The 48029-nt window shown below is 64.6% G+C and carries 43 protein-coding genes and 1 pseudogene; 25 read left to right on the top strand and 19 right to left on the bottom strand.

The genetic code is table 11. The features are described from left to right. The first annotated feature begins 327 nt into the window (after window positions 1-327). On the top strand, window positions 328-654 hold the full coding sequence (locus EBS11_RS20660) for a hypothetical protein (RefSeq protein WP_290605900.1): 327 nt from the start codon (window positions 328-330) through the stop codon (window positions 652-654). A 17-nt stretch (window positions 655-671) separates the two neighbouring features. Here the strand turns inward: EBS11_RS20660 and EBS11_RS20655 are convergent, their stop codons facing one another. Both EBS11_RS20655 and EBS11_RS20650 read right to left on the bottom strand, forming a co-directional pair. Further along, entirely contained in the window at window positions 672-1517 is an 846-nt protein-coding gene (locus tag EBS11_RS20655) for a LytTR family DNA-binding domain-containing protein (protein WP_290605898.1), read from the bottom strand. Further along, the gene (locus tag EBS11_RS20650; RefSeq protein WP_290605896.1) at window positions 1514-2644 is read right to left on the bottom strand and encodes a histidine kinase; all 1131 of its coding nucleotides are present in this window, start codon (window positions 2642-2644) and stop codon (window positions 1514-1516) included. Before EBS11_RS20650 ends, EBS11_RS20655 begins: the two co-directional genes overlap by 4 nt. Before the next feature lie 187 nt (window positions 2645-2831). On the opposite strand from EBS11_RS20650, the gene ugpQ reads away from it, so the two are divergent. Next, entirely contained in the window at window positions 2832-3575 is a 744-nt protein-coding gene (gene ugpQ / locus EBS11_RS20645; RefSeq protein WP_290605894.1) for a glycerophosphodiester phosphodiesterase, read from the top strand. Between the two features lie 115 nt (window positions 3576-3690). Here the strand turns inward: ugpQ and EBS11_RS20640 are convergent, their stop codons facing one another. Continuing rightward, the gene (locus EBS11_RS20640) at window positions 3691-5748 is read right to left on the bottom strand and encodes a TonB-dependent receptor (RefSeq protein ID WP_290605892.1); all 2058 of its coding nucleotides are present in this window, start codon (window positions 5746-5748) and stop codon (window positions 3691-3693) included. A 158-nt stretch (window positions 5749-5906) separates the two neighbouring features. On the opposite strand from EBS11_RS20640, the gene EBS11_RS20635 reads away from it, so the two are divergent. The 6 genes from EBS11_RS20635 (at window position 5907) to EBS11_RS20610 (ending at window position 13600) form a co-directional block, all read left to right on the top strand. Continuing rightward, window positions 5907-6365 (top strand): transcriptional repressor, encoded by a 459-nt coding sequence (locus tag EBS11_RS20635; RefSeq protein ID WP_290605890.1) that lies wholly within the window; start codon window positions 5907-5909, stop codon window positions 6363-6365. 108 nt (window positions 6366-6473) lie between these two features. Beyond that, a complete protein-coding gene (gene alaS / locus EBS11_RS20630; protein WP_290605888.1) occupies window positions 6474-9086 on the top strand; it encodes an alanine--tRNA ligase in 2613 nt (870 codons plus the stop codon). Window positions 9087-9321: 235 nt separating this feature from the next. Further along, window positions 9322-9549 (top strand): sulfurtransferase TusA family protein, encoded by a 228-nt coding sequence (locus EBS11_RS20625; protein ID WP_010395510.1) that lies wholly within the window; start codon window positions 9322-9324, stop codon window positions 9547-9549. A gap of 244 nt (window positions 9550-9793) precedes the next feature. Then, on the top strand, window positions 9794-10543 hold the full coding sequence (locus tag EBS11_RS20620) for an electron transfer flavoprotein subunit beta/FixA family protein (protein WP_076567298.1): 750 nt from the start codon (window positions 9794-9796) through the stop codon (window positions 10541-10543). Window positions 10544-10624: 81 nt separating this feature from the next. Further along, window positions 10625-11557: an FAD-binding protein gene (locus EBS11_RS20615; protein WP_131373968.1), complete on the top strand. Its 933-nt coding sequence runs from the start codon at window positions 10625-10627 to the stop codon at window positions 11555-11557. Window positions 11558-11809: 252 nt separating this feature from the next. Beyond that, on the top strand, window positions 11810-13600 hold the full coding sequence (locus EBS11_RS20610; protein ID WP_290605882.1) for an acyl-CoA dehydrogenase: 1791 nt from the start codon (window positions 11810-11812) through the stop codon (window positions 13598-13600). Window positions 13601-13813: 213 nt separating this feature from the next. On the opposite strand, the gene EBS11_RS20605 is transcribed toward EBS11_RS20610, so the two are convergent. Both EBS11_RS20605 and EBS11_RS20600 read right to left on the bottom strand, forming a co-directional pair. Beyond that, window positions 13814-14440: a glycine zipper 2TM domain-containing protein gene (locus EBS11_RS20605; protein ID WP_290605880.1), complete on the bottom strand. Its 627-nt coding sequence runs from the start codon at window positions 14438-14440 to the stop codon at window positions 13814-13816. Between the two features lie 136 nt (window positions 14441-14576). Then, the gene (locus tag EBS11_RS20600; protein WP_290605878.1) at window positions 14577-15011 is read right to left on the bottom strand and encodes an NINE protein; all 435 of its coding nucleotides are present in this window, start codon (window positions 15009-15011) and stop codon (window positions 14577-14579) included. Between the two features lie 287 nt (window positions 15012-15298). Between EBS11_RS20600 and rpsP the strand changes: the two genes are divergently transcribed. The 10 genes from rpsP to EBS11_RS20550 all read left to right on the top strand — a co-directional run bounded on the left by rpsP (window position 15299) and on the right by EBS11_RS20550 (window position 22809). Continuing rightward, window positions 15299-15550 (top strand): 30S ribosomal protein S16, encoded by a 252-nt coding sequence (rpsP, locus tag EBS11_RS20595; RefSeq protein WP_076567307.1) that lies wholly within the window; start codon window positions 15299-15301, stop codon window positions 15548-15550. A gap of 13 nt (window positions 15551-15563) precedes the next feature. Then, the gene (rimM, locus tag EBS11_RS20590) at window positions 15564-16121 is read left to right on the top strand and encodes a ribosome maturation factor RimM (RefSeq protein ID WP_290605875.1); all 558 of its coding nucleotides are present in this window, start codon (window positions 15564-15566) and stop codon (window positions 16119-16121) included. A gap of 50 nt (window positions 16122-16171) precedes the next feature. After that, window positions 16172-16918 carry a tRNA (guanosine(37)-N1)-methyltransferase TrmD gene (trmD, locus tag EBS11_RS20585; protein WP_290605873.1) on the top strand — a complete coding sequence of 249 codons (747 nt, stop codon included), beginning with the start codon at window positions 16172-16174 and terminating at the stop codon, window positions 16916-16918. A 134-nt stretch (window positions 16919-17052) separates the two neighbouring features. Next, window positions 17053-17436: a 50S ribosomal protein L19 gene (gene rplS, locus EBS11_RS20580; RefSeq protein WP_035825414.1), complete on the top strand. Its 384-nt coding sequence runs from the start codon at window positions 17053-17055 to the stop codon at window positions 17434-17436. A 196-nt stretch (window positions 17437-17632) separates the two neighbouring features. Then, window positions 17633-18292, top strand: a complete 660-nt coding sequence (locus tag EBS11_RS20575) for a CoA pyrophosphatase (protein WP_290605870.1) — start codon at window positions 17633-17635, stop codon at window positions 18290-18292. A 97-nt stretch (window positions 18293-18389) separates the two neighbouring features. Next, window positions 18390-19349 (top strand): CobD/CbiB family protein, encoded by a 960-nt coding sequence (locus EBS11_RS20570; RefSeq protein ID WP_290605869.1) that lies wholly within the window; start codon window positions 18390-18392, stop codon window positions 19347-19349. A 225-nt stretch (window positions 19350-19574) separates the two neighbouring features. Beyond that, complete coding sequence (locus EBS11_RS20565) at window positions 19575-19910, top strand: DUF3579 domain-containing protein (RefSeq protein WP_029496213.1); 336 nt, start codon at window positions 19575-19577, stop codon at window positions 19908-19910. Between the two features lie 83 nt (window positions 19911-19993). Beyond that, entirely contained in the window at window positions 19994-20443 is a 450-nt protein-coding gene (locus tag EBS11_RS20560) for a CBS domain-containing protein (RefSeq protein ID WP_290605861.1), read from the top strand. Between the two features lie 87 nt (window positions 20444-20530). Then, window positions 20531-21349, top strand: coding sequence for an AraC family transcriptional regulator (locus tag EBS11_RS20555; protein ID WP_290605859.1), 819 nt, complete (start codon window positions 20531-20533; stop codon window positions 21347-21349). Continuing rightward, window positions 21346-22809, top strand: a complete 1464-nt coding sequence (locus EBS11_RS20550; RefSeq protein WP_290605858.1) for a carbon-nitrogen hydrolase family protein — start codon at window positions 21346-21348, stop codon at window positions 22807-22809. Before EBS11_RS20555 ends, EBS11_RS20550 begins: the two co-directional genes overlap by 4 nt. Before the next feature lie 191 nt (window positions 22810-23000). On the opposite strand, the gene EBS11_RS20545 is transcribed toward EBS11_RS20550, so the two are convergent. Continuing rightward, window positions 23001-23741: a GntR family transcriptional regulator gene (locus EBS11_RS20545; RefSeq protein ID WP_290605855.1), complete on the bottom strand. Its 741-nt coding sequence runs from the start codon at window positions 23739-23741 to the stop codon at window positions 23001-23003. A gap of 388 nt (window positions 23742-24129) precedes the next feature. On the opposite strand from EBS11_RS20545, the gene EBS11_RS20540 reads away from it, so the two are divergent. From EBS11_RS20540 to EBS11_RS20530, 3 genes are all read left to right on the top strand, one after another. After that, window positions 24130-26790 (top strand): TonB-dependent receptor, encoded by a 2661-nt coding sequence (locus tag EBS11_RS20540; protein ID WP_290605853.1) that lies wholly within the window; start codon window positions 24130-24132, stop codon window positions 26788-26790. A gap of 203 nt (window positions 26791-26993) precedes the next feature. Next, window positions 26994-29693 (top strand): TonB-dependent receptor, encoded by a 2700-nt coding sequence (locus tag EBS11_RS20535; RefSeq protein ID WP_290605851.1) that lies wholly within the window; start codon window positions 26994-26996, stop codon window positions 29691-29693. A gap of 108 nt (window positions 29694-29801) precedes the next feature. Further along, window positions 29802-30923: a heparan-alpha-glucosaminide N-acetyltransferase domain-containing protein gene (locus EBS11_RS20530; RefSeq protein ID WP_290605849.1), complete on the top strand. Its 1122-nt coding sequence runs from the start codon at window positions 29802-29804 to the stop codon at window positions 30921-30923. On the opposite strand, the gene EBS11_RS20525 is transcribed toward EBS11_RS20530, so the two are convergent. From EBS11_RS20525 to EBS11_RS20470, 12 genes are all read right to left on the bottom strand, one after another. Further along, window positions 30920-32110 carry a DUF5009 domain-containing protein gene (locus EBS11_RS20525; RefSeq protein WP_290605847.1) on the bottom strand — a complete coding sequence of 397 codons (1191 nt, stop codon included), beginning with the start codon at window positions 32108-32110 and terminating at the stop codon, window positions 30920-30922. The two genes, EBS11_RS20530 and EBS11_RS20525, sit on opposite strands and share 4 nt — an antisense overlap. Before the next feature lie 79 nt (window positions 32111-32189). Then, entirely contained in the window at window positions 32190-33509 is a 1320-nt protein-coding gene (locus EBS11_RS20520) for a hypothetical protein (protein ID WP_290605845.1), read from the bottom strand. A 151-nt stretch (window positions 33510-33660) separates the two neighbouring features. After that, window positions 33661-34794, bottom strand: coding sequence for a sn-glycerol-3-phosphate ABC transporter ATP-binding protein UgpC (gene ugpC / locus EBS11_RS20515; RefSeq protein ID WP_290605843.1), 1134 nt, complete (start codon window positions 34792-34794; stop codon window positions 33661-33663). 14 nt (window positions 34795-34808) lie between these two features. Next, complete coding sequence (locus EBS11_RS20510) at window positions 34809-36146, bottom strand: MFS transporter (RefSeq protein WP_290605902.1); 1338 nt, start codon at window positions 36144-36146, stop codon at window positions 34809-34811. 73 nt (window positions 36147-36219) lie between these two features. After that, window positions 36220-37314 carry a glycoside hydrolase family 3 N-terminal domain-containing protein gene (locus EBS11_RS20505; protein ID WP_290605841.1) on the bottom strand — a complete coding sequence of 365 codons (1095 nt, stop codon included), beginning with the start codon at window positions 37312-37314 and terminating at the stop codon, window positions 36220-36222. Continuing rightward, window positions 37311-38159: a carbohydrate ABC transporter permease gene (locus tag EBS11_RS20500; RefSeq protein WP_290605839.1), complete on the bottom strand. Its 849-nt coding sequence runs from the start codon at window positions 38157-38159 to the stop codon at window positions 37311-37313. Before EBS11_RS20500 ends, EBS11_RS20505 begins: the two co-directional genes overlap by 4 nt. Window positions 38160-38172: 13 nt before the next feature. After that, window positions 38173-39042: a sugar ABC transporter permease gene (locus tag EBS11_RS20495; protein WP_290605837.1), complete on the bottom strand. Its 870-nt coding sequence runs from the start codon at window positions 39040-39042 to the stop codon at window positions 38173-38175. A gap of 7 nt (window positions 39043-39049) precedes the next feature. Continuing rightward, window positions 39050-40309 (bottom strand): extracellular solute-binding protein, encoded by a 1260-nt coding sequence (locus EBS11_RS20490; protein WP_290605835.1) that lies wholly within the window; start codon window positions 40307-40309, stop codon window positions 39050-39052. A gap of 130 nt (window positions 40310-40439) precedes the next feature. Continuing rightward, window positions 40440-41453 carry an SIS domain-containing protein gene (locus EBS11_RS20485; RefSeq protein WP_290605833.1) on the bottom strand — a complete coding sequence of 338 codons (1014 nt, stop codon included), beginning with the start codon at window positions 41451-41453 and terminating at the stop codon, window positions 40440-40442. Then, entirely contained in the window at window positions 41443-42555 is a 1113-nt protein-coding gene (gene nagA / locus EBS11_RS20480; RefSeq protein ID WP_290605831.1) for an N-acetylglucosamine-6-phosphate deacetylase, read from the bottom strand. Before nagA ends, EBS11_RS20485 begins: the two co-directional genes overlap by 11 nt. Next, complete coding sequence (locus tag EBS11_RS20475) at window positions 42552-43286, bottom strand: GntR family transcriptional regulator (protein WP_290605829.1); 735 nt, start codon at window positions 43284-43286, stop codon at window positions 42552-42554. Before EBS11_RS20475 ends, nagA begins: the two co-directional genes overlap by 4 nt. A gap of 1 nt (window position 43287) precedes the next feature. Then, the gene (locus EBS11_RS20470) at window positions 43288-44160 is read right to left on the bottom strand and encodes a BadF/BadG/BcrA/BcrD ATPase family protein (RefSeq protein WP_290605827.1); all 873 of its coding nucleotides are present in this window, start codon (window positions 44158-44160) and stop codon (window positions 43288-43290) included. Between the two features lie 345 nt (window positions 44161-44505). Here EBS11_RS20470 and EBS11_RS20465 point away from each other — a divergent pair, with 345 nt between their 5' ends. Then, a complete protein-coding gene (locus EBS11_RS20465) occupies window positions 44506-44793 on the top strand; it encodes a hypothetical protein (RefSeq protein WP_102296300.1) in 288 nt (95 codons plus the stop codon). A 51-nt stretch (window positions 44794-44844) separates the two neighbouring features. Here the strand turns inward: EBS11_RS20465 and EBS11_RS20460 are convergent, their stop codons facing one another. Further along, window positions 44845-45117 carry a hypothetical protein gene (locus tag EBS11_RS20460; RefSeq protein ID WP_290605823.1) on the bottom strand — a complete coding sequence of 91 codons (273 nt, stop codon included), beginning with the start codon at window positions 45115-45117 and terminating at the stop codon, window positions 44845-44847. 416 nt (window positions 45118-45533) lie between these two features. On the opposite strand from EBS11_RS20460, the gene EBS11_RS20455 reads away from it, so the two are divergent. From EBS11_RS20455 to EBS11_RS20445, 3 genes and pseudogenes are all read left to right on the top strand, one after another. Beyond that, on the top strand, window positions 45534-46049 hold the full coding sequence (locus tag EBS11_RS20455) for a hypothetical protein (protein WP_290605822.1): 516 nt from the start codon (window positions 45534-45536) through the stop codon (window positions 46047-46049). Window positions 46050-46112: 63 nt separating this feature from the next. Beyond that, entirely contained in the window at window positions 46113-47762 is a 1650-nt protein-coding gene (locus EBS11_RS20450; RefSeq protein WP_290605820.1) for an ExeA family protein, read from the top strand. 1 nt (window position 47763) lies between these two features. Then, window positions 47764-48029, top strand: a pseudogene (locus EBS11_RS20445) (hypothetical protein); the annotation flags it as partial.

Genomic DNA, 48029 nt, shown 5'->3' with positions numbered 1-48029 from the left:
GCGCAGCCACTGGATCGCCGGGCCGCGCGGCGCATGGTCTTGCTCCGGATGGGGGCGCGTCTGCAGGAAGGCATAAAGCAATCCCAGGTGCAGGACGGCGATCAGCAGCAAGCCGGGCGCGCGGCGGGATGGCATGGAAAACGTGGTCATGGGCAGGCATGGCTGTGCAGGTACGCCAATGTATCTGAGGTATTTGATAATTATCTAGAATGTCACACGTGCTTACAAAAAAGTGCCACACGGAAATTGCGCGGCGCCGGCGCCGGCCGGGGAACCCCGTGCCGGCGGGGCGATCCAACCGGGATACCACGCGAAGAGGAGCTCACCATGTTGCAGGCAAATGAAGTGGCACGGCGCTTCGGCGCCATCGAGCAGGCGATCGGCCAGGCGGCCCGGCTGTGCGGCAGGCAGCAGGGCATGCCGATGGACTTGAAGGATTGCATCGACCAGCTGGACCAGCAGAAGAGTGCTGTGCGGCAAGCCATCGATACGCACGACGATGCGCGCATCCGGCAAGCCGTCGACCAGATGGAATCGCTGGGCGACCGCGCCAAGAAGGCGTGCGGCACGGCAGCCGGCCTGACGCCGGAAATGCAGCGTGCCGTGCTGCAAGTCCACGATGCCTTATCGGACCTGAAGCACCAGCTGCACTAGGCCCGGGGGCGCGCCGCCTACATCTGGCGGAACAAATGGGCATACAGGGGGCTGACGCGCAGCTGCGCCGGATGCTGGCGCAGGGTCAGTGACAGCTTGCCGGCCTCGTCGCGCACGGCCGTGGCGATGGCGCTGGCGTTGACGATGGTGCCCCGGTGGATTTGCCAGAATTGCTGCGGGTCCAGCTGGGGCAGCAGTTCCTTCAGGCTGGTGCGTATCAGCGCTTCGCTGTCGCGGCAGACGACGTTGATGTATTTGTCCAGGGCCTCGAAATACACGACGTCGGCCATGGCGATCATGCGCACGCTGTTGCCGACGGCGGCCCGTATCATCTGCAGGCGGGGGGCGGGCGGCACCATCGCTTGCAGCTGGGCCAGCAGGCGGACCAGGTTGTCCTCGCCGGCGGGCGCCGCCGGCGTGGCCGGGGTTGCCGCCGCGCTGCCGCTGCGGCCATCGCTGCCGCCGCTGCCGTCGCGCAGGCGCTGCTGCAAGCGCTCCACCGTCTTGCCCAGGCGCGCATCGTTGACAGGCTTTAAGACGTAGTCGGCGGCCGCGTGCTCGAAGGCGGCCAGCGCGTATTCGTCATAGGCGGTGACGAACACGATGTGGGGGAAGGGCAGGCCTTCGGTCCACTGTTCGGCCAGTTCCTCGGCCGCTTCCAGGCCCGTCTTGCCCGGCATCTTGATGTCAAGAAACAGGATGTCGGGCCGCAGGGCCAGGCCTTGCTGCAAGGCTTCCACGCCATTGGCGCAGGTGGCCACGATGTCGAGTTCCGGCCACAGCCGGCGCAAGGCATGGGCGAGAGCGGCGGCAAGGATAGGTTCGTCTTCGGCGATCAGGGCGCGCGGGGTGGGGCTGGTCATGGTGTGGTGCTCGTTGTAGTGGAAGGGAGGGGCAGGGTCAGGCGGGCGGTGGCGCCGCCGGTGGCGTTGCTGCTCAGGGACAGGCTGGCCGTGGCGCCATGCATGGCTTGCAGGCGCTCGCGGATATTCGCCACGCCCAGATGCGTGCCCTTGCTCTGGCCCGGGTGGTCCAGTCCCAGGCCGTCGTCCTGCACGCTCAGCGTCAGTTGCGCGCCGTCGCTGCTGGCCTCGACCTTGATGTAGCCGCCGTCGATCTTCGGTTCCAGGCCGTGCTGGATGGCATTTTCCACCAGCGGCTGCAGCAGCATGGGAGGCACCTTGAGCTGGCGCAAGCTGTCTGGCAAGTCCAGCGCATAGCGCAGGCGCGCGCCCATGCGGATGGACATCAGTCCCAGGTAGGCTTCCATCAGGGAAAATTCCTGCCCCAGGGTGGTCGTGTCCGCGCGCGAGGAACTCAGGGTGGCGCGCAGGTACTGGATCAGCTGGTCGAGCAGCAGCTGGGCGCGGTCCGGGTCAAAGCTGATCAGGCCCTGCAGGTTGGCCAGTGTATTGAACAGCATGTGCGGCTCGATCTGCGCTTGCAGCAGTTGCAGCTGGGCCTGCATGGCCTGGCGGGCCACGGACTCGGCCCGGGCGCGTTCCTCCGCCGCCTGCGCTTCCAGGCGGGCGATCTTTTCGCGGCTGGAGAAGAACAGGACGGCACCGGCCGTGCCGACGAGGCTGAAGGTGAGGGTGCTGATCATCCTGGTGGGCAGCAGGCTGGCGATGCTGTTGACGGGCGTGCCCGTCAGCCAGCCGAACAGCGTCAGGCCCGCCACTTGTGCCACGGGCACGATCAGCAGCATGAGCATGACCATGTGCAGGAGCTTGGGCCGGCGCTCCCGGCCCCATAAGGTCAGGCGTATGCCATTGAACAGCAGATAAATGATGCTGCCGATGCACATCGAGGCGATAAAGTTCAGCCACAAGTCGCTGCCAGGATCGAATACATAGGTGATCAGGGCCGTGAAGACGAGGTTGATGAGCAGCGCGTAGCGGGCATCGAGCAACATCTGGCGCCACAGCGGCACGGTGTGGCAGGCGCCGGGCGGCGTGGCTTGCGGGGAAGGGTTTTGTCGGTTGAGCATATGGCTATCCTCGGCCGTCGCGGGCGGCAGGTCAAGTCCGTTGCGACGAAACGGGGCTGGCACGGCGCCAGTCGTGCCGTGCCAGCCGCCAGCCGGCGCCGCCGCGCCCTTTGTGCGCTGCCCTTTACTTTCCCGCGTGCGCGGGCGATAGTGCGACGCTCCACCCTCTTTTTATGGCGGCTTACCCATGTGGCCTTATCCACGCATCCTGGCGCACCGCGGCGGCGGCACCCTGGCGCCTGAAAACACCCTGGCCGCCCTGCGCTGCGGCCTGGCCTACGGCTATCGCGCCGTGGAATTCGACGTCATGCTGGCATCCGACGGCGTGCCCGTCGTCGTGCACGACCCGGAACTGGGGCGCACGGTGGCCGGCAGCGGCCACGTCAGCGACTACACTGCCGACGAGCTGGGCGGCATGGACGCGGGCGCCTGGTTCGGCCCCGAATTCGCGGGCGAGGGCGTGCCCACTTTCGCGGCCGTGGCGGCGTACTGCAAGGCGCAGCGCATCTGGATGAATATCGAGATCAAGCCGGCGCCCGGTTCCGACGTGGCCACGGGCGCGGCCGTGGCGCGGGCCACGCGCGATTATTTCGCAAAGGAAATTGCAGACGGGGAATTGCTGCCGCTCTTGTCTTCCTTCAGCATCGACGCGCTGCAGGCGGCGCGCCAGGCGGCACCGGAACTGGCGCGCGGCTGGCTGGTCGAGGCGATACCAGCCGATTGGGCACGCCAGGCGAAGGAACTGGGCGTGTTGGCGCTCCATTGCGACCACACGCAGCTGACGCCGGACGTGGCGCGGGCAATCAAGGACGGGGGATACGGACTGTTCTGCTACACCGTCAACACCCCCGAACGGGCCAGCGAGCTGCTGGCCTGGGGCGTGGACGGCTTTTGCACGGACAGGATCGATCTGATCAAGGCGACGGAATAATGCGCTGCATACTCAGCGGAAATTTGGGGTCAGTCCCTTCGGGAGTGGAATTTTCCCCATTGGAAAGAATTCCCCCGGTCGGGTCTGACCCCGGCAGTTGCCGTCTAGTCAAACATTAAAAGGTCACGCGCATGCCGACTGTCAAATTGCGCCCCGTCAACGGCGCCGCATTCTTGATGAAGGAGGTATGGCTGTACGCCAGTTCATTCGTCAGGTTGTTCGCCTTGATGTAGAACTGGGCCGGCGTCGTGCCGATGCGCGTGTCGTAGTTGGCCGACAGGTTGAGCATGTTGTAGCCCGGGGTGGCCGTTTCGAACGCCGCCACTTTATCCTGCTTGCCCACGCGGTAGAACTCGGTCACGCCGCTCCACGCCTGCCAGTTGGCGTCGAACTTCACGCCAAAACGCTGGGCCGGGATGCGCGGCAAGTTGCCGCCGCCGTCGGCCAGCTTGGCCCGCACGTAGTCGCCGAAGACGCTGGCGCCGAACATGGGGTTCAGCTGCTGGCGGATCTGGCCTTCCACGCCCGTAAACGTGGCGTCGCGCTGGGCGTACTGGATCAGCTGGAAGCCCTCATGGCTGTCCAGGGTGGAGCCGAAGATGTAGTTGTCCACCTTGTTGCGGTAGGCGCTGGCCGAGAAGGTCGTGGCGCCCGCATATTTGCGCAAGGTCAAGTCGATATTGTTCGACGTTTCCTTGCCCAGGTTTTCATTGCCCAGTTCATAGGTGGCCGTGGCCATGTGCACGCCGTGCGCATACAGTTCCTCGGCGCTGGGCAGGCGGTGGGTGCGCGAAATGGTCGAGCCGAGCGAGTACTGGGGCGCGAATTTCCACACGGCGCCCAAGGAGATCGACGTGCCCTTGGCACTGCGGTCCTGCAAGGTGGCGCTGTCGACCGTGATGTCCTGCCATTCGTGGCGCAAGCCCGCTTCGAAACGCCATTGGTCCAGCTTGTACTCTTCCACCAGGAAGGCGGCGTGTTTCTTCGTGACCGTCGGCGCTACGTACGCTTCTTCGCCCAGGGCGGAGAAATCGCGCTTCGACGTCTGCAGGCCGACGACGCCGCGCCAGCCGAAGACGGGATGGTGTTCCATTTCCAGGCGCGCGTCATGGCCCTTGTTCTTGAACGTGGTGGCGATAGTCGTGCCTTCGATTTCATCGTGCTTGTAGTCGGTGAACGAGGCGCGCAGGCGCAGCTTGGCGAAGCCGGGCACGGGATCGCGCAATTCGCCGCGCACGTCCCAGCGCTCGCTTTTCAGTTTCACGTAGGGCACGGCGCCGTCTTCGTGGTCGTGATCGTGTTTGTCTTCACCGCCATGGTCGTGGCCTTCGTGGCCGCCGCAATGCAGGTGCGTGCCGTGCGGGTGGCAGCTTTCGAATTCATGGTTGTGGCCAGGCAAGCCGTATTCCGCATGCTGGCTCGTGAAGGCCAGGCCCAGGAAGCCGCGCTGTCCCACCCACGACACGCCCACGCTGCCCGTGTCCGTCTTGTTGTAGCTGCCGGCGACGGTCGAGCCGCCTTCCCAGCCGCTGCCGACCTTGTATTCCTTCGCATCGCGCTTGACGCCTTCCGCGTGGAAGGCGATGTTGCCCGAGCCGCCAGTCACTTCAAAGGCGCCCGCCTTTTCGCGCGCGGCCGAGTTGGCGCGCACTTCCGCGCTGCCTTCAAAACCCTTGGCCGGCACGCGGGTGGGGATTTTCTTGTCGATGACGTTGACGACACCGCCTACGGCGCCGCCGCCATACGCCAGCGCGGACGGGCCGCGCAGCACTTCGATCTGTTCCGACAGCATCGGTTCGGCCGCGACGGCATGGTCGGGGCTGATGGTCGAGGCATCCTGCACCTCGGCGCCATCGGACAACACCTTGACGCGGGGACCATCCATGCCGCGGATGATGGGGCGGCTGGCGCCGGCGCCAAAGTGGCTGGACGTGATGCCGGGCTGGCCGGCCAGGGTTTCACCCAGGGTCGCCTCGCGGGCGCGCACCAGTTCCTCGCCTTCCAGGACGGTGACGGGCGTGCTCATCTCGTCGCTGCCCAGGGCCAGGGCACTGGCGGACACGGTGACGGCGGGCATGGTTGCCGCCTGCTGCGCCAGCGCGCTGGCGGGGGCGGCGAAGGCCAGCATGATGGCCAGCGCGAGGGGAGTCGGTTGTTGAGGACGGACGGACATGGGCAGAAATTCCTTATTCGCTATCGGTGTTTGCGGGGCTGGGGCAGGCCATTGCCGGGTGGGGTGGCTGCCAGAAGATGATAATGATAACCCATTATCATTACTGTGTGACAGTTTTTCCGGGCGGTGGAAGAAGGCGATGGTGTATTCTGTCGGCTATGGAACGCACAACACGTCAAAAAACCGCCATTCAAGCCGCCATCGAGTCGGCCCAGCGCCCCCTGTCGGCGCAGGAAATCCTCGAACAGGCCAGCTTGCAGGTGACGCAACTGGGCATCGCCACCGTCTACCGCAACCTGAAATCGCTGGTGCAGGAAGAAAAGGTGCACGTGGTCACTTTGCCGGGCGAAAACCCGCGTTACGAGTCGAACACGGCCGCCAATCACCACCACCACCATTTCCAGTGCACGACGTGCCAGCGCGTGTTCGACGTGCATGATTGCCCGGGCGACTTGAAGCGCATGGCGCCGCAGGGTTTCGTCGTCGAGCGCCACGAACTGACCCTGTACGGCCGCTGCGCCGACTGCAATGCGGCTGCCGGCGCCAGTGCGGCTTCCGCTGCGGCCAAGGCCGGGCCGGCACCGCACGCCTGCGCCAGCCACCACGACCCGGCCTGAACGGGGTGGGCAGGCTTGCAACAATGCTCCCTGCCCGGCGCCAATTCCCGTAGCCATATCACGTATAATCTTTCCTTTAAAGCTGCCGCCACTCTTTGCCAAAAAAACATGAAATCATCTGAAATCCGCGACAAGTTCCTCAAATTTTTCGAGTCCAAGGGCCATTCCATCGTCCGTTCCAGCTCCCTGGTGCCAGGCAACGATCCGACCTTGCTGTTGACGAACAGCGGCATGGTGCAGTTCAAGGACGTGTTCACGGGCACGGACAGCCGTCCGTACACGCGTGCCACCTCCGTGCAGCGCTGCGTGCGCGCCGGCGGCAAGCACAACGACCTGGAAAACGTCGGCTACACGGCGCGCCACCACACCTTCTTTGAAATGCTGGGCAACTTCAGCTTTGGCGACTATTTCAAGCGCGATGCGATCCAGTACGCGTGGGAACTGTTGACCAAGGTGTATGGCTTGCCGGCGGAAAAACTGACGGTCACCGTGTACATCGAGGATGACGAAGCGTACGACATCTGGGCCAAGGAAATCGGCGTGCCTGTCGAGCGCATCATCCGCATCGGCGACAACAAGGGCTCGCGCTACGCGTCGGACAATTTCTGGCAGATGGCGGACACGGGCCCATGCGGTCCGTGCACGGAAATCTTCTACGACCACGGCGCCGAGATCCCTGGCGGCCCGCCGGGCTCGCCTGACGAAGACGGCGACCGCTTCATTGAAATCTGGAACCTCGTGTTCATGCAGTTCAACCGCGACGAAGCGGGCGTCATGCACAAGCTGCCGAAGCCGTGCGTGGACACGGGCATGGGCATGGAGCGCCTGGCCGCCGTGCTGCAGCACGTGCATTCGAACTATGAAATCGACCTGTTCCAGCACCTGATCAAGGCTGCCGCGCGCGAAACGGGCGCCACCGACCTGGAAAACAAGTCGCTGCGCGTGATCGCCGACCACATCCGCGCCGCCGCCTTCATGATCGTCGACGGCATCATTCCGGGCAGCGAAGGCCGCGCGTATGTGTTGCGCCGCATCATCCGCCGCGCCCTGCGCCATGGCCACAAGCTGGGCCAGACGAAACCGTTCTTCTACAAGCTGGTGGCCGACCTGGCCATCGAGATGGGCGGCGCCTATCCCGAGCTGGAAGAAGCCAAGGACAACGTCGCCAGCATGCTGAAGGCCGAGGAAGAGCGTTTCGGCGAAACCCTGGAAACGGGCATGAAAGTGCTGGAAGCGCAGCTGGCCAAGGATGCCACGGGCATCGACGGCGCCACCGCCTTCACCCTGTACGAAACCTACGGTTTCCCGCCGGACCTGACGGCCGACATCTGCCGCGAACGCAACATCAGTTTCGACCAGGCCGGCTACGACGCGGCCCTGAAGGAAAGCCAGGAACTGTCGCGCAAGGGCGGCAAGACGCACAAGGACAGCAAGGTCGAGTACACGGGCGAGAAAAACACCTTCGTCGGCTACGACCAACTGACGTTCAGCAGCAAGGTCGTCGCGCTATACGCGGCCGGCACGCCGGTGCAGGAACTGAAGGCCGGTGAAGCGGGCATCGTCGTGCTCGACACGACGCCGTTCTACGCGGAATCGGGCGGCCAGGTGGGCGACCAGGGCGTGATCGCCTCGGGCACGGGCAGCTTCGCCGTCAGCGACACCCTGAAGATCCAGGCCGATGTGTTCGGCCACCACGGCGTGCTGGAATCGGGCGTGCTGAAGGTGGGCGACGCCGTCTCGGCGGAAGTGGACACGGCCAAGCGCGCGCGCACCATCCGCAACCACTCGGCGACCCACCTGATGCACAAGGCCTTGCGCGAAGTGCTGGGCAGCCACGTGGCGCAAAAGGGCTCGCTCGTCGATCCGGACAAGACCCGTTTCGACTTCAGCCACAATGCGCCGATGACGGCCGAGCAGATCGCCGCCGTGGAAACCATCGTCAACAAAGAGATCCTGGAAAACCGCGCCACGCAAGCGCACCTGATGTCGTTTGACGATGCCGTCAAGCATGGCGCGATGGCCCTGTTCGGCGAGAAATACGGCGATGAAGTGCGCGTGCTCGACATCGGCAGCTCGAAAGAGCTGTGCGGCGGCGTCCACGTGCAGCGCACGGGCGACATCGGCCTGTTCAAGATCACGGGCGAAAGCGGCGTGGCCGCCGGCATCCGCCGCGTGGAAGCGGTGACGGGCGAGGGCGCGCTGGCGCTGGTGCAGACCATCAACCGCCGCCTGGTCGAAGCGGCCAATGCCCTGAAGGCGCAGCCGGAAGAGCTGACGGCGCGCATCGTCCAGGTGCAGGACCACGTGAAGGCGCTGGAGAAGGAACTGGCCGCGCTGAAATCCAAACTGGCGTCGGGCCAGGGCGATGAGCTGGTCACGCAAGCCGTCGACGTCAACGGCATCAAGGTGCTGGCCGCCGTGCTGGATGGCGCCGACGTGGCCCGTTTGCGCGAAACCATGGACAAGCTGAAGGACAAGCTGAAAACGGCCGCCATCGTGCTGGCCAGCGTCACTGACGGCAAGGTCAGCCTGATCGCCGGCGTCACGGCCGACGCCACCGGCAAGGTCAAGGCGGGCGAGCTGGTGAACTTCGTTGCACAGCAAGTGGGCGGAAAAGGCGGCGGACGCCCCGATATGGCGCAAGCCGGCGGCACCGATCCTAGCGGCCTGGCGAACGCCCTGGCCGGCGTGCCGGCCTGGGTGGGCGAACGCGCGAAATAAGGCGTAAGCTAGCAGGCATGCGGGGTTTTCGCCCCACAGCCTCTTGAAAACGGCCCGCAGACCCTGTTTGCGGGCCGTTATTTCTTTTTGAATCCCGTTGTGACACCACAACAGCCGATGAACTATTTTGGTGCAGCGCGTCAATGCCCCTGATTTAGAGTAGTATGTCGAAAATCAGTACAACAAAAATGGTGGGATATTGATGATGAGCGACACACTACTTGATACCGAGATTATGGAATTTCACAAAGAACTCGACGCGCGGGGCTTGAATTGCCCCTTGCCGATTCTGAAGGCGAAAAAGGCTTTGTCAGAGCTGCAAAGCGGCGAAGTGCTGCGCATCATGGCAACCGATCCCGGTTCCGTGCGCGACTTCCAGGCTTTCGCCAAGCAAACGGGCAATGCCCTGCTGTCGCACGTGCAGACGGGCACCGAGTTCGTCTTCCTGATGCAGCGCAAGTAATTCTGCCAGCCTGGGCCGCCGTGGCGCGGCCTGGTTTTTCCGCCCGCGCCCGCAGCTTTTGCTGCCCTGCAGCGTAGCGGCACACTCCCCTGAAATCCTCGCAGCCTGGCAGTTTAGATGGATTGCTCTAACAAAAAATCGCACGATCGTGCTTAAATTCGGTTCAGGATTCAAATTTCTCTTATAATCAAACACACAATCAGCACTTGATCCGTCATTTTTATAATTTCCCAAAGGCATAGCTATGAAAGTCTTGGTACCCGTCAAACGCGTGGTCGACTATAACGTCAAAGTCCGCGTCAAGAGTGACGGCACTGGCGTCGATACCGCCAACGTCAAAATGTCGATGAACCCTTTCGATGAAATCGCGCTGGAAGAAGCGATGCGCCTGAAAGAAGCCGGCAAGGTCACTGAAGTGGTTGCCATCTCCTGCGGCGTGACGCAGTGCCAGGAAACCCTGCGCACGGCCATGGCCATCGGCGCCGACCGCGGCATCCTGGTGGAAACGACGACCGAACTGGAACCGCTGGCCGTGGCCAAGCTGGTGAAGTCCCTGGCCGAGAAAGAGCAGCCGCAACTGATCATCCTGGGCAAGCAAGCCATCGATGACGACAGCAACCAGACCGGCCAGATGCTGGCAGCCCTGCTGGGTTGGCCGCAAGCCACGTTCGCCTCGAAAGTCGTGCTGGAAGACGGCAAAGTCACCGTCACCCGCGAGGTCGACGGCGGCCTGGAAACCCTGGCATTGACCTTGCCAGCGATCATCACCACCGATTTGCGCCTGAACGAGCCACGCTATGTGACCTTGCCGAACATCATGAAGGCAAAGAAAAAGCCGCTGGAAACCGTCAAGCCGGAAGACCTGGGCGTCGACGTCGCGCCACGCCTGAAGACCCTGAAAGTGGTCGAGCCAGCCAAGCGCTCGGCCGGCATCAAGGTAGCAGACGTGGCCACCCTGGTCGCCAAGCTGCGTACCGAAGCCAAGGTTATCTGAGCGGTTTGCCGCCAAAACATAAAATCTGGGGTCAGACCCGTCGGGTCTGACCCCGGCATTTGCTAACTATTAGGAATAATCATGGTCGCATTAGTTATTGCTGAACACGACAACGCTACCTTAAAGGGCAGCACCCACCACACCGTGACCGCGGCCGCCCAGTGCGGCGGCGACGTGCACGTACTGGTTGCAGGTTCGAACGCCGCGGCCGCCGCCGCTGCCGCCGCGCAGATCGCCGGCGTGACGAAAGTCATCGTGGCCGACGCGCCATACTTCGCCGACGGCCTGGCCGAAAACGTGGCCGAGCAAGTGCTGGCCATCGCCGGCAACTACAGCCACATCCTGGCGCCAGCTACCGCCTACGGCAAGAACATCCTGCCGCGCGTGGCCGCCAAGCTGGACGTGGCGCAAATCTCGGAAATCACCAAGGTCGATTCCCCTGACACCTTCGAGCGCCCGATCTACGCCGGTAACGCCATTGCCACCGTGCAATCTGGCGACAAGGTCAAGGTCATCACCGTGCGCACCACGGGCTTTGACGCGGCTGCCGCCACCGGCGGTTCGGCTGCCACGGAAACCGTCGCTGCCGTCGCCGACGCAGGCAAATCGGCCTTCGTGGGCCGCGAACTGGCCAAGTCGGACCGTCCTGAACTGACCGCCGCGAAAATCATCGTGTCGGGCGGCCGTGGCATGGGTTCGGCCGAGAACTTCCACATCCTGGAACCGCTGGCCGACAAGCTGGGCGCCGCCATGGGTGCCTCGCGCGCCGCCGTCGACGCCGGTTTCGTGCCGAACGACTGGCAAGTGGGCCAGACGGGCAAGATCGTCGCGCCATCGCTGTACATCGCCGTCGGCATCTCGGGCGCGATCCAGCATCTGGCCGGCATGAAGGATTCGAAGACCATCGTCGCCATCAACAAGGATCCGGAAGCGCCGATCTTTGCCGTGGCCGACTACGGCATCGTGGGCGATCTGTTCGAGATCGTGCCGCAACTGGTCAAAGAACTGGGCTAAGTCTCGCCCGATCCGGTTTTGTGTAGAGCGTATTCCGGTAGGGAGCGTCTGCAGCAGATTGTTCATCGGAAGTGCGGACAAGGCGCGAGGAGGACGCATGGATATCCATGCTACGACGAGCAACGCCGTCCCCGCTTTCGAGGGGCTGTCTGCTGCTGATGAATTCCTCTACCGGGATACGCTCTTACTACAAAGCCACGCCGGCCCGCCCCACACGGCGAGCCGCGCGTGGCTTTTTTCTTGGAGAAATAGATGAGCTATCAAGCCCCGCTGAAAGACATGTTGTTCGTCATGAACGAACTGGCCGGCCTGGCCGAAATCCATACCTTGCCCGGCTGCGAAGACGCCACGCCCGACACGGCCGAAGCCGTGCTGGAAGAGAATGCCAAGTTCTGCGGCGGCGTGGTGGCCCCCTTGAACGGCCCCAGCGACAAGGAGCCGAGCTTCTGGCACGACGGGGAAGTGACCACCTCGAAAGGCTTCAAGGAAGCGTTCAAGGCGTATGGCGAAGCGGGCTGGCAGGGCGTGCAGCATCCGACGGAGTTCGGCGGCCAGGGCTTGCCCAAGCTCCTGGCCACGCCGTGTATCGAAATGCTCAACTCGGCCAGCATCTCCTTCGCTCTGGTCGCCCTGTTGTCCGATGGCGCCATCGAAGCGCTGCTGACGGCCGGCAGCGACGAACAGAAGGCCACCTACCTGGAAAACCTGGTGTCGGGCAAGTGGACGGGCACGATGAACCTGACGGAGCCGCAGGCCGGCTCCGACCTGGCCGCCGTGCGCACGCGCGCCGTGCCGCAGGGCGATGGCACGTATAAAGTCTTCGGCACGAAGATTTTCATCACGTATGGCGAGCACGACATGGCGGAAAACATCGTCCACCTCGTGCTGGCCCGCACGCCGGACGCGCCCGCCGGCGTGAAAGGCATTTCGCTGTTCATCGTGCCGAAATTCCTCGTCAACGCGGACGGCAGCCTGGGCGCGCGCAACGACGCCCACTGCGTGTCCATCGAACACAAGCTGGGCATCAAGGCCAGCCCGACGGCGGTATTGCAGTTCGGCGACCACGGCGGCGCCATCGGCACCCTGGTGGGCGAGGAAAACCGGGGCCTGGAATATATGTTCATCATGATGAACGCGGCCCGCTTCGGCGTCGGCCTGCAGGGCATCGGCCTGGCCGAGCGCGCCTACCAGCAAGCCGTGGCGTTCGCCAAGGACCGCGTGCAGTCGCGCGACCTGGCGGGCTCGCCAGGCCCCGTCTCCATCATCCACCACCCGGACGTGCGCCGCATGCTGATGTCCATGCGCTCGCAGACGGAGGCGGCGCGCGCGCTGGCCTACGTGGGCGCGGCCATCAGCGACGTGGCGCACCACCATCCGGATGCGGACGTGCGCGCGGAAAGCCTGGCCACGTATGAATACCTGGTGCCGGTGATCAAGGGCTGGTCGACGGAAATGTCGCAGGACGTCACGCGCGACGGCGTGCAAGTGCATGGCGGCATGGGTTTCATTGAGGAAACAGGTGCGGCCCAGCATTATCGCGATGCCAAGATCCTGACGATCTACGAAGGCACGACGGCCATCCAGGCCAACGACCTCGTGGGCCGCAAGACGGTGCGCGACGGCGGCGCCGTGGCGAAAGCCATCATCGCCCAGGTGCGCGCCACGGAAGCCCAGCTGGGCGAGCTGTCCGGCGCCGACTTCCTGGCCATGCAGCGCCACCTGGCCGAAGGCAGCGCCGCGCTGGAAGCCGTGGTGGAATATGTGGTGGCGAACATGAAGTCGGACATCAAGGCCGTCTTCGCGGGCAGCGTGCCCTATCTGAAGCTGGCCGGCATCGTGCTGGGCGGCTGGCAAATGGCGCGCGCGGCCGTGGCGGCGCAGCAGAAGCTGGGCGAGGGCAGCGGCGACGCTTCGTTCTACAAGGCGAAGATCGCCACGGCCCGCTTCTTTGCCGACCACATCCTGTCGCAGGCGCCCGGCTTGCGCGCCACCATCATCGACGGCAGCGCCGGCGTGATGGCCTTGTCGGAAGAGCAGTTTTAACCGGGGTCAGACCCCCACACCCGCCAGCGCCGAGCTTGACGCTGGCCACATTGAGGGTCTGACCCCAGCCGTTGACGCCCGCCGGCTGCATGCAAAAAAGCGCTGGAGATCACTCTCCAGCGCTTTTTCTTTTTTAGCCCCAAAGCAAATTCTGGGGTCGTACCCTGAGGGACTCGGCGTCCCCGTACGACCCCGGTCTTTCTTGGGTTGGGCTTATCTTCTGGCAATGCCGTTGCCGGAATTACGTACCAAATCGCCCGCTGCCAGGCCCGGGTCCTGGTCAAACGCGAAGTCGGCCTTGGCGCCCGTTTCGTACTGCACGGTGACGGTCCACGTCTTGGCGTTCTTCATGTGGCCTTCCACTTGCTTGCCCGCATACGCGCCGCCGGCGGCGCCGGCCAGGGTGGCCAGGTCCTTGCCGCGTCCGCCGCCCACCTGGCGGCCCAGCAGGGCGCCGGCTACGCCGCCGCCGATCAGGCCCAGGGCGCCGCCTTCACCCGCTTTTTCACTGACGTTGACTGCCAGTACCTTGCCGCATTCGGCGCAGATCTGGTGCGGCGGCTGCTTGTTCTGCTGGGCAACACTCGAGGTGCCCGCTTTTTGCGCGGCCTTGGCGTTGATGATGGCCTGGTCGTATTCGCCCTTGGCGTCGCGCAGGCATTGCATGCGGGCTTTCGAGCTGGTTTCTTCTGCGCACAATTTCTTGTCGTCCGCATAGCGCGTGTTGGCTTGCTTCGTGTCGTAGGCGTATTGCGCCTTCGGCGACAGGTTTTGCGCGAAGGCGGAACCGCTGAACAGGGTGGTGACGGCCAGTGCGATGAGGTATGGGCGACGAATCATGATCTTCTCCTAGGGGGTATTGAATATGCCAGTAATGTTGGCATTGTGAATGCAGTATAGAGGAAAATCATGATTGCTTACCAACACTTACATGTGCGTGCGCGGGGCTGGCTGGGGCGTTATTTCCATGTGGAAATTAGCCGTAGGCGCCGCCCGTGTACAGCAAGTCGAACAGGCGCGCCATGGTAGCGATGAGCACGCCTGCGCCTAGCATCAAGGTAGCAACCAGCACGACGGCCAGGGGCCAGCCCGTGTCCGACTGGCGGCCCGAGGCGCCGTTGTAGCGGCTATCCCACTTTTCGTCCGGCATCAGGCCCAGCACCAGCGCTTCGAGGAAGCCGGCCAGGGCGGACAGGGTCAGCGGCAGGATCTGGTAAAACCAGTCGGCTTCGGGAAAGAGCTGGCGCAGCAGCAGGGCGGCCGGCACGGCGGCCAGGTGCAGCCAGCCCCAGGCATCCCTGGCGCCGTGCAGATAAAAGCGGTGCGCGCCCAGGGTGCCCAGCAGGAAGGCCAGCAGGCTGGTGAACGCCTTGTTCTTGTGCGACTGTTGCAAAATGGTCGTGGTGTGCATGGGACTCCAGAGTTGCTCATCGGTAAAGATGCCCAGTATTGCGCATTGTCGGGTGCAGCGATAGCACTTTCATGCGTCATTGTGCGATGATGTCGGGTGATCGCATGGCAAAGCCGTGCCATTGCCGGCACGATAGGCGCACGCGCCTATTGCGTCTTCGGCGATGTCTGGTCATAATGTTCGATTAGCCCAAATTACACGCCCGTCATCATAACGCTTGCTGCCTGGCGGTAAAGCGCGCTATAATTTGCGGCTTTTTCCGCCTCAGCACACTTTTTGGAAATATTATGGTCGTTATTCGTTTAGCTCGTGGAGGCGCCAAGAAGCGCCCGTTCTTCAACATCGTCGCTACTGATTCGCGCAATCGCCGCGATGGTCGCTTCATTGAGCGTATCGGTTTTTACAACCCGATGGCGCAAGGTGGCGAAGTTCCACTGCGTATCACCGCAGACCGTCTGGCCTACTGGCAAGGCGTTGGCGCACAATTGTCGCCAACCGTTGCTCGTCTGGTTGCCAGCAACGGCAAAGCAGCAGCTTAATTAGATCACTGGTTTGACGGTCAAGACTGCATCCGGGGTGAAAGTCCCCGATGACCTGGTACAGGTAGGCTATGTCTCCGGTGCCTATGGCATTGCTGGCGGGGTCAGGATCACTCCTTTCTCCGACGACGCGGATGCATTATTAAGCGTCAAAACCTGGTGGTTTGATAAACCCGCCTTGCACGAAGTGCAAGTCAGGCAAGCGAAGTTACACGGCGGCGACGTCGTGGCCCAGCTGGTGGGTGTGGTCGGGCGGGATGCCGCAGAAGCGCTGAAAGGCGTGTCTGTGCAAATTCCGCGTAGCCATTTCCCGACGCTGTCGGCCGATGAGTTTTACTGGTCCGATCTGATCGGACTGACAGTTGAGAATTTGCAAGGCGAGTGCCTCGGCAAGGTGACTGACATGATGAGCAATGGTCCGCAATCGATCTTGCGCATTACTCCTGTCGCCAATGCTGATGAGACCGTTGAAAAGGCGCCCGAGCGCCTGATCCCGTTTGTCGGGCAGTTTGTCATCAATGTTGACAAGGCTGCCGGCAAGATCACGGTCGACTGGGGCCTCGATTATTAAACCGCCTGCGCTTAATCTTGCGCCTGGCAAACGTTGCGGAATGGTGAGCGATGCAATTTGATGTCGTGACCCTGTTCCCGGAAATGTTTGCCGCGCTGACGCAGTCGGGTGTGACCCGGCGTGCCTTCGAACAGAACAGATGTGGCCTGTCGCTGTGGAATCCCCGCGATTTCACGACCGACAATCACCGCACCGTGGATGACCGCCCGTATGGCGGCGGCCCCGGCATGGTGATGATGGCCCGTCCGCTCGAAGCGACAATCACGGCCGCCAAGCAACGCCAGACGGAACTCGGACTGGCCGCGCCCCGCGTCGTGTTCATGTCGCCGCAAGGCCGTCCGCTGACACACGAGCGCGTCACGCAGTTGAAAGCCGAGCCTGGTCTCGTCATCCTGTGCGGCCGCTACGAAGCCGTGGACCAGCGTCTGCTGGACCGCTGCGTCGACGAAGAGATCAGCATGGGCGATTTTGTCCTGTCGGGCGGTGAATTGCCCGCCATGGCGCTGATGGATGCCGTGATCCGCCTGTTGCCGGGCGTCTTGAACACGGAGGCCTCGGCCATCGAGGACAGCTTCGTCAATGGCTTGCTCGATTCGCCGCACTATACGCGGCCGGAAACATATGAAGGCATGGCCGTGCCGCCCGTCTTGATGGGTGGCAATCATGCCGAGATCGTCAAGTGGCGCCGCCAGCGCATGCTGGAAGCGACCGCGAAGAAGCGGCCTGACCTGCTGGTCAGTGCGCGCGCCGCCGGCTTGCTCAGCAAGGCCGACGAACAATTCCTGGCCAGCCTGTAAGCCGTCCCCGGACGGCCGGCAGGGTGGCCTTGCAGTGCCGGGCATGTTGCCCAAATTGGTAATACCCATCCTCTACCGGGCGGATAGCACGCTATCCACAGTGCGCCGGCATGATGGTTTTCGGAGTGTTAAAAATGGACTTGATTCAACAATTAGAGCAAGAAGAGATCGCCCGTCTGGGTAAATCGATTCCTGACTTCGCACCAGGCGATACCGTTATCGTCAGCGTCAACGTCGTCGAAGGTACGCGCAAGCGCGCCCAGGCGTACGAAGGCGTCGTTATCTCCCGTCGTAACCGTGGCCTGAACTCGAACTTCATCGTTCGCAAGATCTCGTCCGGCGAAGGCGTCGAGCGTACGTTCCAACTGTACTCGCCGCTGATCGCTTCGATCGAAGTGAAACGCCGTGGTGATGTTCGCCGCGCCAAGCTGTACTATCTGCGTGAGCGTTCGGGTAAATCGGCGCGTATCAAAGAAAAATTGCCAAATCGCCGCGTTGTGGCGAAAGCAAGCGCGTAATATCAGCGTCTGCGTTGGGAAAAGGGGTGCCTCTCGGCGCCCCTTTTTTTATGGTGGCACCTGGCCCAAGCTGCTGCGCGCCGGCATAGGTAGCCTGCGATGCTCGCCGTACTGGCGTACGGTTGCGCGTCCCGGCCGCCTCGTCCTGCCGCTCGCGCCGGTTTTGCCAGCTGGTTTTAATCATGAAGGAGGGGTAATGGCCACTATCGCGTTTGATCCCAAACAACTCGCCATCGATTCGATCGCCGGCGAGGCGGCGCTGGACGCCGAACGCCTGACGCCGGACTGGCTGCGCCGGCGCCTGGCCGAACAGCCGGACTGGCAGCCCGAGATCACCCAGGATTTCCTCTCCGCCCGCGCCGTGCCCGTGCGCGCCGCCGTGCTCATTCCCCTCGTGCAACGGCCGCAGGGCCTGACCATTTTGCTCACCATGCGCACGGATCACCTGAGCAGCCATGCGGGCCAGGTCAGCTTTCCCGGCGGGCGCAGCGAAGCCTTCGATGCCTCGCCCGTGGCCACGGCCCTGCGCGAAACGGAAGAAGAGGTGGGCCTGGCGCGCGAGCATGTCGAAGTGCTGGGCTGCCTGCCCGATTACGTGACGGGCACCGGCTACCGGGTCACGCCCGTGGTGGGCCTGGTGACGCCGCCGTTCACGCTGCGCGCCGACCCGTCGGAGGTGGCGGAAATCTTCGAGGTGCCGCTGGCCTTCCTCATGGATGGCGTCAACCACCAGCGCCTGTCGGTGGAATTGCCCGGCGGACGGCGCTCGTTCTACGCCATGCCCTACGAACGCTTTTATATCTGGGGCGCCACGGCCGGCATGCTGCGCAACCTGTTTCACCTCTTGCGCGCGTAAAATGGCGCCCCGCACGTAATAAGTTTGATTCCAGCACTGCACTGCGCTATCGTAGCGGGCATTGCGGTATTGCTGAAAAAGACAAAAAGGACGTTTGATGACATTTCTCTCCATACTTTGCGCATTGCTGATCGAGCAGCTCAAACCTTTGCGCGCGGATAATCCCATCTACGCCGAGATCAAGAGCCTGGCGATGCGCATGGAGACCTGGTTCAATGCCGGCCATGCCAACCATGGCCGCATGGGCTGGTTCCTCATGCTGGGCATGCTGATGGTGCCGACGGCGGCCGTGTACTGGGTCCTGCAGCATTACCAGCTGACCCTGGTCGCCTTTGCCTGGAATATCCTCATCGTCTACCTGACCCTGGGTTTTCGCCACTACAGCCATTACTTCACGTCCATCCAGCTGGCCCTGAGCGCCGGCGACGAAGCGTCCGCGCGCACCTTGCTGGCCGATTGGACCAAGCTCGACACGGTGGGCATGGAAGCGAGTGAAATTGCCCGCATCGCCGTCGAAAAAGCCCTGATCACCACGCATCGCAATGTATTCGGCGTCTTCTTCTGGTTCCTCATGCCGCTGGGGCCCGCCTGCGCCGTGATGTACCGCGTGGCCGAATACCTGGCGCGCGCCTGGAACGAGCCGGAGCACATGCGCAATGAAGCGTTCGGCCAGTTCGCCGCGCGCGCCTTTTACTGGATCGACTGGATCCCCGTGCGCCTGACGGCCGTGGCCTTCGCCGTGGTGGGCAATTTCGAGGATGCCATCTATGCCTGGCGCAATTTCGCCCAGCGCTGGCAGGACGAGGCCATCGGCATCATCCTGACGGCCGGCGGCGGCGCCATGGGCGTACGCCTGGGCACGCCGGCGGAAACGGCGGCGCGCGTGCTGACGACGCCGGACCTGGCCGTCGACGACAGCGACAGCGAAGGCGACATCCTGCCGGGCGAAGAGCCGGGCGCGCGCGCCTTGCAGAGCACGGTGGGCCTCGTGTGGCGCGCCTTGCTGCTGTGGATGCTGCTCCTGCTGCTGCTGTCGGGCGCCGTTTTCCTCGGCTGACGGGGGCGCACGCGCGTTCTCCCTGCGCCTGGCGCGTGGAACAAGGTTAAAATAGGGGCTGGCGCGCAAGGCGTGCCGGCCCCTGTTTGCATCCGCGGGGCAGATCGAGGTAGAACCCAAGTCTTCTATAAGATATAATACTGGCTTACCGCAGCAAACGTAGTTGAATTACCAGCCCGGCTTACCCGCCGGGGCCATTCACGCAATCCAGTCCCGACAAGCCACATGGCCGAGTTATCTCAAAAAACAGGGGAACTCTCAGACGAGTTCTTCATCCTTGGTCTCACCAGCAATGGCAAGCAATTCCGACCCAGCGATTGGGCCGAGCGCCTTTGTGGAGTGATGTCCTGTTTCAATCCCGAAGGCGGCGGGCGCAATGCGCACCTCCAGTATTCGCCCTACGTGCGCCCGACCGTCGTCAATGGCGTCAAGTCGGTGGTGGTCAACACCAAGCTGCGCGAGATCGAGCCGATGGCCTTCCACTTCGTGCGCGAGTTTGCCAAGGATAACGACCTGCAGATCGTCGAAGCCTGCTTCCTGCCGCCTCCCGAAGAAAAGTAAGACCCGTTTCACTTGATTTGCATCAAGCCCGCGCCGGCGCCGCTGGCGTAGCGTTGAGACTCTGGCGGCAAAGGAGGGGCGACATGCGTATCAGCGACATCTGCACCTTGCAGACGATTCATTGTCAGCGTGACACCAGCGTGCAGGAAGCGGCGCTGCTGATGCGCCAGCACCACGTGGGCGACCTGGTCGTGGCCGAGCAGCCCAACGGCGAGCGCGTGCCCGTCGGCATCCTCACCGACCGCGACATCGTCATTTCCGTCATCGCCCTCGGTCTCGACCCTGCCAGCCTGCTGGTGGGCGACATCATGAGCGCACAGCTGCTCACCGCCAGCGAAGACGAAGACGTCTACGAAATCATCGAACGCATGCGCGTCAACGGCATCCGCCGCTTGCCTGTGGTCAATAGCCTGGGCGGCCTGTCCGGCATCGTCAGCATCGACGACCTGCTGGGTTTCCTGGCCCAGGAAATGGCGGAACTGGCACGCATCAGCAGCGGCCAGCTGCTGCACGAAAAGCGCACCCGCAAATAGGCAGCGCTTGCGCGCATTGCGCAATTCCGGTCAAATCATCGCCTTCCGAAAATGCTACAGTCGCTGCTCGTTCAACGGGAAGCGCTCATGCACTATCTGGCCAAGGCACTGTGGTATATCGAATCGCATTATGCGGACAACTTGTCGCTCGACGACATCGCCCGCGTGGGCGGCGCCTCGCCCTGTCACCTGACGCGCGCGTTCGGGCTGGCGACGGGCCACTCCGTGATGCGCTACGTGCGGGCGCGCAGGCTCAGCGTGGCGGCGCGCGCGCTGGCGCAGGGCGCGCAGGATATTCTTGCCGTCGCGCTGCAGGCCGGCTACGGCTCCCATGAAGCCTTTACGCGCGCCTTCCGCGAACAGTTCCAGGTCACGCCGGAAAAGGTGCGGGCCCAGGGCCACGTCGCCAACCTCGCCCTGGTGGAAGCCATCAGGCACGATGCCGCGCCCGGCCAGCCTTTGGCGCCGCCGCGTTTCGAGCAGGGGCCGGCCCTGCTGCTGGCGGGCCTGGTGGAACGCTATCGCGCGGAAACGGCGGCCGGCATTCCCGCCCTGTGGCAGCGCTTCCTGCCCCATGCCCCCCCGGGCCAGGTGCTGTATGGCGTGTGCTGCAACAATGACGACGCGGGCAATTTCGATTACCTGTGCGCCATGCCCGTGGCCGACTTTTCCCAGGCGCCCGAAGGCTGGATGCGCCTGCGCATCGCCCCGCGCCGCTATGCCGTGTTTCATCACCGCGGCCATATTTCCACCATCCGCGCCACCTGGCATGCGCTGTGGAACGACTGGCTGCCCCGCTCCGGCCTGGAAGTGGCCGACGCGCCCGATTTCGAACGCTATGACCACCATTTCGACCCCGCCAGCGGCATCGGCGGCGTGGAAATCTGGCTCCCCCTGAAAGCATGAACATGTCGACGACCCTGGCTGCCCCCTCCCTGTTTGCCGGCAATGGCGCGCTGCGCCGGCGCCTGTCGCAGATCGCCGCCGCGCTGGCGGCCGGCCTGCCCCTGTACTGGGTGCTGGGGCCGCAGCCGCTGGGCTGGCTGGCCTGGTGCGCGCCCGTCCCCGTGCTGTGGCTGGCCTTGCGTTCGGGCCGCCGCGACGCCGCCTGGATGACCTTGCTGGCCGCCACGCTGGGCCTGTCCTCGAACGTCGCATATTTCCGCCTGCTCATGCCCTTGCCGGCCGTGCTGGCCGCGATCGCCGTCAAGGCACTGCTGTGGCTGCTGGTGGTGCTGGCCACGCGCCGCCTCGTGCTGCGTTACCGGGCGGGCTGGACGGTGTTGGCCTATCCCGTGCTGTGGGTGGCCATCGATACCCTGATGGCGGCCCTGCTGCCGGACGGTAACTGGGGCAGCTTCGCGTATTCGCAAGCGGATAACCTTGCCGTGCTGCAGGTGACGGCCCTGGCGGGCGTGCCCGGCCTGCTGTTTTTGCTGTGCCTGGCACCCTCCGCGCTGGCCTTGCTGCTGGCCGGCGGCCGCGCATATGTGCCGGCGGCGCTCGTCACTGGCCTGCTGCTCCTGGCCGCGTTCGCGGGCGGCAGCTGGCGCGCGCACGCGGCGCCGGCGCCGGCGGGGCCGCTGGCGGGACTGGTGGCCATCGATGACTTCATCGGTCCGGCCACGCCGCCGGCCCGCGCGCAAGCCATCTGGGACCAGTACGCCCGCCACGTCGAAGCGCTGGCGGGGCAGGGCGCGCGGCTGCTGCTGTTGCCGGAAAAGATAGCCGTGCTGCCGCCCGCGCAGGCCGCCGTCGTGCAGCAACGCTTCCAGGCGCTGGCGCGCCGCACGGCGACCTGGATCACGCTGGGCATCGGCGTGCAGGACGCCGACGGCCGGCGCAACCTGGCGTGGCTGTTCGCGCCCGATGGCGCCGCGCCCACCAGCTATCAAAAACAGCATCTGGCGCCGCCCGAGCGCGACTTCCTTGCTGGCGGCGCGTTTGCCGTACAGCCGGTGGCGGGGCAAGCCATGGGCCTGGCCATCTGCAAGGATATGCATTTTGCATCCCTGGGGCGGGCGTATGGCGCGGCCGGGGCGCGGGCCATGCTGGTGCCGGCCTGGGATTTCCAGCTCGACGGCTGGATGGGGGCGCGCATGACGCTCGTGCGCGGCGTGGAAAACGGCTATGCCGTGCTGCGCGCGGCGCGCGAGGGCGTGCTGACGGTCAGCGATGCGCATGGACGCGTGCTGGCGGAGCGCCCCAGCAGCGCCATGCCGGGCAGCACCTTGCTGGCGCCCCTGCCGGCAGCGCAGCCCGTGACGGTCTGGGCGGGCTGGCTGGCGCCCCTGTCCGGCTGGCTGTGCGTGGCGCTGGCCGCGGTTTTCCTGTGCCTGGGCCGCCGCGCCACGCCCGCCGCCTGACGGACGGCGGCACGCTTTGCTGCAATGCGCCATAGCGCATGGCACGGTCCGTTTTATATGCTGCGCGCGCAGCCAGATAATCGCCGCCGATTAATTCACCGTGCCTTCGCATATATCGGCGCGGCACCGGCATATATATTGCACCGCAATAAGTGGTTTTATCTGGTATTGAGAAAATCGGGCATCCGGTATTAATTGGTACTTAATTCGGCCACGAAGTCATACATATCGCCGCGGAAGTAGGAGCGGCAAAATTCCACGGCGCGGCCATCGCGCAAAAAGCCCAGCCTTTCCACCGACAGCCCCGCGTCGCCTTCCTCCGCCTGCAGCAGGCTGGCCTGCTCTCCCGTCAGCAACAGCGCGCTCAGCCGCTGCAAGGCCCGCACGGGGCGGTTGCCAGCCTGTTCCAGAGCGTCGTACATGGAGACGTCGACGGCATCGAGTGCCGGCAGGCAGCTGGCCACGATGGTGGCGTACTCCAGGCACATCGGCACCTCGTCCGCATAGCGGATGCGGTGGAAGCGGTACACGGGCGCACCCGGCGACAGCCGCAGGCGCAAGGCCTCTTCCGGCGTGACGGTTCCCTCTGAGCGCTTGAGCCAGACGCTGCGCGGCGTGCGTCCGCGCGCCCGCATGTCCTCGGAAAACGAGGTCAGCTTGGCGAAATTCTTTTCGATGCGGGTATTGATGAAATTGCCCGAGCCGGGACGGCGCACGAGCAGGCCTTCGTTGACGAGGCCGTCGATGGCCTTGCGCACGGTGATGCGCGAGACGGACAGGTCGCTGGCCAGCTGGCGTTCCGCCGGCAGGGCTTCGTCGGGGCCGAGGATGCGCTTGTCGATCGCTTCGCGCAGCGCGCGCTGCAGTTGCTGGTACAGGGGCAGGCTGCTCGTCTGCCCCAGGCCTTGCATGATGTGAGCCAGGGTTGTCATTCGCTGAGGGTCTCCGTTACGGCGCGTTGCAGACGCGCTCTGTATCTGTTTTGTGTCGCTGGATAATACCAAAAAAGACCGTTATAAAACCAATTTGAATTATCAGGCCGGCAATTTATGCCTCGCCCCGCTGGTATTTACACCGGCCATACGGGCTAGGGATTGATTCAGCGGAAGTGGTCTGTGTGATTCAAACAACGTTATAAAAAAAAAGTTGCAACTGGTAGTGTTCTGGTATTGGATAGTAGTATATTGGCGTTGAATTGGTTTTGTAAGTGGTTGTACCGAAGGGTCTGCAGCAAGCCGGCGAGAGCGGGCGGGCTGTAAAGAAGATCTACGTTAAAAATGAAAAGGTTCCAATCCTGGAGCTTAAATCAAGGGGGAGTACATGAAACGCAATTTGACACCTGCAGCTGCCGTATTGAAATCCGGATCGCGTCACCGCACGCCGATCGCCGCGGCCGTTGCCGTGATGGTCGCTGGTCTGGCTTTTTCGGCGCAGGCGCAAGAAGCACCCGCCGAAGATGTGGCCACCGTCACGGTGACGGGCGTGCGTGCATCGCTGGAAAAATCGCTGAAGCAAAAACGCAATGCGGACTCCGTCGTGGAAGTGGTGACCGCTGAAGATATCGGCAAGATGCCGGACCGTAACGTGGCCGACGCGATCCAGCGCCTGCCAGGTGTGAATACCCAGTCGTCGGCCGGCGGCGAAGGCGGCTTCGGCGAAAACGACCGCGTCAGCCTGCGCGGCACCAGCCCCAGCTTCCAGCAAACCCTGTTCAATGGCCACGCCATCAGCACGGGCGACTGGTTCGTGCTGAACCAGTTCGGCGGCAACGTCGGCCGCAGCAGCAGCTTCTCGCTGCTGCCATCGGAACTGGTGAGCTCCGTCGTCGTGCACAAGAGCGCCACGGCCGACCTGCCTGAAGGCGGCGTCTCGGGCGTGATCGACGTGATCACCCGCCGTCCGCTGGAATTCAAGAACCAGATCACGGCCGAAGCATCGGTGCAGGGTTTCTACAATGACCTGGCCGGCAAGACCGATCCGCAGTTCTCCGGCCTGGTGAACTGGAAAAATGACACGAATACCCTGGGCATCATGGTGCAGGGCTTCTCGCAAAAATCGACCGTGCGCCGCGATGGCCAGGAAATCCTCGGCTACACGCCGATCCTGGCCAACAGCGCCGCAGCGCTGGCCCATCCTGAACTGGCCGGCGTGAAAGTGCCGACCTTTATCGGTGCCAGCCTGTTCGAGCAAAAGAAAACCCGCGAAGGCGGTGCCTTCGACGTCGAATTCAAGCCCAGCAAGGACCTGACCCTGGACGTGAACGGCTTCTATTCGCAGCTGAAGGCCCCGCACCAGAATACCAACTGGCTGGCCGCGCCGGCGAACTCGATCAACAGCGCCAACCAGGTGCCGAGCAACTACACGGTCAAGAACGGCACCCTGACGGGCGCCACCTTCGCCACCAACTCGGGCGAGGTCGACAATATCTACCGTCCTGACGCCGGCGGCGAATCGTACTACCTGGATTTCAACTTCAAGTACCGCGCCACCAAGGACCTGACCCTGACCGGCAAGCTGGGCAAGACCCATGGCGTCGGCTATGACCGCGACGACGTCTACTACCAGAACAACGTCGATGGCGGCATGGTGTATCAGTTGAACGGCATGAGCCCGGCCAATGTGTCGTATCCGGGCGGCACCACCACCAAGCCAGGCTCGACGGCTTGGGCGGGCGGCGGCGAATCGCGTTCCGTCGACCAGGAAAAATACGCCCAGATCGATGCCGAGCTGCGCCTGTCGTCCGGCGTCTGGGATTCCGTCAAGTTCGGCGCCCGCATGACCGACCACAAGCGCGATGCCGAGCATCCGTTCGAAACCCGTCCGGGCGCGCTGGGCTTCTCCAATCCAGGTCCCGTATGGAATGGCACGATGTACCCGAGCGACTTCGCCAGCAACCTGGGCGGCAACCTGTCGAGCAACTACTTCAAGTATGACGGCGCGGCACTGGGCGCCTGGGGCGCGGCTCCCGGCAACCGCCTGTTCGACTACGTGCGTCGCCACAACTGGACCGACGAATTCAAGCTGCAGGAAAAAACCTCGGCTGTCTACGCCATGGCCAACCTGACGGGCGACAACTGGAGCGGCAACTTCGGCCTGCGCGCCGTGCACACCAAGCAGTCGACCCTGGTCAACCAGGCCGGCGGCCCGATCACCGGTTCCGACTGGGGTCCGTACTCGCAGCACCTGTACGAGCGCAGCTACAATGACTTCCTGCCGAGCGCCAACATCAAGTTCGACGTGCGCAACGACCTGGTCGTGCGTGGCGCCATTGCCCGCACCATCGCCCGTCCTGACTACAGCGCGCTGGGCGGCTCGGTCTCCCTGAACGACGATGCATTGAGCGGTGCAGGCGGCAACGTCAACCTGAACCCGGTCAAGTCGGATAACGCCGAAGTGAGCGCCGAATGGTACTTCGCGCCGAAGTCGGCCTTCTCGGTGGGCCTGTTCTACATGGACCTGAAATCGGTCGTGTCGAACGGCACCACCAGCGCCACCTACTTCAACAGCAAGCGCAACGCCAATGCCGTGTACCTGATCACGTCGCCATTCAACACCAGCGGCAAGAACAAGGGCGCGGAATTCAGCTACCAGCAGCCGCTGTTCGGCGACTTCGGCGTCCTGGCCAACTTCACCTATGCCGACGGCAAGCTGGACAACGGTGACGAGCTGGTCAACGCATCGCGCAACACGTACAACCTGACGGCCTTCTACGAAGCCAATGCCCTCAGCGCGCGCCTGGCCTACAACTACCGTTCGTCGTACAAGGCGGGCGTGGACCGTGGCGCCAGCCAGCACGTGGAAGGCGCTGGCGGCCTGGCCGGTTCGATCAACTACAAGATCAACGAACACTTCACGGTCACGTTCGATGCGCTTAACTTGACGAACACCACCATCAAGATGTACGCGGAAAACAAGGATCAGCCACGCGCTTTCTACAGCAACGGCCGTACCTTCTACCTGGGCCTGCGCGCCAAACTGTAAGCAAGACGATCCGGCCTGGCGCCACCGCGCTGGGCCGGGTCTTCCTCGGTCTTTTCAAGGCAAGTTCCTGTTCCAGGGGCTTGCCTTTTTTTTCGGCGCTCCCGCCGTTATCCCTTTCTTGCCGCTGCACCCCGTCGTTTGCCGTCTGTACTCATCCATAAAACCGTCCCGCCACCGTGGCGGGCATCCATAACGAGGAGTCTATGAACAGTCGTTTGCATCCCGTATTACACCCCATCGCCGCCGCTGCCGCCTTGTTGTCCATCAATATCGCGGCCCAGGCACAGCAAGCGCCCATGCAGGAAGTGGTCGTCACCGGCATCCGCGCGTCGCTGGAACAGTCGCTGAGCCAGAAGCGCAACAGCGATTCCGTGATCGACGTCGTCAGCGCGGAAGACATCGGCAAGCTGCCCGACAAGAACGTGGCCGATGCCGTGCAGCGCGTGCCGGGCGTGAATATTTCCTCGTCGGCGGGCGGCGAGGGGGGATTTTCCGAGAATGACCGGGTCAGCATCCGCGGCACCAGCCCCAGCCTGACGCAAACCCTGATCAATGGCCACGCCGTCGGCACGGGCGACTGGTTCGTCACGGACCAGGTGGGCACCGTGGGGCGCAGCGTGAGTTTTTCCCTGCTGCCGTCGGAAATCGTCAGCCGCGTCACCGTGCAAAAGAGCGCCCAGGCGGACCTGGTGGAGGGCGGCGTGGCCGGCTCCATCAATATCGAGACGCGCAAGCCGCTCAGCTTCAAGAACCCGTTCACGGCGGAACTGGCTGTGCAAGCCATCTACGCGGACTTGCCGGGCAAGACGGACCCGCAAATGAATGCCCTGTTCAACTGGAAGAACAAGGCCAAGACCATGGGCGTGCTGTTCCAGGTGTTTTCCGAGAAGCGCCACGAGCGCCGCGATGGCCAGGAATTCTTCGGCTATGGCGCCATCGATGCGAACAGCCCCGCCGCGCAGAAATACCCGGAACTGGCGGGCGTGCTGGCGCCGCTGGGCATCAACTCGGCCCTGTTCGAGCAGGTGCGCAAGCGCCAGGGCGGCAGCGTCGACGTGCAGTTCAAGCCCACGCCGGATCTGATGCTCGACGTTAACGGTTTTTATTCGAAACTGGACGCGGCCAATTACAACCGCAGCTTCTACAACCAGCCCGGCGCCAACCTGAATGCCGTCGACAATGACGGCAAGCACGTGGGCGTGATTCCCAGTGCATTTACGGTGAAGAACAACACCCTGGTGGCGGCGGATTTCCCCGCCTCGCAATTTCCTGCCGCCAATGCTACGACGCCCTACAACGGCCAGCTGTATCCGGCCCTGGTCGACCAGATCTACCGCCCCGGCTCGAATTCCTCCACGGCGTATGTCGATGTCAACGGCAGCTACCGGGCCAGCGACCGCCTGCGCATCTCGGGCAGCCTGGGTTACACGCGCGGCATCGGCGAGACGCCCGTCGACCTCGGCTATGAGGCGGGCTTGACGGGCGTGGGCGTGTCCTACCAGTTGAATGGCCTGTCGCCGGCCCGGCTGAACTTTCCCGGCCTCGATATTTCCAAATTTTCCAACGTGGTGACGGCGTCGGCCTGGGGTTCGCACGTGGAAACCCTGGATACGGAGAAATACGGCCAGGCCGATGGCGAGCTGAGCATGGACTATGGCGTGCTGGAATCGCTGAAGTTCGGCGCCCGCTACGCGGAGCACCACCGCAATGTGGCGTGGCCGGAAAACCGCAGCTGCGCCGTGTGCGACGGCACGACGAACGCGCCCTTGCCGAAGTGGAATGGCGGCACCTATCCGGGCGACTATGGCAAGGGCCTGGGCGCCAATGCGCAGGGCCGCTACTGGCAGCTCGATCCGGCCGACCTGGTGGCGTGGGCGAATAAATACGACAATTCGGGCGGACCGAATTCGCGCAACTGGCCGGCCGAGCTGGACGTGAAGGAAAAGGACAGCGCCGCCTACCTCATGGCCAATCTGTCGGGCAACAAGTGGCGCGGCAATGTGGGCGTGCGCGTCGTGCGCACGCAGCAGACGACGGTGACGAACGTGCCCGGCGGCGAAAACCCGATCGGCCAGGAAAATATCTTCGGCACCTACACGCCCACCGTCGTCAAGCACAGCTACACGGACGTGCTGCCCAGCGCCAACGTCAAGTTTGACCTGAGCAAGGACCTGGTGGCCCGCGCGGCCGTGGCGAAGACCATGGCGCGCGCCGACTACAGCGCCCTGGTGGGCGCCGTCAACCTGAACGACCAGCTGCTGACGGGCACGGGCGGCAATCCCGACCTGAAACCGATACGCTCGACCAACTACGATGCTACGCTGGAATGGTATTTCGCGCCGAAAGCCATGCTGTCCGTGGGCGCGTTTTTCATGGACATGCAATCGTACGTGACCTTCGGCACGGCGCCCGTGACCTATTACAATAATACCTTCAAGAAATTCAACACCTATGTGATCCAGTCGCCGACGAATATCGGCGCCAAGAACAAGGGCGTGGAACTGAGCTACCAGCAAGGCTTGTGGGGTGGCTTCGGCGTGGTGGGCAATTACACCTATACGAATGGCAAGGCCGACGATGGCGCCGCCGTGGTCGGCAGCTCGCGCGGCACCTACAACCTGGAAGGCTATTACGAGGATGAGCGCCTCAGCGCCCGCCTGGCCTATACCTACCGCTCCAGCTTCCTGGCCGGCCTGTTCAGCAGCTCGCCCCAGTACGTGCATGGCGTGGGCAACCTGGCCGCGTCGCTGAACTACAAGATCAACGAGCGCTATTCGCTGACCTTCGACGTGTTGAACCTGAACAACCCGGTGCTCAAGTACTATGGCGCCAACCAGGACCAGCCCACGGCCCTGTATGCGAACGGCCGCCAGTATTACTTTGGCCTGCGGGCCAAGCTGTAGTGACCGCTGGCGAAAGCGGCACGCAGCCGGTTTCGCCAGGCGTCATTGTTTTTTTCCGGCTGCCTGCCGCAAGGGCAGCCGGTTTTTATCTTTTGGAACTGTTTTACCATGACTATTGCTTCTCAACGCTATCTCGCCCTCGACGTCCTGCGCGGCCTGACGGTCGCCCTCATGATCGTCGTCAATACCCCGGGCGACTGGGGCAGCGTGTATGCGCCATTCCTGCATGCCGAATGGCATGGCTTCACCCTCACGGACCTGGTCTTTCCCAGCTTTTTGTTTGTCGTCGGCAATGCCCTGGCCTTTGCGCTGGGCAAGTATGAGCAGCTGGGGCACGGCGCCGTGCTGGCCAGGCTGGGCAAGCGCAGCGCGCTGATCTTCCTGCTCGGCTTCCTGCTGTACTGGTTTCCGTTCTTCAAGATCGATGACGCGGGGCAATTTGCCTGGTCGTCCCTGTCGCACACGCGCATCCCCGGCGTGCTGCAGCGCATCGCCGTGTGCTACCTGGCCGCCGCGCTGATCCTGCACTACGGCAAGACGCGCGGTGCCCTCGTCTTCAGCGCCTGCGCCTTGCTCGGCTACTGGGCCATCCTGGCATGCTTCGGCGACTACACACTGCACGGCAATGCGCCGGCCAAGCTGGATCTGATCCTGCTGGGCGACAGCCACCTGTACCACGGCGAAGGCATCGCCTTCGATCCGGAAGGCATCCTCGGCACCTTGCCGGCTATCGTCAACGTCATCGCCGGCTACCTGGCGGGCAGCTTCGTGCGCCGGGCGGCGCCGGCGCAGCTGCGCGCCAGCCTCGTTCGGCTGGCCGTGGCCGGCGTCATCTGCGTGGCCGTGGCCCTGTGCTGGAACGAGGTGTTTCCGATCAATAAGAAGCTGTGGACCAGTTCCTACGTCATGCTGGGCATCGGCCTGGACTTGCTGCTGCTGGCGCTGCTGATGTTCATCATTGACGTGCGTCAAATGACGGGCTGGACCTACTTCTTTGAAGTGTTCGGCAAGAACACCCTGTTCATCTACCTGGTGTCGGAAGTGCTGGTGATCATCGCGTTTACCGTGCGCATCGGCGGCGTCAATCTGTACCAGTGGCTGTACCGGCAGGGCTTCACGGGCTGGGCGCCGGCGCGCGTGGGATCGCTGCTGTTTGCCGTCAGCTTCATGCTGCTGTGCTGGCTGATCGCGTATGCCATGGACAAGCGCAGGATCTACATCAAGGTCTAGAATTTCAAGGTCCAGCCATGTCGCGTGGCCAGGGCCGTGAACAGCAGCATCAGGGCCGTGACGCCTGCCGCGTTCCACAGGCCGGCCGCGCCGCCCGTTTCCAGCCAGGGCCACCAGACGGGCGGCAGGTGCAGCACGGCCGTCAGCTGCTGCCACAGGTCGGGCACGATGTAGGCGAACAGGGCATTGGTACCGGCGGGCAACAGCACCACCGTCCAGGCGCGCCAGCGCCACACGTCGATGACGATGTAGAACGCCAGGAACAGGGCCAGGATGATGGCGCTGCAGACCAGGGTATAGGATTCCGTCGCCGCGATCTTGTTGATGTGGTGATACGGCCGCAGCAGCATGCCGGCGGCAAACAGGCCCAGCGCAAACCACGCCATGAACCGTATCCGCTGGCGCGGCGTCATGGCGGCGTCGCGCAGGAAGAGCCGGCCCACGAGGGTGCCGGCCAGCACGTTGGCGGCCGTCGACCCCAGCACCTGCGGCACGTTGACGACGGCGTTGATGCTTGCCGGCAAGAAATCCAGGCTGCCCGCCGTGCCGCCCATGTACAGCACGATCAGCATGGCAAGCATGCCCATCAGCGCCGTGCCCTTGCCCCGGCACGCCAGGTACAGCAGGCTGCACAGCAGATACGCCCAGCCTATCATGCCGAGGATGCCCCACCACGAGGGTTGCAGCCAGGTGCTGGAAAACTCGCCGTTCAATGTGCCGCGAAACGTCGCCAGCAGGAACAGCATCAGCGCGCCGCCCGCGGCCAGTTCCCGCCTGCCCGCGCCCTGGCGCCACAGCAGGAGCATGGCCACGTAAAACAGCAGGAAATACGGGGCGCGCGGCAGCAGCGCCGCCTGCGCATCGTAGCGGTAGGCATTGGCCAGCACCACGCCGGCCAGCATCAGGCTGGCGGAGCGCCACAGCAGGCGGCCCAGCAGGGCGGGCGTGACGTGGCCGCAGTGGCGCTGCATGGCCAGCGGGATGGCCATGCCCACCATGAACAGAAAGCCGGGAAAGACCAGGTCGGGCAGAGTGATGCCGTCGGCGCGGGGTCCCGCATGTTCCAGCCACCACGGGATGCCGGGCATGCCGGCCAGGTAATTGACCCAGATCATGGCGATGATCACGCAGCCGCGGAAGGCATCCAGGCTGATCAGGCGTTCGGTGGCGGCGGTGGCTGGCGGCATGGTCGGAGGGAAAGGGTCGAAAAAAAAGCGGCCCCGGCATTGGCCGGGAACCGCTTTGCTATGCTTGCGCAGGCAGGAATTACTGTGCCGCTGCTGCCGGCGCCGCCGCTGCCGTGGCAGGACGGTTCAGCCAGAAGATCCAGTAGCGGGCCAGGTCGCCCACGCCGTCGCCGCCCTTGACGGTTTCCAGCACCTTGATGGCTTCATCTTTCTTGCCAGCCATGGCGTAGGAATAGCCCAGGCGCAGCTTGGCATCTTCAGGACGCTTCAGGCCGCCCTTGGCGATACCCTTTTCGATCAGGTCGATACCCTTGTCGAACTGGTCCATCGTGACGTAGGCGTAGCCCAGGTTGATCAAGCCCGTGCCATCCTTGCTCTTCATGGCCGACGCTTCGCCGCTGGCGATGTTCTTCGCATCGTCGGCGGCTGCCTTGTTGGCCTGGTCGCGCATTTTCTTGTGCTTGGCGGCATTCGCGCCCGTGCCCAGCAAGCCCTTGGCAAAGCCGGCGTCGAGGACTTTTTTCGCTTCCGTCGGGAAGGCATTGACCAGGGCGATCTCCGCCATGTCGCTGTAGTCCTGCGGCGGCATGGTGCCGACGGCCTTGAACTGCAGGCGCAGCACGTCCAGCGCGAAGCGGTCCGAGTAGCCGGCCTTGCTCTGCAGGCGGCCCAGCAGGTCGCTCCAGTAGTCGTCCGACGGGTAGTAGCGCACCAGGTTTTCCATGGCGATCAGGTAGGTGGCCGGGTCCTTGCTCTTCGAGCCCGTGTTGGCCAGCAATTGCAGCTCTTCGATGGTCGGCGTCTTGCCCGCTTGCTGCTTGGCCGTCAGGTCGGCCATCAGTTCCTGCTTGGCGCGCGCGAAATCGTTGTTGAAGTAGTAGGCGCGGATGATGTACGGGCGCACGGTGGCCACGTCGCCAGTTTCTGTCTGGTAACGGGTGAACCACTTGATGGCGTTCGGATAATCCTTGGCGTTGTAGTGGTAGTTGGCCAGGGCCTGGATGAAGTCGCCCTGCGATTTCTTGTCCAGCTTGCCCGATTCGATCACCGCTTCCAGCGCCGTCATGGCCATGGCCGGATTGTTGGTGGTGGAGGCGAGCGCCACGCGCAGGCGGTTCAGCACGAACAATTCGTAGGGCGTCAGGGCGGGAATGGCGGCTGCCTGGTCGATGCGGCTTTGCACGTCGGCATAGTTCTTGGCATCCATCGACGCCTTCACGACGGCCGGGTCGAGCAGCTTGAAGATTTCAGGGCGCACCGTATCGGCGGGCGCGGCTGCCGGCGCACCGGCAGCCGGGGCCGCAGGTTGGGCATCTTGCGCGTGCGACAGGGCAGGCAGGACATTCAGGCCGATGGCGGCCAGGAGCAGGCTAAGGCGGGCAAGACGGAATTGGGACATGGGTTATCCTTCAATCAATAACAAAAATATGCACTGGCCCTGGCTGCCGCTGCGGCATTGCCAGGCAGGCAAGGAAGCTCAAAAAAACAGACATTCTGCCATTCTGCCTGCATAAGTCAAAGAGAGGCAGCATGGTAAACAGCGGCTATTGTCACATAAACGGCTGGGCCGGGGCGCCTGATGTGCGTGCCAGGGCTTGTCCAGCAGCATCGAACAGCAGGCAATGCTGCGGCGGCAGGTGCAGGCGCATGGCGTCGCCCGGCTGGCGCAAGCCATGCTCGGCCGGCAACTTGACGGCCAGCATGTCGGTCGCGCCCGGCATGGCGGCGTAGACGATGGCCACGTCGCCCAGGTACTCGACATGGCTGACGGCCGCATCGACCGCGTTGTCGCCCGCATGGCCGCCGTCGTGCAGGCTGACATGTTCGGCGCGCACGCCCAGGGTCAGCTGGTCGCCGGGCGCCACCGTCCCGCCCTGCGCCGCGGCCTCGATGACGGCGCCGCCGGGCAGGCGCACGGCCACCGTGCCGGGACCGCTGGCGACGGCGACGCAGGCGATGAAGTTCATCTTCGGCGCGCCCAGGAAGCCGGCCACGAACAGGTTGCCGGGGTTGTTGTACAGCTCGTGCGGGCTGCCCACCTGCTCGATGCGCCCGCCGTTGAAGACGACGATGCGCTCGCCCAGGGTCATCGCCTCGACCTGGTCGTGCGTGACGTAGATCATGGTGGTCTTCAGTTCCTGGTGCAGGCGCGAGATTTCCACGCGCATCTGCACGCGCAGCGAGGCATCGAGGTTCGACAGCGGCTCGTCGAAGAGGAAGACCTTGGGCTTGCGCACGATGGCGCGGCCGATGGCCACGCGCTGGCGCTGGCCGCCCGACAGGTCCTTCGGTTTGCGCTTGAGCAAGGCCGTGATCTGCAGGATGTCGGCGGCGCGCTCGACGGCGGCGCGCACCTCGGCCTTCTTGTGTCCGGCCAGGGTGAGGGCGAAGGCCATGTTTTCGTACACCGTCATGTGCGGGTACAGGGCGTAGCTCTGGAAGACCATGGCCAGGCCCCGTTCGGCCGGCGCGACGTCGTTGGCCAGCTGGCCGCCGATGTGCAGCTCGCCGTCCGTGATGTCTTCCAGGCCGGCGATCATGCGCAGCAGGGTTGATTTACCGCAACCCGACGGCCCCACGAAGACGACGAATTCGCCGTCGCGGATGTCGAGGTCGATGCCGTGGATGACGGGGTGCTTGTCGTCGTACAGCTTGACGATATTCTTTAAGGCGATATGGGCCATGAAGTGCTTCTATCCTAGCTGGCGCGCGCTGGCGCCGGTGGCGACTCGGCCTGGGCCTGGTCGGGTTGGTGGGCGGCTTCCTTGGCGCCGATGCGCATGAAGCGCGACAGGACCAATACGGGCACGGCCGATACCAGCACCCACAGGAAAAAGGTCTTGTAGCCGAGCGCCATCTGGATGTCGCCGCTGATCATCTTGAACAGCACGAAGCCCAGCTGCATCACGCCGGTGGCGAACGCATAGTGGGCCGTCTGGTACTTGCCGACGGAAACTACCTGCATCATGAACAGGATCAGGCCGACGAAGCCGAAGCCGTAGCCGAACATTTCCACGCTGAGCGCGCCCGTGATCAGGGCCAGGTCGGTGGGCATGCTGTGGCTCAGGTAATAGAACACGAGGTTGGGCAGGTTCATGGCGAGGATCAGGAAGGGCATAGCGCGTTTCAGGCCCAGCCAGGACGTGAAGTAACCGCCGCCGATGCTGCCCAGCAGGAAGGCGACGGTGCCGGCCGTGCCGTACACGGCGCCCACTTCCGTCGTCGACAGGCCGAGTCCCCCCAGTGCGCGCGCTTCGCGCAGGAACAGCGGGCCGATGGTCTGCACCTGCGCCTCGCCGGCGCGGAACAGGATGATGAAGGCGATCATGCCCCAGATGCCCGGTTTTTTCAGGAAGTCCATCAGCACGTCCCCCAGGGTGCGGCTGATGCCCGCCACGCTCTTGTCGGCCACGGCCGCGTTGCGCACCTGCGGCAACGCCCACAGGTGGTAGGCGGCCAGCGACAGCATCATGGCGCCGATGATCAGGAAGATCACCGACCACGCAGGCTTGACGCCGATATGCTTTTCCAGGTAGCCGGCCAGGATCACCAGGCCGCCCAGCGAGATGAACTTGCCCGCGTTGAAGAAGGCGCCCTGCCAGCCCGCATAGGCCGCCTGCTGCTTGTCGGTCAGGCTGGCAATGTACAGGCCGTCGCAGACGATGTCGTGCGTCGACGAGGCCAGCGCGGCGACGAACAGCACGGCGATGCAGGCGGCGAACCACAGCGGCGTCTGCAGGGCCAGCGCGATCAGGCCCAGGCTCAGGCCACCCATGAACTGGAACAGCACCACCATGGTCTTCTTGCTCGACGCCAGTTCCAGGAAAGGGCTCCACAGCGACTTGAAGACCCAGGCAAAGCCGATCAGGGCCGTCCAGCGGGCGATCTGGTCGTTCGGCACGCCCATGCTCTTGAACATCAGCCCGGCCACCAGGGCCACGGCATAAAACGGCAGGCCCTGGGCGAAATACAGCGTGGGTACCCAGGTGATGGGGCTGCGGGCGCGCTGGCTGGTATTGCTGCTCTTGTCGTTCATGAACACTTCCTCGGTGATGGCACCATCCGGCGATGGCGAAGTTACTGCTGTCGGTATTGCGTGCTGCTGCATGCTATGGCTCCCGCCGCGCCAGCGCCGCCTTGCAGCGGCGCCAGCCCTCGGCCAGGATGATGCGGTCGGCGGCCTCCTGCACGTAGTGCTGCGCATGCGCTTCCGCCCTGGCAGGGTAGCGCCGCGCATGCGCGGCCAGGCGCGCCAGGCGCGTGCCGGCGGCCTGCAGGGGCAGGTCGCCCGAGGCCAGCGCACCCGCCACGGCGTCGAGCGCGGCCACGGCGGACGGATGCTCCAGCACCATGGCCATGTCGCTGCCGGCGGCCACGCTCTTCAGCGCGATCTCGCCGCGCGCGTGGCGTTCGCGCACGCAGGCCGTGTCCAGGCCGTCGCTGATGATCACGCCCTCGTAGTGCCACTGCCCGCGCACGAGGTCCTGCAGCACGCGCGGCGACAGGCTGGCGGGCAGCGCGTCGTCGAGGGCCGGGTACAGCACGTGGGCGCTCATCATCGACGCCGCCTGCGCGGTGGCCTGGCGAAACGGCACGAAATCGTATTCTTCCAGCTGCGACAGGCTCTTGGCGACCGTCGGCAGGCCGGCCTGGGGCGCGACGGCGCCGGGCATGAACAGCCTGGCGCAGCAGGCCACGCCTTCGGACTGGCTGCCGGCCATCCACGCCATCGCCATCGCGGATGCATGCGTGGGATCGCCGCCAAACGCGTGTTCGGCGCCCGGCGCGGCCGGGAAGGCTCCGGCGGGGGCCAGGTCCAGCAGCGGCGCCAGGTGCCAGTTGATGCCCAGCGAGCGCAGGGCGCGCGCCACGCAGGCGCCCGTGCCGTAGGCCAGGCTGGCGTCGCCTTCGGCGCACAGGGCCGCGGCCGTGGGCGGCTGGGGCAGCCAGGCGGGGTAGGGGGACGCCGCGCCGGCCGTGTCGATGGCGATCAGCGCCTGCGGCCCCAGCACGCGCTGCAGGGCCGACGTCAGGCGCACCAGCTGCGCCTTGTCGGCGATGTTGTCCGCGCGCAGGCAGACGGCGCGGATGCTGCTGCGCTGCAGCCACTGCGCCGTGGCCGCATCGAGCTCGGTGCCGGGCACGCCCGTCATTAGCAGCTGGCCGGCCAGCAGGCGCAGGTCGGTGGCGATGGCGGCGCTCATTTGACGGCGCCGTCCATGCCGCGCATGAAGAAGCGCTGGGTGAACAGGAATGCCAGCAGGGTCGGCACGATGGTGATCAGGGTGCCGGCGGCGATCACGCGGGTGCTGCTGCCGAAGGTGCCGCGCAGGTACAGCACGCCCACCGACAGGGGGAATTCATCGGGCTTGCTCATGACGATGGACGGCCAGATGTATTCATTCCACGATTCGACGGCCGTCAGGATGCCGACCGTGGCCAGCCACGGCGTGATCAGGGGCAGCATGATGCGGCTGAAGATGACCCATTCGGAGGCGCCATCGACACGCGCCGCGTCGATCAGGTCCTGCGGCACCTCCTCGAAGGCCTGCTTGAGCAGCAGGATGGCCACGGCCGTCACCACGTTGGGCAGGATCACGCCCGTATAGGTGTCGACCAGGCTCATTTGCGTGATGGTGATGAAGTTGACGAGGAAGTTCACTTCCGACGGCAGCACCAGGGTGGCGAGGATCAGGCCGAACACGAGCTTGCGGCCGCGGAATTTCAGGCGCGCCAGCGGATACGCGGCCAGTGAGCACAGCAGCAGTTTCCAGAAGACGGTGAACGCGGCGATCAGCACGGAGTTCTTGAAGAACGACCAGATGGGAATCGCATTGAACACTTCGATGAAATTCTCGAACGACGGCGCCTTCGGCCAGAAGGTGGGCGGGAAGGCGAAGATATTGCCCTCCGTGGAAATGGCCGTCACCAGCGTCCACCAGAAGGGGAAGACGCAGACGACGGCGATCGCGCACAGCACGGCATAGTGGCCGGCAGATTGGCCAAGGCGCCGCAGGCGCGTCTTCAGGGGGCGGGAACGGATTTTCATGGTCATTTCCCGGTCAGCGGTGCTTGGGTTTGAGGTAGCGCAGGCACAGCAGGGCGATGCCGATGCAGAATAGGGACACGACGAAGCTGGCGGCCAGCGCGCGCGGCAATTTGAGGTGCTTGAGGCCCTGGTCGTAGGCGTAATACAGCGCCGTGAAGGTGGAGTTCATCGGCCCGCCCTGGGTCAGCACGTCGACTTCCTGGTACGCCTTCAGGGCCGCCAGCACGGACAGGATGGAGCACAGCATGATGGTCGGGCGCAGCATGGGCACGGTGATCTTCCAGAAGCGCTGCCAGCGGCTGGCGCCGTCGAGCATGGCCGCTTCCTGCATGTCCGACGGGATGGCTTGCAGGGCCGCCAGGTACATCACCATGTACCAGCCCAGGCCGCGCCACAGGGTGACGAACATGACGGCAAACAGGGCCAGGCTGTCGTTCGACAACCAGCCCACGGGCGCGTTCACGAGCTTTAAGGTCATCATCACGTAGTTCAGCGCGCCCTGTTCGTGGAACATGAAACCCCACATGATGCCGACCACGGAAACGGTGGTTACCACGGGCACGTAGAAGGCGGCGCGGAACAGACGGATGCCGGGCAGGCGGTTGTTCACCAGCACGGCGAGGGTGATGGCGCCCACCTGCACGAAGGGCACCATCAGCAGGAACAGCAGCGAATTTTTCAGGCCCGAGACGAACATCTCGTTCTGGAAGATGTAGCGGAAATTATCCAGGCCGACGAAGCGCGTCTCGCGTATCAGGCTGTAGTCGGTGAAGGCCAGCACGGAGCCGTAGCCGACGGGCCAGAAGGAAAAGGCGGCCAGCAGCAGCAGGGCCGGGGCGAGGAACAGCCAGGCTTGCAGGGTGTGGCGGTGGGCGAGTTTCATGGTGTCCTTAGTGGCGCGGCAGGGTGGCCAGCTTGCGGTTCCAGATGGCGACGGCCTGGTCCAGCGCCTGCTTCACGTCCTGCTTGCCCGTCACGCCCGCCTCGACGGCTTTCACCAGCGAGCGGCGCAATTCGTCGTAGTCGTCGATGCCGGCCACGTACAGGGTGCGCGAGTGGTTCATCGACAGGGCGCCGGCCGCCACCGCCTTTTCGGCCGCGCCCGCATGCTTCGGCGTGGCGAGGAAGAACGGGTCGGCTGCCGCCCTGATGGTGGTGGGGAAGACGCTGGCCTGGCGCGCGAAGTCGAGCTGGTTGGCGTCGTTCGTCAGGTAGCGCGCGAACTTGCCCACCGACGGCAGCAGCTGCATGGACACGCCTTTCGGAATGGCGAAGTGCACCAGCCAGCCGCCGTCGGCGATGCCCGTCGGGCCCAGCGGCGCGGGTGCCACGTCGGTGATGGCGTAGATGTCCTGCGCGTCGCTGCGGATGCGCTGCATGGCCGTCGGCGGCGCCAGCAGCATGCCCAGGCGGCCGCCCTTGTAGGCGTCGATCACGGCCGGGAAGTTATCTTCGGCGAACAGGCTTTCCTTCAGCAGGCCGCCGACCCTGTAGGTGTCGGCCAGCTTCTGCACCAGCGCCACGTGCTGTGGCGAATTGAAGACGGCGCGGTTGTCGGTGATGACGGCCAGGCCCTGCTGCATGAACAGGCCGTCGATCTTCGACAGGGCGGGGGCGATGCCGGCCTTGCCCGTGCGTTGCGCGATCTGGCGCGCGAACGCCAGCTGTTCATCGAGGCTGGCGGGGCCGCGCGACAGGCCCGCCTGTTTGAAAATGGCGGTATTGAAGGCGATCACCGCGACATTGCTGTACATGGGGAAACCATACGTGCGGCCCTTGAAGCGCAGGTCTTCCAGGGCGCTGGGTATGTAGCTGGCGCGCGCTTCCTTGATCAGGCCATCGACGGGCGTGAGCAGGCCGTCGCGCGCGTATTCATCGGCCCAGGGCACGTTCAGGCTGACCAGCGCGGGCGGGGTGCCGGCCACGATGCGCGTGACCAGCTTGGTCTGGATGACGTCCCACGGGAAGTCGATCCATTCGATCTTGACGTCGGGATTCTGCGCCTCATAGCGCGCCACCACCGCATTGAAATACGGCGTGAACTTCGGCTTCATGCTGAAGGTCCAGAATTCGATTTTCTCGACAGCGCCCGCCTGCGGCGCGAACAGGCTCGCGCAGGCAAACACCGCCAACAGTCTCTTGATGGTCATTTTTATCCTGGGGCGGCAGGCCCCACGTTTATATGAATCCGCAGCGCGGGTACATGCCCTTGCCGTCGCTTATGTTCGGGTGCTGGCGGCAGCGCCGCCCCGTGACGGGAGCGGCGCTGCCGGGTAATGCTTAATTTGTCTTCGTGACCTTGCTCAGGTGACGCGGCGCATCCGGGTCCATGCCGCGCGCGGCCGACAGCTTGGCCGCCATCACGTAGAAGGACTGGATGGCGACGATCGGGTCGAGGTCCGGCGTGGCCGCCACGGGCAGGGTCAGGTCGCGTTCGGCCACGTCCGCCGGCGCCGCCAGCAGGACCTTGGCGCCGCGGCCGCGCATTTCGCTGGCCAGCTGCAGCAGGCCGGCCTGGGTCGGGCCGCGCGTGGCGAAAATGAGCAGCGGGTAGCCGTCTTCGATCAGGGCCATCGGGCCATGCTTGATTTCCGCGCCGCTGAACGCTTCCGCCTGCAGGGCCGAGGTTTCCTTGAATTTCAGGGCCGATTCCAGCGCCACGGGGAAGCTGATGCCGCGTCCGACGACCATGATGTTGCGCGCCGGCGCCAGCACGTCGATGGCGGGCGACCAGTCGACGCGGGTCGCTTCGAGCAATGCCTCGGGCAGCGCTTCCAGGCCTCCCAGCAGCTCGGGGTCGTTCTGCCACTGCGCCACCATGCGCGCGCCGGCGACCAGGCTGGTGATGAAGCTTTTCGTCGCGGCGACGCTCTGTTCCTTGCCCGCGCGCAGGGGCATGGCCCACTCGGCGGCGTGCGCCAGCGGCGACTCGATGTCGTTGACGAGGGCCACGGTGGTGGCGCCGCCGTCGCGGAAGTAGCGGATCGGCTCGACCACGTCCGGACTCTGGCCCGATTGCGAGATCGAGATGGCCAGGGTGTCGCGCGTCACCAGCGGCGACTTGTTCAGCGTCACCAGCGACATCGGCAGCGAGGCGACGACGCGGCCCAGGCGCGCCATGATCAGGTAGGCGACGTAGTTGCAGGCGTGGTCGGAGCTGCCGCGCGCGATGGTCAGCGCGGTCGAGAACGAGGTGCTCCTCAATTTGCGGCCCAGTTCCGCGTAGCGTTCCGTGTCGCTGGCCAGTTGCAGGGCGACGCATTCGGCGGCGGAAATGGCTTCTTTAAGCATCATTGAGGTCACAGATTTCTCCTTCTATATACACAGCTTTGAGTTTGAGGTCGCGATCGAGTACCACCAGATCGGCATAAGTACCGGGGGCCAGCCGGCCGCGTTCTTCCAGGCCCAGGTAATCGGCGGCGTTGGTCGACACGCGCTTGGACGCGTCGGCCAGGTCCAGTCCCAGTCCCACCAGGTTGCGCAGCGCCTGGTCCAGGGTCAGGGTGCTGCCCGCCAGGGTGCCGTCGGGCAGGCGCACGCCGCCCATGCATTTCTGCACGGCGTGGCGGCCCAGCATGTATTCGCCGTCCGGCATGCCGGTGGCGGCGGTCGAATCGGTGACGCAGTACAGGCGCGGGATGGCGCGCAGGGCCACCTTGATGGCGCCCGGATGCACGTGCAGCAGGTCGGGAATCAGTTCCGCGTATTCGGCGTGTGCCAGGGCGGCGCCGACCATGCCCGGCTCGCGGTGGTGCAGGCCGCTCATGGCGTTGAACAGGTGCGTGAAGCCCATGGCGCCGTGTTCCAGCGCGGCCACGCCGTCTTCATAGGAGCCGAGCGTGTGGCCGATCTGCACGCGCACGCCGGCGTCGGCCAGGGCGCGCACCAGCTCCAGGTGGCCGGCGATTTCCGGCGCCACGGTGATGACGCGCAGCCTGGCCAGGGTCTGCAGGCGCTCGATCTCGGCCAGGGTGGCGGCGCGCGCGTAGTTGGGCTGCGCCCCCAGCTTGCCGGAATTGATGTACGGGCCTTCCAGGTGGGCGCCCAGCACGCGCGCCGTGTTCGGGCGGCGGTCCTTGGCGGCCGCGCCGATGGCCGTCAGGGCCATGTCGATGTCCTCGGGCGGCGCCGTCATGGTGGTCGCCAGCAGGCTGGTGGTGCCGTGGCGCGCGTGGATGGCCGCGATGGCGTAGACGGCGTCGCCGCCTTCCATGATGTCCTTGCCGGCGCCGCCATGCACGTGCAGGTCGATGAAGCCGGGCAGGATGTAGTCGTCGCTGTTGCCCGACGGGTGGAGGGAATCGCCCGTGATGCTGTCGACGCGCTCGCCGAAGGCGATGGCGCCGTGGATCCAGCCGCCGGGGGTAAGGATATTGCCTTTGATTGTGCTGCTCATCTGCGCGACTCCGCTACGAATTCATAATAATCACTGCGGCAATACGAGTGGGTCAGTTCCACCGCCGCGCCGTTCTCGAGATAACTGACACGGGTGATGTGCAGCATGGCTTCACCCGTCTTGATGCTGGCCAGCTTGGCCTGTTCCGCCGTGGCGTTGACGGCGCGGATATGCTGCAGCGCGCGCATCGGGATGGTGCCGCGCGACTCCAGGTAGCCGTACAGCGAATCGGTGACCTGCTGCGGGTCCGGCATGTACAGGGCGGGGATGGTGGTGGTCTCGATGGCCATCACCACTTCGTCGGCCGTGCGCAGGCGGCGCAGGCGCGCCACCGGCATGTGCGGCGACAGGCCCAGCGACAGCAGCTCCAGCGGCGCCGCCGCGCCGATGTCGCGCTGCAGCCAGCGCGAGCCGGCCGTGAAGCCCCGCTGGCGCAATTCTTCCGAAAAGCTCGTCAGGCGCGACAGCGGCTGCTCCAGCTTCGGCGTGATGTAGGTGCCCGAGCCGCGCTTGCGCGTCAGCATGCCCCGGTCGCACAGCATGTCGATGGCCTTGCGCGCCGTGACGCGCGAGATTTCCAGGATGTCCGACAGCACGCGCTCGGAGGGCAGGGCCTGGTTGGCGCGCCAGTCGCCGCTGGCGATGCCGTCCGACAGCATGTTCGCCAGCTGCATGTAGAGCGGCGTGTCGCTGGCCGGATTGGGTTTGAAGGCGGATAGTTTGGCCAGCATGTCAGTGCTCCCGCAAGTGCTTGCGTATCAGGCGCAGGCCGCCTGCGGCCGAGTCGCCCTGTGCCGGCACGACCAGTTGCAACAGTTCCGCCGGCAGGTAGGCCGACAAGGGCGCCGCCAGGCCGCCGCACAGGGCCACGGGCAGGGTGCCGGCCGGGTCCAGCGCCCTGGCGATCAGGGCGATCTGCTGGCCCGCCTCGACGAGGATGGCGCGCGCCACGGCATTGCTGGGGGCGTGTTCGAGCACCAGGCGCGCCAGCTGCGCGAAGGTGGTCTGGCTGGCCGCTGCCAGCCACACCTGCATGGCGTCGCGCTGGCCGCCGCAGGCGTGCACGATGGCCGTGGCGAAGGCGCTGCCGGGCACGCGGCCGTCGACCACCTGCTGCGCATGGTTGATGGCGCGCATGCCGATCCAGGCACCGCCCGCCTCGTCGCCGGAAGGAAAGCCCCAGCCGCCCACTTCGTGGCGGCTGCCGTCCGCATGCAGCACCTCGCCCACGCTGCCCGTGCCGATGGCGACGATGGCGCCCGGTTCGCCCGCATGGGCGCCCAGCAGGGTGGTCAAGGCATCCGATTCGAGCGCCACGCGGGCATAGCCGGGATTGTGTTCGATGAAGCTGGCGGCCCACTGCTTGTTATGCACGCCGGCCAGGCCCAGGCCGATGGCCATGCGCTGCAGGGCCGGCTGCTCCAGGTCGGCGGCGCGGAAGGCCAGGGTGACGGCGTGCGCCACGGAAGTCCACGCGCGCTCGATGCCGTGCGCCAGGCCGGAAGGCCCGCTCTGTCCCTGCGCCAGTTCCTGGCCGTCGAGGCGCGCCAGGCGTACACGGGTGCCACTGCCCCCTCCGTCGACGCCGATTATGTATTCGATCATGTGTTTGCAGTCCGGCTTATGGTTGATTGCGCCTGTCTCGTTTTTTTTGTCGGGCGGCGAAAAAGCTGAAGGCACTATATTGTCGCCTCGATGGCTTGTCAACAGGTATTTAAGTGGTATTGTAAATTGGCGTAAGGCTGTTGCGGCATCGCCCATCGTTGTGGCGGTAAGTCATTGTTATGTAAGGATTTTTTGCTCGCCTGGAATGGTATTGAAATTGGCCTTGTTTAATGCCAATTTTTCCCAAATGGTACGCCGGGGGCCGTGCGATGTTGCTTCTGCGCATGCTTGGCAAGGCGGGTCATCAAGAGTAGAGTCCGCCTTTTACACCTGAGTTGGAAGAGCATGATGAACGACAAGGCAGCAAAGAGCGCGTACTGGGACGACTGGCAGCAAGAGGCGCTGGCCGCCGGCGTGTCGGCGCCGCTGGCCGCGCTGGGCATGGAATTGATGCGCACGCACCGCAAGAATCGCTGGCCGAAGGATTTCCTGGGCCGCGAAAGCGATGGTCCGGTCATGATCGAGATGTGCCTGGAAGACGAGGCGGAAACGGAATTGTTCTTTATCGAGAACCTGTATCCCTACGATGCGGCCCTGATCGAGAAGACCCGCCGCCGCCTGTGCCTGCACTGACGGGGCGCTGAAGCGTGACTGGAACGGCCGCCCTGCGCGGCCGTTTTGACGTCAGGTGCCGAACTTTTCGCTGGGGACGCGGGCGCGCATGCGCAGGCCCAGCAGCACGATGGCGACCAGCAGCAGCGACTGCGTATCCGGCTCCTGCGGGGCGGGGACGCGCAGGCTGGCGTCCGGCGGGAAACCGGCCAGGCGCAGGGCCAGCGCGGCGGGCGGCCCCTGGTAAGCGGACTGCGGCACCGGCCGCGGCAGGTCGGCCGCGCGCAGGTTGCCAGCGGTCCAGAGCGACAGGACCGCGCCCAGCAAGATCATCTTTCTCATCATAATGTGCATTTCCGCCGAGGGCTGTACGTGCATGACACATGGTCGCGCCGCGTGGCGGCCATGTCCTGTCCCCAGTTTGCATGGATGTTTCCGGTGCTGGTCTTGCCGCGCCGGAATAATATAATTTTATAAACTCCATGTATTAAAACATAATAAAATGAAAATGCAAACGTCTTTTTATGCATAAGCCCGTGCCGCGCGCGTGCTTGCCGGGGGGCGCTGCATTGCGCCAGGGAAATGACGTGGCATTTTCATGGGGCGGTGTCATAATGGCTGCGGCATTCCCGCCCAGGCATGGAGTAGATGATGAGCAAGGCACAGGACAGCAAGAAGGAAGCCAAGAAAGAACCGGCCAAGACCATGAAGGAGAAGAAGGAAGCCAAGAAGGTCAAGAAAGAAGAGCGCAAGCGCTGATCATGCGTGCGCGCCGTTCCTTGCCGCATGCGTGGCGCGCGGCGGCCCTGCTGGCCCTGCTGGCCGCGGGCTGGCCCGTGTCCGGCGCGCTGGCGCAGCCCAAGCCGCCGCCGTCGACGTTCGGGCAAGTGGTGGGCAATGCCGTGCTGTGCATCGACCAGATCGACAACAAGGCCTTTTATGCGTACCTGCTGACGGCCTTCGGCCCGGCCTACAAGCATGAAGGGGGCGCCTACTGGTTCCGCACGGACGCCACCTTGTGGGGCGCGCCCATTACCGACGTGATCGTCAGCGACGATACCAGCCCCCTCGTCTTCATGGGCGTGGTGGCGGACACGACGCCGGAAAAGCTGGAACCGGCCATCCGCAGCGCCTCGGGCCTGCGCTTCAATGCGCTCGATGCCTCCGCCTTTCCTGTCCGTGGTTCCGTGCCTGGCAGTAAAATCGTCTACTTCCGTAGCAAGGCGAAAGTCTATTGCGCCAAATACAAGCCGTTGCCGCCCGCGCAAACCCGCTGAGCCGGTGGCTCGGCGTGTCGGCTTGCCTGGACGCATTTTGATCGTTTCATCCGCAGGGTTTCCATGTACACGCATTATTTCCAGCTCAAGCAATCGCCGTTCTCGATCGCCCCCGATCCCCGCTACCTGTACATGAGCGAGCGCCACCGCGAGGCGCTGGCGCACCTGCTGTATGGCGTGGGCAGCGGCGGCGGCTTCGTCCTGCTGACGGGCGAGATCGGCGCCGGCAAGACCACCGTGTGCCGCTGTTTCATGGAGCAGATCCCGGACAATTGCCAGCTCGCCTACATCTTCAATCCGAAACTGTCCGTCGAGGAATTGCTGCACTCGATCTGCGAGGAATTCCGCATCGCCCTGGCGCCCGGCGTGGCCAGCGTGAAGGGCTATGTGGACGCCATCAACGCCTACCTGCTGGCCAGCCATGCCCAGGGCAAGAACAATGTGCTCATCATTGATGAAGCGCAAAACCTGTCCGCCGCCGTGCTGGAACAGCTGCGCCTGCTGACGAACCTGGAAACGAGCGAGCGCAAGCTGCTGCAGATTATCCTCATCGGCCAGCCGGAACTGCGCGCCATGCTGGCCCGCCCGGAACTGGAACAGCTGGCCCAGCGTGTGATCGCCCGCTATCACCTCGGTTCCCTGTCGGCCGACGAGACGGCCAGCTACATCCACCACCGCCTGGCCGTGGCGGGCAGCACGGCGCAGACGCCGTTCGCGCCGCGCCAGATGGCGCAGATCCATGCGCTGAGCCACGGCGTGCCGCGCCGCATCAACCTGCTGTGCGACCGCGCGCTGCTGGGCGCCTACGTGGAAAACCAGCGGCACGTGACGCGGCCTATCCTGCGCCGCGCCGCCGCCGAAGTGTTTGCCGAGGAGGGGCGCCGGGCGCCGGCGGCCGGCCTGCGCTGGCCCCACGTGGCCGGCGGCGTGCTGGCCGGCGCCGTGGTGACGGCCGCGCTGGCCTGGCATTTCATGCCGCACGCGCCAGCCACGGCGTCCGTGGCGAAGCTGCCCGCCGCCGTGGCGGCCCCGGCCCCGGCCCCGGCAGCGGCGGCCGCGCCCGCTGCCGTACCGGCGCCGGCCGCTGCCAGCATGCCGGACCGCAATGCCATGCTGCGCCAGCTGGCCGCCCTGTGGGGCGACCATTTGCCGGACGGCGACGCCTGCCAGGTGGCCGCCCGGGCCGGCCTGCGCTGCCTGCAGAGCCGGGGCGGCATCGCCGAACTGCGCGTGCTGGACCGTCCCGCCCTGCTGTCCCTGCGCGACCCGGCGGGCCAGGAGCGGCTGGCCCTGCTGACGCAGCTGCGCGGCGAGACGGCCACCCTGGCGATCGATGGCCGGCAGCAGAGCCTGCCGCTGGCGGAACTGGCGCAGCGCAGCGACGGCAGTTTCACCACCTTCTGGCGCGCCCCGCGCGGCTGGCGCGACGAGGTGCCGGCGGGGGCGCGGGGCGCCGACGTGGACTGGCTGGCGCAACGCCTGGCGCAGCTGCACGGCTTGCCCATGCCGCAGGCGAACCTGCCGCTCGATGCCGAAATGCAACGCCTGCTGCGCGACTTCCAGCAAAGCCAGAACCTGAAGGCCGATGGCCTGGCGGGACCGAAAACCTTCATGCGCCTGATGCAGTCGGGCGACAACCCGGAGCCGCGCCTGTCGGGCGCCGCTCCCGCCGTGGCCGCACCTGCCGCGACGGCGCTGGTGGCAGGAAAATAAGATGTCCTACATACTCGAAGCACTGAAAAAATCGCAGGCCGAGCGCCAGCTGGGCGAATTGCCTTCCATCCATGCGCCGCAGGTGCAGCTGCACGGCGGCGCGGCGGCCCATGGCGCGCGGCGCGGCACCGTCTGGCTGGCGCTGGGCGGCGTGAGTCTGGCCGTGGCCGCCGCGCTGCTGCTGTGGCAGCCATGGCAGGCGGGCGCGGCTGCGCCTGCATCTTCGCCTGCACCTGCTGTTGCAGCTGTGCCCGCGCCTGCCGTGCT

It is taken from the genome of Janthinobacterium sp., from assembly GCF_009923995.1.
Lineage (GTDB): Bacteria > Pseudomonadota > Gammaproteobacteria > Burkholderiales > Burkholderiaceae_D > Janthinobacterium.
The sequence above is the reverse complement of the archived record's forward strand: the minus strand, read 5'-3'. Positions and strand labels throughout refer to the sequence as shown.

What these genes read in the sequence shown, in the direction of transcription:
- EBS11_RS20660 (WP_290605900.1), top strand. Translation starts at nt 328, where the DNA reads ATGTTGCAGGCAAATGAAGTGGCACGGCGCTTCGGCGCCATCGAGCAG.
- EBS11_RS20655 (WP_290605898.1), bottom strand. Translation starts at nt 1,517, where the DNA reads ATGACCAGCCCCACCCCGCGCGCCCTGATCGCCGAAGACGAACCTATC.
- EBS11_RS20650 (WP_290605896.1), bottom strand. Translation starts at nt 2,644, where the DNA reads ATGCTCAACCGACAAAACCCTTCCCCGCAAGCCACGCCGCCCGGCGCC.
- ugpQ (WP_290605894.1), top strand. Translation starts at nt 2,832, where the DNA reads ATGTGGCCTTATCCACGCATCCTGGCGCACCGCGGCGGCGGCACCCTG.
- EBS11_RS20640 (WP_290605892.1), bottom strand. Translation starts at nt 5,748, where the DNA reads ATGTCCGTCCGTCCTCAACAACCGACTCCCCTCGCGCTGGCCATCATG.
- EBS11_RS20635 (WP_290605890.1), top strand. Translation starts at nt 5,907, where the DNA reads ATGGAACGCACAACACGTCAAAAAACCGCCATTCAAGCCGCCATCGAG.
- alaS (WP_290605888.1), top strand. Translation starts at nt 6,474, where the DNA reads ATGAAATCATCTGAAATCCGCGACAAGTTCCTCAAATTTTTCGAGTCC.
- EBS11_RS20625 (WP_010395510.1), top strand. Translation starts at nt 9,322, where the DNA reads ATGGAATTTCACAAAGAACTCGACGCGCGGGGCTTGAATTGCCCCTTG.
- EBS11_RS20620 (WP_076567298.1), top strand. Translation starts at nt 9,794, where the DNA reads ATGAAAGTCTTGGTACCCGTCAAACGCGTGGTCGACTATAACGTCAAA.
- EBS11_RS20615 (WP_131373968.1), top strand. Translation starts at nt 10,625, where the DNA reads ATGGTCGCATTAGTTATTGCTGAACACGACAACGCTACCTTAAAGGGC.
- EBS11_RS20610 (WP_290605882.1), top strand. Translation starts at nt 11,810, where the DNA reads ATGAGCTATCAAGCCCCGCTGAAAGACATGTTGTTCGTCATGAACGAA.
- EBS11_RS20605 (WP_290605880.1), bottom strand. Translation starts at nt 14,440, where the DNA reads ATGATTCGTCGCCCATACCTCATCGCACTGGCCGTCACCACCCTGTTC.
- EBS11_RS20600 (WP_290605878.1), bottom strand. Translation starts at nt 15,011, where the DNA reads ATGCACACCACGACCATTTTGCAACAGTCGCACAAGAACAAGGCGTTC.
- rpsP (WP_076567307.1), top strand. Translation starts at nt 15,299, where the DNA reads ATGGTCGTTATTCGTTTAGCTCGTGGAGGCGCCAAGAAGCGCCCGTTC.
- trmD (WP_290605873.1), top strand. Translation starts at nt 16,172, where the DNA reads ATGCAATTTGATGTCGTGACCCTGTTCCCGGAAATGTTTGCCGCGCTG.
- rplS (WP_035825414.1), top strand. Translation starts at nt 17,053, where the DNA reads ATGGACTTGATTCAACAATTAGAGCAAGAAGAGATCGCCCGTCTGGGT.
- EBS11_RS20575 (WP_290605870.1), top strand. Translation starts at nt 17,633, where the DNA reads ATGGCCACTATCGCGTTTGATCCCAAACAACTCGCCATCGATTCGATC.
- EBS11_RS20570 (WP_290605869.1), top strand. Translation starts at nt 18,390, where the DNA reads ATGACATTTCTCTCCATACTTTGCGCATTGCTGATCGAGCAGCTCAAA.
- EBS11_RS20565 (WP_029496213.1), top strand. Translation starts at nt 19,575, where the DNA reads ATGGCCGAGTTATCTCAAAAAACAGGGGAACTCTCAGACGAGTTCTTC.
- EBS11_RS20560 (WP_290605861.1), top strand. Translation starts at nt 19,994, where the DNA reads ATGCGTATCAGCGACATCTGCACCTTGCAGACGATTCATTGTCAGCGT.
- EBS11_RS20555 (WP_290605859.1), top strand. Translation starts at nt 20,531, where the DNA reads ATGCACTATCTGGCCAAGGCACTGTGGTATATCGAATCGCATTATGCG.
- EBS11_RS20550 (WP_290605858.1), top strand. Translation starts at nt 21,346, where the DNA reads ATGAACATGTCGACGACCCTGGCTGCCCCCTCCCTGTTTGCCGGCAAT.
- EBS11_RS20545 (WP_290605855.1), bottom strand. Translation starts at nt 23,741, where the DNA reads ATGACAACCCTGGCTCACATCATGCAAGGCCTGGGGCAGACGAGCAGC.
- EBS11_RS20540 (WP_290605853.1), top strand. Translation starts at nt 24,130, where the DNA reads ATGAAACGCAATTTGACACCTGCAGCTGCCGTATTGAAATCCGGATCG.
- EBS11_RS20535 (WP_290605851.1), top strand. Translation starts at nt 26,994, where the DNA reads ATGAACAGTCGTTTGCATCCCGTATTACACCCCATCGCCGCCGCTGCC.
- EBS11_RS20530 (WP_290605849.1), top strand. Translation starts at nt 29,802, where the DNA reads ATGACTATTGCTTCTCAACGCTATCTCGCCCTCGACGTCCTGCGCGGC.
- EBS11_RS20525 (WP_290605847.1), bottom strand. Translation starts at nt 32,110, where the DNA reads ATGCCGCCAGCCACCGCCGCCACCGAACGCCTGATCAGCCTGGATGCC.
- EBS11_RS20520 (WP_290605845.1), bottom strand. Translation starts at nt 33,509, where the DNA reads ATGTCCCAATTCCGTCTTGCCCGCCTTAGCCTGCTCCTGGCCGCCATC.
- ugpC (WP_290605843.1), bottom strand. Translation starts at nt 34,794, where the DNA reads ATGGCCCATATCGCCTTAAAGAATATCGTCAAGCTGTACGACGACAAG.
- EBS11_RS20510 (WP_290605902.1), bottom strand. Translation starts at nt 36,146, where the DNA reads ATGAACGACAAGAGCAGCAATACCAGCCAGCGCGCCCGCAGCCCCATC.
- EBS11_RS20505 (WP_290605841.1), bottom strand. Translation starts at nt 37,314, where the DNA reads ATGAGCGCCGCCATCGCCACCGACCTGCGCCTGCTGGCCGGCCAGCTG.
- EBS11_RS20500 (WP_290605839.1), bottom strand. Translation starts at nt 38,159, where the DNA reads ATGAAAATCCGTTCCCGCCCCCTGAAGACGCGCCTGCGGCGCCTTGGC.
- EBS11_RS20495 (WP_290605837.1), bottom strand. Translation starts at nt 39,042, where the DNA reads ATGAAACTCGCCCACCGCCACACCCTGCAAGCCTGGCTGTTCCTCGCC.
- EBS11_RS20490 (WP_290605835.1), bottom strand. Translation starts at nt 40,309, where the DNA reads ATGACCATCAAGAGACTGTTGGCGGTGTTTGCCTGCGCGAGCCTGTTC.
- EBS11_RS20485 (WP_290605833.1), bottom strand. Translation starts at nt 41,453, where the DNA reads ATGATGCTTAAAGAAGCCATTTCCGCCGCCGAATGCGTCGCCCTGCAA.
- nagA (WP_290605831.1), bottom strand. Translation starts at nt 42,555, where the DNA reads ATGAGCAGCACAATCAAAGGCAATATCCTTACCCCCGGCGGCTGGATC.
- EBS11_RS20475 (WP_290605829.1), bottom strand. Translation starts at nt 43,286, where the DNA reads ATGCTGGCCAAACTATCCGCCTTCAAACCCAATCCGGCCAGCGACACG.
- EBS11_RS20470 (WP_290605827.1), bottom strand. Translation starts at nt 44,160, where the DNA reads ATGATCGAATACATAATCGGCGTCGACGGAGGGGGCAGTGGCACCCGT.
- EBS11_RS20465 (WP_102296300.1), top strand. Translation starts at nt 44,506, where the DNA reads ATGATGAACGACAAGGCAGCAAAGAGCGCGTACTGGGACGACTGGCAG.
- EBS11_RS20460 (WP_290605823.1), bottom strand. Translation starts at nt 45,117, where the DNA reads ATGATGAGAAAGATGATCTTGCTGGGCGCGGTCCTGTCGCTCTGGACC.
- EBS11_RS20455 (WP_290605822.1), top strand. Translation starts at nt 45,534, where the DNA reads ATGCGTGCGCGCCGTTCCTTGCCGCATGCGTGGCGCGCGGCGGCCCTG.
- EBS11_RS20450 (WP_290605820.1), top strand. Translation starts at nt 46,113, where the DNA reads ATGTACACGCATTATTTCCAGCTCAAGCAATCGCCGTTCTCGATCGCC.